A 56,606-nucleotide genomic window follows, 5' to 3' on the forward strand; every position below is an offset into this window, starting at 1 on the left:
TCCGGCGCATCTGCTCCGGCGTCAACATCAGCAAATCACTCAAGGCGGCACCTCCTGCCACCTTGAATCACCCAACAGAGATCAACTCAACAAATTAATGGGTCCTGACCCTAGCCGAAACGGTTCGACGTGGAGCACGCAACTCACGCCGGTCGTCCGCCAGGAACCAAAATTGCTGATGCCCAAGTATGAGGCCCGGACAACCAGGTTCGCTACCATTCAAAGCAACGACTTTAATATCGGTTTACCTGAATCTGCTAGCAGCAATGACGCCGGTTTTTCGTCGGTCAAGCAAAGGGTTCACCTTGCCGCAGCAATTCAGCATTCCGTTCGGTCACCCGGGCGATCGCAACTGGCCGAGGTTCCACGGCTTCATGGGCGTCGAATTGGAACGCGCGCCCGATGTTCTCGTGCCTCGTGTCGCCTTGGCCCGGAAGCTCGGTGGGTGGAACTTTGGTGGCGGGAGCCGGGCTTGAGCGTCATTCGCGCCTTGCAAGGCGCCGATCTCCCAGCAGTCGCGAACATGTTTCAACGCGTGCTGCTGAAGGAAAGGACCGAAGCGCCGGCCTCTCTCGTGGAATACATGAAACGGTTTTATCTGGATGCGCCCGGTTGCGGAGATAGCCTCCGGTCGCTTGTCCACGTCAACGACGCCGGTCGTGTCTCCGGGTTTGTCGGTGTTCATGTGTTGCCGATGACGTTCAACGGCCGTCAAGTACGCGCCGCCATCTGTAGCTCGCTCATGGTCGAGGACCATGAGCACGACCCGCTGGCCGGCGCCCGCTTGCTGAAAGCTTACCTGGATGGTCCGCAGGACATCTCCTTCAGCGAGACGGCCAACGATATCTCGGTGAAATTGTGGACCCGGCTGCGCGGCGTGGTCCTGCCGCAATACAGCCTCGACTGGGTGCGTGTGATGCGGCCAGCGACCTTCATGCTCAGCCTTTCCGCCAATCGCATGGAGCTTGCCCGAGTGCTCAATCCGTTGGCGCGTGCCGTCGACCGATTCTATTGCAGGAGGATGACGTCCAGCGAACGACGCTGGTCGGGTGTGGCGGCGGACGGGGCAGGTCACGGGGGATTTCGCATGTCCGAAATCGACAGCCACACATTTGCCAAGCTAATCGAGCCGTTTATCGCGCGTTTCGCGCTACGCCCGGAATGGACGGAAGACCAACTCAACCACATCCTGACCGATGCCGCACAAAAGCCGGATCTAGGCGAGCTTGTCTACGTTTGCGTGACGTCGCCAGTCGGCACCAATGTCGGCGCTTTCGCCTATTACGCACGGAAGTATGAAATTGGCCGCGTGCTGCAGATCCTCGCCCTGCCCGGCCAGGCGGGCTCCGTGATAGACTGCCTGATCGATCATGCCGCCGCGCGCGGCGTCAGCGGCCTGCGCGGACGTGTTCAACCTGCACTTCTAGAGGCGATGCTTGGACGACGGATCGCTTTCCTGACCGTTGCTTCAACGGTGGTGCATTCACGTGATCCAGAGCTGTTGGACGCCATGAAGAACTCGCAAGTTTTCCTGAACGGGCTTGCGGGCGAGCAATGGAGCCGGCTGATCGGCACCCGTTTCAGCTAGAGCGGGATGCATGCAAATCGAACCGTGCACACCGCTCTACCTGTTTGTCAGGTGCCGATTTCCTCGACGACATCAACGAGTTGCGGACGCTGGTGCAGATAACGCGTCGCCCTGCGTTTGGCGATGATATCGGCCCAGACGCTTTCCACTTGTGTGGCGGCCAACCCCGCCGCCTGCCCCACTACCTCAGCCGCCACGCCGTTGTTGAGACCGTAAAGGCACAGATCCATGCGGTCATAAGGAAGCGAGAAGTAAAACTCCTCCTGGGTCTGCGCCAGCGAGTAGGTATCGGTGGTCGGAGGCCGGTTAAGGATTTCCTCCGGAACACCGAGATGGGCCGCAAGCGCATAGACCTGCGTTTTATAGAGATGGGCGATCGGCTTGACGTCCGCGGCGCCGTCACCGTTCTTCACGAAGAAACCCTGATCGTATTCCAGCCGGTTCGGTGTTCCAAGAACGGCGAAATTCAGGCGGTCGGCGTGATAGTATTCAATCTGCTTGCGGGTGCGTTGTTTCATATTGGTAGCGGCGACGACGCCGAGATACACAGGCAGCGGCATTCTCAGTTTCGTCTGCTTGCCGTCCGGATCCTGCACCACCAGGGATGAGATGTTGTAACCCCCGCCCTCGAGCGCGTTCGCGATGACGATCTTCGAGGCCCAGCCTTCGCCGTATTCCGGGACCACTTCGCGGATGAAGGCGTCGCGACGCTTGTAGCAGCCCATTGCGCGCAGGATCGGCCCGATATCCTCCGTCACAGCCTCGACACCGAAAGTTTCGGCGACGAGGCGGCCGAGCCGCAGGCTTTCAGGATCGGAATCGCTTTCCGGCATGAACAGGCAAAGCACATTCTTGGGCCCGACGGCTCGTGCCGCCAACGCGACCGACACGCTCGAATCGATCCCGCCCGAAAGACCGAGCACAAGGCCCCGCTTGCGAAGCCCGCGCAACTGCTGGCGCAAGGCCGTTACGATACGGTCCGTTTCGGTGATCAGGTCGATTGCCAGAGCCTGCGCCAGAAAGGTCCGCGCATCCTCGGTCGGGCGAACATTCATTGCGCGGCCTCCATGGTTTCTGCCGCAAGCCGACGGCTGACCTTGCCGGTATCGGTCTTCGGCAGTTCCCGGCGGAACTCGATGACCTTGGGGACCATGAAGTCCTCAAGGTGGCGTGCACAGTGACGGATTATATCCTTTTCGCTAAGCGCCGGGTCGGACCGTACGATAACTGCGCCGATCGCATGCCCGAGCACGGGATCCGGGACACCGACAACCACCGCTTCCGCGATGCCCGGATGAGCGTGAAGCACGGCTTCCACTTCCTTGGGCGCCACCTTCTCCCCCCGCGACTTTATGATGTCGTCCTTGCGGCCGACGAAATAAAGAAAGCCTTCCTCATCGGCCCTGAACAGATCGCCGGTGTAGAGAACCTTCTCCCAAGGGTTCGGACCCGGGCGCAGGGCTCGTGCCGTCGCAGCTTCGTTTCGCCAATAACCCTGCATGACGTGCGGCCCGCGAACGATCAGCTCGCCTGCTACGCCCGGCGGCACCCGTTGCCCGTGGTCGTCGACGACAAAGGCTTCGGTGTTCGGAATGGCTATTCCGACCGAGCCCGGCCGGCGGTCGACCTCCTCGGGCGGCAGATAGGTGCAGCGCTTGCATTCCGTCAGGCCATACATCGAATAGAGCCTGACACCGGGGAAAAGGAAGCGAAGGCGTTCTATGTGAGAGGGCGGCAAGGCAGCCGCCGTGTTGGAAATATAGCGAAGGCTGGGCAGGAAGCCCGGCGCCAGGTCACGCATCTGCAGGATCATCGCTGCCATCGTGGGCACGAGCGGAAGCCCGGTCACTCGTTCCTGGCGGATGCGTTCAAAGACCGCCTGGGGAAAAGCGAAGGACTTCTCGAGCACGAGCGTGGCGCCGAGCCTGACGGCCATCAGCAACTGATAGAGGCCGTAGTCGAAGGCGAGCGGCAGAACATTCAAGATGATGTCGTCGGGCGAGTTGCGCAGATAGGTGGTGATGGAGTCGGCCGCCGCGTCGCAATTGCGGTGCGTCATCATCACACCCTTGGGCCGGCCGGTCGAGCCCGAGGTGTAGATCAACATCGCAAGATCGACGTCAATGCCGCGATGGTCAATCTCCCCGGCTTGAAACGTCAAGCAATCCGCCAGGGATGTGGCTCCTGCCGGGCATTGGTTATCGGCAGCAACGGTGGAAGCCACGAAGATACCGGTCTTGCCGGAGTATTCGGACGCCTCGGTGACCACGGGCATCAGTCTTGCTTGCGTGAGAATCCCGGCCGCATCGCAATCGGTGATGATGTAGGCCAGCTTTTCGGCCTTGGTGGATGCGTTGATCGGACTGAAAGTCGCGCCTGCTTTAAGAACCGCGAAAATCGAAACCGCAGCCTCCCAGCAATTGTCCATGAAGATCAGCACCCGGTCGTCGCGCCTGACGCCATTCATGAAAAGGGCGGCGGCCAGGCGGCTCGAGAGATCGTCCAGCTCTTCGTAGCACAGCCTTTTGTGCTCGGTGATCAATGCCGTTTTGGCTGGATGGGCAGCGGCTTTCGCCGTCAGAAAATGTTCGATCCGCACGGACGCTCCTCGCCGATGGCGCCTACGCTGCCAGCGCTTCTGCTTTTGCCTTGATGAAGGCTGAGATGCGGTCAATCGAATCCAGATTGGCCGGTACGATGTCGGCATCGACCATCGCTATGCCGAAATCATCCTCTATGAATGCCACGAGCTCCAACACGGCCGTCGAATCGATGATGCCGTTCTCGATCAGTGATGCGGAGTCCGCAAGCTCGTAGGACGTGTCGCCGAACAAGAAGTTGTCGACGATAAAGGTTTTGACCTTGTCTTTGATTGCTACCATGATTTTTCATTCCCTCGATTTCTCAGGCCGCTCGTGCTGCACCGACCTTTTCGCCGGTGAAAATCTTCTGCCACAGCTGCGTCGACAAAATGCCGACGAAAGCCGCATTGTCGCGGAATCCGGACGCGGGCTGCAAGCGGCATTTCTCGTGCAGGTTCGCCACCGCCTTGGCGTTGAATAGTCCTCCGGCGGCGATGCTCGCCTCGCTCAGCGAGTCGCGTACGTAGTCCAGTTCTCCGGGTCCAACGAAGGAGCGGGCTTCCGGCGCCCGGTAAGGCTGTTTGGTGCGCTCGCTGATGGCCGTCGGAAGCAGGTGCTTGGCAACTTTGCGCAGTATGTGTTTTTCCACCAGTCCCTTGAGCTTCATCTCCTGCGGGAGTCTTGCCGCAAACTCCACCAAGCGATGGTCAAGGAAGGGGAAACGCCCTTCGATACCGTGCGCCATGGCCATGCGATCGCCCTGGCTGGAGAGGATGTAGCCCGGCAGGAGAAAGCGGGTTTCGAGATATTGCGCTTGATGCAGCGGATGCCACCGGGAAAACGCCTCAGGCAACCGGCCGGCCAGTTCCTCGGCTGCGTCGTAGCCCTTCAATGTCGCACGCAGGTCACCGGAGAAAAACATCTTGGCCGCTGATGTGGTCTTGAAACGCGGCCGATGCGAGAACAGCGGATCGTCCAGGGCTGCGCTGCCGGTGCCGAAGAACGCGGCCAGGTACTCTACGGACTGCTGCTGCAGACCTGGCAGATAGGGATAAAGCTTCCGGAACAGCTGTGGTCTTATGCGCGATGCCGGCTGTCGTCCGCAGAAACGGCGAACCCGCGCTTCCTTGAAGACATCATAGCCGGCAAAGACTTCGTCGGCGCCTTCGCCTGTCAGCACCACTTTCAAACCGGCCTGGCGAACGAGGCCGGACAGTTGATAGAGGGGGGCCGGGGCGGTGCGGATGATCGGCCGCTCGGTAAAGCGGATGACTTCGGGAAACACGCCGGCGATATCACCGGCACGACAGGCTATGGTTCGATGGCGCGTGCCAAGTGCTGACGCCATTTCGGTCTGGAAGGCGCTTTCGTCATGCTCGGCGCTGTCGAACGTTACGGAAAATGTCTGCAGCTTAAGAGGAGTCATACCGGCCGCGAGTGCCGAAACGAGGGATGAATCGAGCCCGCCCGAAAGGTAAGAACCGACCGGCACGTCGGCGCGCATGCGAAGCCTCACCGCGTCAGTCAATAGGGCCTGCAGTTCTTCGGCAGCGTTGTCCTCATTGGTGATCTTCGATGGCGTATCTCGATGAGGATAGTCCAGATGCCAGTATGGTTTGACCGTCACTTGCCCCTCTGTCGCGATCATCACGCTTGCCGGCTCCAGCTCGTGGATATCGCGGAAAGCCGTGCGTGGAGCGATCGGCGCCCACAGCGTAAAGATCTGGTCGAGTGCAATCGGATCGATTTCGGCAGAGATGCCGGGTACCTTCAGCAGGGCTTTTATCTCGGACGCAAAGTAGAGCACGCCGTCCTTGCTGGTGTAGAACAGCGGCCTAACACCCATGCGGTCTCTTGCAAGCACCATCCGCCGCCGCCGGTTATCCCAAATCGCGAAGGCGAAATCACCGTTCAGGAGCGGCAGGCAGTCTTCGCCCATCTCATCATACAGCTGCAGGAGAACCTCGGTGTCGCTCGACGTGCGGAAGCGTCGGCCTTTGGCCAACAGCCCTTCGCGCAATTCCACGTAATTGAAAATCTCGCCGTTGAACGCAATCGTCAAACTGCCGGTTTCGTCGGACATCGGCTGCTGGCCATCACCAATCCCGATCACCGACAGCCGCGCATGCCCAAGTCCAGCCTCGGGCGCTACGAATTTGCCTTGTTCATCCGGTCCGCGATGGGCGATCGCGGACGTCATGCGCGCAAGCAAAGCTTCCGCATCCCGGACTGAACCGAAATAGCCCCCGAATCCGCACATCCACACAGCTCATATTGAACAGCAAGCCACGAAACATAGCGGTCATAAGCGCCTCAAAGGTTAATCGGATACCTTTCAGCGAGCATGTGGTTAACAGGATGTTAGGACAAAATGATGCTTTTGCGGACCGACTTGTGCCCACTGCAGGTGTCCCGCTTGAAGGCATCACGGCGAGTGGTGCAAATCACTGCTTCGAGTACGGCCGGTACCAGTCGACAAACTTCTTCAGCCCGTCCTCTATCGAAACGCTAGGCCTGAAGCCGAAATCCCGCTCCAGCGCGGTCATGTCGGCGTAAGTCTTCTCGACGTCGCTCGCCTGCATCGGCTCGTTGTGGCGGATTGCCTTGACCTCGAGCAGCCTTTCCAGAATGTCGATGAAGTCGCCGAGGCGCACCGGCCGGTTGTTGCCGACATTGTAAAGCCTGTTCGGCGGAACGTCAGCTGACGGCGGCTTGTCGAGCACGGCGACGACCGCCTTGACTACATCGTCTATGTAGGTGAAATCGCGCCACATTTCGCCATTGTTGAAAACCCGGATCGGTTTGCCCTCGAGCATCGCCCGGGTGAACATCCAATAGGCCATGTCGGGGCGGCCCCAGGGACCATAGACCGTGAAAAACCGCAGGCCGGTCTGCGGTATGCCGAACAGATGGGCGTAGGTGTGGCTCATCAACTCATCGGTTTTCTTGGTGGCGGCGTAGAGCGAAACGGGCTTGTCGACCTGATCGGCTTCGCTGAACGGCACGCTGCGGTTGCCGCCATACACCGAGCTCGACGAGGCATAGACCAGATGCTCGAATGCCGGTTCGGCGCGACAGAATTCGAGCACTTCGAGGTGGCCCATGACATTGGAGCGGACATAGAGCCGCGGATTGTCGAGTGAGTGGCGCACACCGGCCTGCGCGGCGAGATGCACGATCCTGACGATGCCTTGCCCGGCCAGAGCAGCCGCAAGCGCGCCCTGTTCGGCAATATCGAGCTGGTGGAACGAAAAATCCTTGCGGGGCAGAAGGCGGGCAAGCCGCCCCTTTTTGAGCGCCAGGTCGTAATAGTCGTTCATGTTGTCGACGCCGACGACCGCTTCTCCCCGGTCGAGCAGATGATGGCAAACGTGACTGCCAATGAACCCCGCGGCTCCGGTGACAAGTATAGGCAACAAGCTTCTCCACGTGCACAGCCTGACGGGTATCTGGAGCGGCAGATCCAGCCCATTTCGTCGTGCTATAGTCGAAAGCCGAGGTGGAGACCACCACTAAGCTGATGCGTCAGCTTGCCTCGCGCATGGCTTCGGCCGCCTGCAGGTCAACCGACACCAGTTGGCTGACGCCTTGCTCGGCCATGGTTACCCCGAACAGCCGGTCCATGCGCGCCATCGTGATCGGGTTGTGTGTGATGATGACGAAGCGCGTTTCGGTGGTTGCGGCCATTTGGTCCATCAGATTGCAGAAGCGTTCGACATTGTGGTCGTCGAGCGGCGCGTCGACTTCGTCGAGCACGCAGATCGGCGCCGGGTTGGTCAGGAACACGGCGAAGATCAGCGACATCGCCGTCAACGCCTGCTCGCCGCCGGACAGCAACGTCATCGTCTGCGGCTTCTTGCCGGGCGGTCGCGCCAGGATCTCGAGCCCGGCTTCGAGCGGATCGTCGGACTCGATCAGTTGCAGCTCGGCGGTGCCGCCGCCGAACAGATGCGAAAACAGCCGTTGAAAATGGCCGTTGACCACCTCGAAGGCAGCGAGCAGCCGCTCGCGGCCTTCACGGTTCAGGCTGTGGATCGCCTGCCGCAGCTTACGGATCGCCTCGATGATGTCGTCGCGCTCGGAGACGATGGTCTCCAGCCGGTCCGACAGTTCCTTCTGCTCTTCCTCGGCGCGCAAATTGACGGCGCCCAGCCGTTCGCGCTCGACCTTCAGCCGGTCGAGCTGACGCTCGATCTCGGCCATTTCGGGCATCGGGCTGTCGGGTTCGAGGCCGGTGTGGCGGATCACCAGATGCGGCGGCGTGTTCAGCGTTTCCTGGATGCGCGCTTCGACTTCCAGCCGACGCTCGTCGGCGGCGGTCAGCCGCTCTTCGGCGCGAACACGCGTTTCGCGCGCTTCGGCGAGCGATTGGATGGCAGCGGTCGCAGCCTTGTCCAGCTCGGACTGCCGGTTCTCCGCTTCCTGCAAGCGGTCGCCGGCAGCCTTGCGCAGGCTTTCGGCCTCGGCGAGCTGCGACAGCAAGGCGCGCCGCTTGGCGTCGATCTCGTCGGGGGCGTCGGCCAGCCGCTCGCGCTCGGCCTCGGCCTCGGCCTTGCGTTCGCCGAGCGCTGTGATCTGCGTCGACGCGTTTTCGGCGCGCTCCACCCAGTTGCGCCGTTCCGCGCCGATGGCGTCGAGCCGGCGCGCACGTGCCTCGGCTTCCCGCTTCAGGCCCTCGTGAACGGCGCGCGCATCGGCAAGGGCGGCGCGGTCGCGGGCGACGTTGGCGGCCGACTGGTCGAGTTGCGACTGCAGATCGCCGAGATCGGGCGCGTCCTGCAGCAGCATTTCCGCCTCGACGAATGCTGTCGCCGTTTCCTCATGGCTGTCGACAATGCGGGCGCGCGCCTCGTCAAGTGCTGCACGCCGGCTCGACAGTTCGCCGCCGGCCTTTTCGGCCTCGGCCAGCGCATTGCGAGCGGCGTCCAGCCCGTGCTGGGCGTCGCGCCCGGCCTGTCGAGCGGAGCGTTCGGCTTCGCTCGCCTGGGCAAGCACCTGTTCGGCCCGGGCAAGAGCCTGTTCGGCGTCGCGCAGGATGCGGGTGGCATGGACGGCTTCGGCGTCGAGTTCGGCCAGCCGGTTTTTCTGCGCCAGCCGCTGCGCGGCAGCGGTCGGCGCATCGGCGCTGGCGGTAAAGCCGTCCCAGCGCCACAGCGCGCCTTCGCGGCTGACCAATCGCTGCCCGGGAGCAAGCAGCGTCTGCAGCCTTCTTCCGTCGGCGGCTTCGACAATGCCGATCTGGGCCAGCCGGCGGGCCAGCTGCGCCGGCGCGCGCACCACGCTGGCGAGGCTCTTTATGCCTTCGGGCAACGCGGCGTCGCCGGGCTGGATTTCGCTCTGGCCCCAATGCACCGGCGCGCTGCGGTCGAGCGGCACGTCGAGATCTTCGCCAAGTGCGGCACCCAGCGCCGTCTCGTAGCCGCGCTCGACGCTGATCTGCTCCAGTACCGAGGGAAACAAGTCGCCGCTCGCAGCATTGAGGATCTTGGCAAGCGTGCGGGCCTCGGTTTCGATCCGCGCCAGCTCGGCTTTTGCGTCCTGAACTGGTGGGCGGGCAGCACCTTCGCCCGCACGCGCCTCGGCGACCGCCCGTTCGGCTGCAATCGCTGCTGCCTCGGCCCCTTCGAGCAGTGCCAGCGCCTGTTCGACCAGCAGCCGCTTCTCGGCGGGATCGGGCAGGCCGGCGACCCTGGAGACAATCTCCGACAATTCGCGGTCCACATCGGCGAGCTGGCGGGCAAAGCGGTCGCGGCGCTCAGCGGCGTCGCGCAGCGTCCGTTCGATCTGGTTGCGCGAGGCGGCGGCCTCGGCCCGTTCGTCGGTCAGCGCGGCGAGCTTGGCCTCGCTCGAGGCAAGCGTCGATGCCGCCTGCTCGACAGCCGCGCGGGTGCTGGCCTCGCGCTCGGCGGCGCCGGCGTTTTCGACGTTGAGCACGGCTTCTTCGGCGGCGAGACGTTCGAGGATATCGGCATTGTCGCGGACCATGCGCTCCTCGCGGGCAAGGTCGCCATCAAGCTGTTGCAGTCGGCGGTCGAGCTCTGCCTGGCGGGCGCGGATGCGGCCTGCCTCTTCCTCGATCTGCGCCTTGGCGATCGACAGACGCTGGAAGGCTGCGGCGGCAGCGGCTTCGGCATCGCGCAGGTCCGGCAGCCGGTGGGCGTTGATGCCTTGTTCCCTGGCGGCAGCCATCTGGGCGGCGGCACGGTCGCCGACCAGCGCGGTGGCAATCGCCAGCGCCGAACGCGCTTCGCCTTCCTGCGTCTTGGCCAGCGTCCAGCGAAGATGCAGCAGCGTCGCTTCGGCCTTGCGGATGTCGGCCGACAGGTTCTTGAAGCGCGAGGCTTGGCGGGCCTGGCGTTTCAGGCTTTCGATCTGGCTTTCCAGCTCGCCGACGACGTCGTCCAGCCTTTCGAGGTTCTGTTCCGCCGCCTTCAGCCGCAGCTCGGCTTCGTGGCGCCGTGTGTGCAGGCCGGAAATTCCGGCTGCCTCTTCCAGCAGCGCGCGCCGCGCTTGCGGCTTTGCCTGGATCAGCTCGCCGATGCGGCCCTGCCCGACCATCGACGGCGAACGCGCGCCGGTCGACTGGTCGGCGAAGAGCAGCTGCACATCCTTGGCGCGGGCTTCCTTGCCGTTGATGCGGTAGAGCGAACCCGCCTCGCGTTCGATGCGGCGCGAAACCTGCAACTCGTCTGCATCATTGAAGGCCGAGGGCGCGCTACGGTCGCTGTTGTCGAGAAAAAGCGTGACTTCAGCGGTGTTGCGGGCCGGTCGTGTTCCGGAACCAGAAAAGATGACGTCGTCCATGCCGGACGCACGCATGTTCTTGTAGGAGCTTTCGCCCATAACCCAGCGCAGCGCCTCGACCAGGTTCGACTTGCCGCAGCCATTCGGCCCGACGATGCCGGTCAGGCCGCGTTCGATGACGAACTCGCCGGGTTCTACGAAGGATTTGAAGCCGAGCAGGCGAAGGCGCGAGAACTTCATTCGCGCCGGCCCATAGCCAAGTTTCGCAACACTGTTCCGGGGTTTTGCAAGGAGAACCCGCGGCAAAACAAAGAAGTGCGCACGCCGAAGCGACGCCGCTTCGGCGCTGCCGAAACGTCAGAGCAGAGGGTCGATGATGGCCGACATTTCCGCAATCGACATCGCCCCTTTGTAGGTCTTTCCGTTGATAAAAAAGGTCGGTGTGGAATCGACCTTGAATTCGTCGGCGCCGCGCTTCTGGACGGATCTCACATCGTCTAGAAGTTTCTGGTCCGTCAAGCAGGCCTCGAAGGACTCCTGTGTAAAACCGGCAAGCTTGGCGATTTGCAGCAGTGCGTCCTTGGTATTGTTCACACCAACCCAGTTGGCCTGCTGCCTGAACAGAACGTCGACCATCGGGAAATAGTTGTCCTTAGAGCAGCGCGCCAGCATGAAACCGGCCTCGGCGCTGGGATCGAACGGAAACTCGCGCAGGATGTAACGGGCCTTGCCGGTGTCGATATATTTCGTCTTCAGCTCCGGAAAAGTGGTCTCGGCGAAATGCGCGCAATGCGGGCAGGTCATCGATGCATATTCGACGATAGTGACCTTTGCATCGTCCTTGCCGAGCTGCATATCGGGCAGCGCGCCGGGCTTCAACAAGGCTGCCATATCCACCGTGCCCTGAGCTTCAGGCGCTTTGGCGGCGGCCGGAGCGGCCGGCTTCGCAGGTTCCGCCGGAGCCGCAGGTTTCACATCCTGCGCCTCGGCTTTCTCGCCCGAGTCGCTGCAGGCGGCAAGCAGGGCCGCCGCTGGTATTGCGGCCAGCGAAGTCAAAAGGTGTCTGCGGGACAAGGAACGAATCATACGAATCACCTGGCAATAGTTAGATTTTGCAATGCAAAGGCTACAAAAAGCGAGAGTTGGCGCGAATTAAGGCATTACCGCCCCTATTCCAATCGCCAAATCCGGGCATACCATCACGATAGCGCGAGATCACGGCTTCTTTTGACCAAGAATGGTGGCGCCAAGGCGCTCCAATGAGGCGCGCAGCCCGTCGTCCTCGATCAAACCGACAGTGCCCGACAGCTTCGCCTTCTCCGCCACGGTCAGCGGCCGCAAACTGGGTGTCGGCTTTTCCTTGCCCGCCATTACCGGCTTCTGCACGATCCTGATCCGGCCGATCGCATTGAAACCGAGAAACGCATTGACCCGGTTGATGATCTCGCCGGTCTCGTGCTGCAGATGCAGTGCCGCCACACCCTCGCAGGCAATTACCAGCACGGCCGGCTCGAACGGATCGTCCTCGTGCATGCGGCGCGGCCACTGGATCTTTTCCGGGCGCGAGCGGCCGGCAAGCCGCGGTCCGGCAATCTCTTCCCACGACTGGACCAGCCCGATCGACATGCCGGCCCGCTTGCGCAGCACCGGGTCGAGGATCTCGGTTGCGAGATCGCTCACCGGAACGGGATTGCCGAAGGGCCTTTTCCCTGCCATGTGCGTTCTCCAGCTTCAGCACCAGTGGATTAGGGCCGAACCTCGATCAATGGCACTGCACGACCAGACCCGCAAGGCCGTATCCGGAGACAATGGCGAGATCGCGTTCCGGCTGCTTGGCTGGTACGACGCGCATCACCGCGAGCTGCCGTGGCGCGTTCCGCCGCGTGCGCTGGCGGGCGGCGCCCAGCCCGATCCCTATCTCGTCTGGCTTTCCGAAGTGATGCTGCAGCAAACCACGGTCGAGGCGGTAAAATCCTATTTCCGGGCTTTCGTGCAGAAATGGCCAACTGTCGAGGCACTGGCGGCGGCACCGACCGAAGACGTCATGAAGGCCTGGGCCGGGCTCGGCTATTATTCCCGCGCCCGTAACCTCAAAGCCTGCGCCGATCTCGTCGCGCGGCAAGGCGGCCGCTTTCCGGACAGCGAGTCCGGCTTGAGGGAACTGCCCGGCATCGGCGCCTATACGGCGGCGGCGATCGCGGCGATCGCCTTCGACCGACCAGCCGCGGTCGTCGACGGCAATGTCGAACGGGTCGTCTCACGGCTGTATTCGATCGCCACGCCTCTGGGCGACGCCAAGGGCGAGATACGCGGCCAGGTCGAACGCATGGTTCCCCCGACAAGGCCCGGCGACTTCGCGCAGGCGATGATGGACCTGGGCGCGACGATCTGCACGCCGCGCCGGCCCCGCTGCATGCTCTGCCCCGTCAGGCAGGATTGCAGCGCCACAATCTCGGGCGGTCCCGAGCGCTTTCCGGTCCGCCTGCCCAAGGCCGAGAAACCCTTGCGCCGCGGCGCCGCCTTCGTCGCAGTCAGGGGCGACGGCGCCATCCTTTTGCGAAAGCGCGCGGATAAAGGCCTGCTGGGCGGCATGACCGAAGTGCCGACGACCGGCTGGACCGCGCGGATCGATGGCGCCACCACGGCGGCGGCAGCCCCGTTCCCCGGCGACTGGCGGCAGGCCGGACGCATCGGCCATATCTTTACCCATTTTGCGCTTGAACTCGACGTGTTCAAGGCGGAGACCGACAGCGTCGGCCCGGCCGGGCATTTCTGGTCGCTGGCCCATGAAATTTCCGGGGAGGCGCTGCCGAGCGTCATGAAAAAGGTAGTCGAAGCGGCGATACCGGGCGCGACGAAGAAGCAGCGGCCGCATTGAAAGAGAGAAGAATGTCCGAAATCCGGCACATCGTTTTCGACATCGGCAAAGTGCTGATCCACTATGATCCGAACCTGCCGTTCAGCCGCTTGATCCCCGATCCCGACGAACGGAAATGGTTCTTCGACAATGTCTGCACGCACGACTGGAACATCGAGCAGGATCGCGGCCGCAGTTGGGAAGAGGCCGAAGCGCTGGCGATCGCTCAATATCCCGACCATGCCGAAAACATCCGCAATTTCCGCCGGCACTGGCACGAGATGGTGCCTCATGCCTATGAGGACAGCGTCGCCATCATGATCGGGCTGATCGAGAGCGGCCACGACGTGACGATGCTGACCAATTTCGCGGCCGATACGCTTGCCGAGGCCCGCGAGCGGTTCGATTTCCTCAGTAGGCCGCGCGGCGTGACCGTGTCGGGCGACATCCGCCAGATCAAGCCGGATCGCGCCATCTACGATCACCACGTCGCCGCGTTCGGCCTCGATCCGGCAGCCACGCTGTTCATCGACGACAGCCAGAAGAATGTCGACGGTGCCAAGGCGGCCGGTTGGCAGGCTGTGCTGTTCACCGATGCAAAGACGCTCAGGGCGGACCTTGAGCGCCTTGGGATCAAAGTGTGATTTGAATCGCTTCCAGAGGTTGGGTGAGCCTTCGCATAACCGATCTGTCGCAGCTTGGAGCCTCAGGCCCCTGCCCGCTCCATGCCCAGGCGGGCAATGCGGCGAAGCTCGTCGATTGGGGTCAGGCCGCCGCTGCGCTCATAATGCCAGAAGGTCCATCCGTTGCAGGCGTCCAGCCCCTGCACGTGTGCGCCGATCTTGTGGATCGACCCGGCACTGTCGCCGATCGCCAGCGTGCCATCGGCACGCACTTTTGCCGCCCAGCGCTTCTTGGCGTCGTAGAGCGTGGCGCCGGGCGCCACCAAGCCATTGTCGAGAAGCGTGACGAATGCGACGCGCGGCTCAGCCCGCTTGCCGGTCAGCACCGTCAAATTGGCGCCTTCCAGCGGCCGGACCGCATCGATACGTTCCATGGCGGCATCGATATAGGCCTGCTCACGCTCGATGCCGACGAAGTGGCGGCCAAGCCGCTTGGCCACAGCCCCGGTGGTACCTGAACCGAAGAAGGGGTCGAGCACGATGTCGCCCGGCCTGGTCGATGCCGTCATGACGCGGGCAAGCAACGCTTCCGGCTTCTGCGTCGGATGCAATTTGTCACCATTGTCGTTCTTCAGACGCTCGCCGCCGGTGCAGATCGGAAATAGCCAGTCGGAACGCATCTGAATGTCGTCATTCGACGCCTTCAGCGCCTCGTAGTTGAATGTGTAACCCTTGCCCTTTTGGTCGCGCGATGCCCAGATCATCGTCTCATGCGCGTTCTGGAAACGGCGGCCACGGAAATTGGGCATTGGATTGGTCTTGCGCCAGACGACGTCGTTGAGGATCCAGAAGCCCAGGTCCTGCATCTTGGCGCCGACCCTGAAAATATTGTGGTAGGAGCCGATGACCCAGATCGTGCCGTTGGGCTTCAACACGCGGCGCGCCGCTAGCAGCCAGGCGCGGGTGAAGGCGTCGTAGGCCTCAAAACTGTCGAACTGGTCCCAATGGTCGTCGACGGCATCGACCTTGGATTGGTCGGGCCGGTGCAGATCGCCATCGAGCTGCAGATTGTAAGGCGGATCGGCAAAGATCACGTCGATCGACTTTTCCGGCAGCCGTTCGAGCGCGGCGACGCAGTCGCCTTTCAGGATCGTATCCAGCCACTCGGATTGCTGGGGAGCATCGGAAAGGTCGTCGAGAAGACGCACGGCAGACATTGTGACACCCAAGGCACGCGTTACTGTTTACTGTCCGTTATGGTTACCGATCAGCGTAAATATTCAGTGAAGCAGCACGCCGAATTTGCGAAGCCGGGCCTGTTGGTGTATGCCGCGCCGCCTGAGCCGTTTTGACCAAAGGCCCTCTCGGCATTCCCCTCATCCCGCTTCCCGGATCGCCATGCCCCAGCCAGATCTTGTCATCTTCGATTGCGACGGCGTGCTCGTCGATTCCGAAATCATCGCCGCGCGTATCGATGCCGAGCTTTTGACCTCGGCTGGCTACGAGATATCGGCCGAGGAGATCTCCGAGGTCTATGCCGGGCTGACGTTCAAGGACATCATGATGCGGGTCGAGGAAAAGTCCCGGATCCCGTTCCAGGCCTCCCTGATCGACAAGGAGGAAAAGCTTGTCGATCGTAGGCTGCGCAGCGACGTGCGTGCCATTGACGGAGCGCACGAAGCTGTCGCCGCGGTAGCAGTGCCGCGCTGCGTCTGTTCGAATTCGCGTTCTGAGCGGATCGAATTCATGCTGGAGAAGGTGCAGCTTTTGCCGTTCTTTGCCGGCCGGATCTTTTCCTCGCTGGAAACCCCGACCGGGAAAACCAAGCCGGCGCCGGACGTGTTTCGGTTCGCCGCGGAAAAGCTCAAGGCCGATCCGGCGAACACCTTTGTCATCGAGGATTCGGTGCATGGCGTCACCGGCGCCAAGACGGCGGGAATGCGCGTCATCGGCTTTACCGGCGCGGCGCACAGCTATCCCGGCCACGCCGATGCGCTGACCGAGGCCGGCGCGGAAACGGTCATCCGCCGCTGGGCGGAACTGAAAAGCGTGATCGCCGCGCTGTCGGAATGGTCGGCGGACGCGTGAGAGGCCGCCTCAGCCGCCGCGGCGCGAATGCAGCGGCTTAGTTGGTCGCGGCGGCTTTCTTCTTCCTCGGCTTGTCTGTCGCTACTTTCGGAGCGCCCTCGTCATACCCGGCATATGCCTGGTAGTCCTTCGCCGTCGGCTCCGGAACGACGACGTTGGAATCGGTGAAGACGAACTGCGTGGCACTCGAAGGATCGGTAACCTGGACCTGATAGGAGTGAAGCTGCGAATAGAGAACTTCGGTGCCGTGCATCACCGCGATGCGGATCGGCATGGTGATGGTCCCGGGGGTGAACATCGGGCCAGGCACGACCTTGCCGGCGACGGCTATCTTCATCGACAAGGAGCCGTTGGCGCGGCTGCAGTCGCGGGTCACATCGGTGATCGAAGCCTGATAGACGATCTTGGCGGAATCGTCCGGCTGATCGACGCCAGCCGCGTCCGTTGCCGGCTGCGCGGCTTCCTCGGCGGCAACATCGGTTTTTTTCTTCGGCTTCGGACCGCTCTTGGCGTAGGTATTGAAGAAAGCGGTGCCGTCACGCAACGTCACTTTCGGGCAATAGGCCTGCAGCTGGCTGGAAAGCACCTTGGGATCGGGTGGCGGTGGCGGCGTCGTGTCCTTCTTGCCGAAGCCGAGAATACCATTGTCGCTCGATTGGCAGCCTGCGGCGGCAAGCATAAAGCCGGCGAGCCCCAGACCCGCGACAAAACGACCGTTGAATGAATGAAACGCCATGAACTGCACTTCCCTCTCGCAAAGCCGGTGACGTATATCAACCGCGCGGCAAAAATGCGACTGAGCCAGCGCAGAAATCCACCACCTCGCGGCGGGCGAAAATTCCCGGCAGCAATGGAACCGTAACGATGCAATATGTGAGTACCCGCGGGGAAGCGCCCGCGCTGGGATTTTCCGACGCGGTGCTGGCCGGACTGGCGCGCGACGGCGGGCTCTACCTGCCGAGCGCCTGGCCGCATTTTTCCGCAGCCGAGATCCGCGCCATGCGCCGCCTTGCCTATCCCGATCTTGCTATCCGGGTGCTGTCGCCGTTCCTCGGCGGCGAGATCGCGGCGCCGGTGTTCGAACGGCTGGTGCGCGAAGCCTATGCGAGCTTCCGCCATGAGGCCGTCTGCCCGCTGGTGCAGACCGGGCCGAACAGCTTCGTGCTCGAGCTCTTCCATGGCCCGACGCTCGCGTTCAAGGACGTGGCGATGCAGCTTCTTGCACGGCTGATGGACTATGTGCTGGCCGAGCGCGACCAGCGCGCCACCATTGTCGGCGCCACCTCCGGCGACACCGGAGGGGCCGCCATCGATGCCTTTGCCGGGCGCAACCGCACCGACATCTTCGTGCTTTTCCCGCATGGCCGCGTCTCGCCGGTACAGCAGCGGCAGATGACGACCTCGACCGCCGCAAACGTCCATGCGTTGGCGATCGAAGGTAATTTCGATGACTGCCAGGGCCTGGTGAAGGACATGTTCAACGACCACGGTTTTCGCGACCGGGTATCGCTGTCGGGCGTCAATTCGATCAACTGGGCCCGCATCATGGCCCAGATCGTCTATTATTTCTCCTCCGCGCTGTCGCTCGGCGCGCCCGACAGACCGGTTTCCTTCACCGTGCCGACCGGCAATTTCGGCGACATCTTTGCCGGCTATGCCGCCAAGAAGATGGGGCTGCCGATCGAACGGCTGATCATCGCCACCAACGACAACGATATTCTGGCGCGCACGCTGGCGACCGGCGAATACCGCATGAAGGGGGTCTTTTCGACCACGTCGCCCTCGATGGACATCCAGGTGTCTTCGAACTTCGAACGCTTGCTGTTCGAAGCGTCCGGCCGCGATGCCTCGACCGTGCGGCGCTACATGAACGGGCTCAGGCAGTCCGGCGCCTTCACCATCGAGGCTGGCGAAATCGCCAAGATCCGCTCCGAATTCGACGCCGGCCGCGCCACCATGGACGAGGTCGCCGCCACCATCCGCACCACACTTGCGGCGAGCGGCTATCTGCTCGACCCGCATACGGCCGCGGCCATGCATGTGGCCGCCGGCAAGACTGCGGGTGAGGTGCCGATGGTGGTGCTGGGCACTGCGCACCCGGCAAAGTTTCCCGTCGCCGTCGAAGCCGCCAGCGGCGTGTCGCCTGCCCTGCCTGCATGGCTAGGCGGGTTGATGAGCGCCGAGGAAAAATACACGGTACTTCCATCCGACCTGAAAATGGTGGAAGATTATCTCGGCCGCCACACGCGGGCGGCGCGTTAGGGAGTAATTGCCATATGGGTGTTGAGGTAAGCCGTCTGTCGAACGGCCTGACAGTCGCCACCGAAACCCTTCCAAGCCTCGAATCTGTTGCCCTTGGCGCCTGGGTCAAGTCGGGCGCACGCAACGAGCGTGACGAAGAGCACGGAATGGCGCACTTGCTCGAGCACATGGCTTTCAAGGGCACCAGGCGGCGAAGCGCCTTCGAGATCGCCTCGGAAATCGAGGACGTCGGCGGCGAGATCAATGCCGCCACCAGCGTCGAGACGACCTCCTATTACGCAAGGGTTCTGAGCGACGACGTGCCGCTGGCCGTCGATATTCTTTCCGACATCCTGCAGGAATCCGAATTCGATCCGCAGGAGTTGGAGCGAGAGCAGCATGTGATTCTGCAGGAGATCGGCGCCGCGCACGATACGCCCGACGACGTCGTTTTCGATCACTTTACCGAGACCGCCTTTCGCCACCAGACTATCGGCCGCTCGATTCTCGGCACGCCGGAAACCGTCAAATCCTTCACTTCGAAGCAGTTGCACGACTTCATCGAACGACAGTACGGCGCCGAGAACATGGTGATGGTGGCGGCTGGCGATATCAAGCACGACGATTTCGTGCGGGAGGTCGAAAAGCGTCTCGGCAGCTTCCGCGGCAAGGCCGACGGCACCATCCCGCAATATGCACAGTATGTCGGCGGCGATTTTCGCGAGGACCGCGACCTGATGGACGCGCAGATCGTGCTGGGTTTCGAGGGCCGCGCCTATCACGTCCGCGATTTCTATGCCTCCCAGGTCCTGTCGATGATCCTCGGCGGCGGCATGTCGTCGCGACTTTTCCAGGAAGTCCGCGAAAAACGCGGCCTGTGCTATTCGGTCTATGCCTTCCATTGGGGTTTTTCCGACACCGGCGTCTTCGGGGTCCATGCCGCGACCGGACAAAGCGATATTGCCGAGCTGGTGCCTGTGATCATCGACGAGCTGCAAAAGGCCGGTGAAAACATCCTGCAGGAGGAGCTCGACCGGGCGCGTGCGCAATACCGCGCCGGGCTGATCATGTCGGCCGAGAGCCCGGCTAGCCGCGCCTCGCAGATCGCCAGGCAGTTGCTTCTGTTCGGCAGGCCGATCGCCAAGGAAGAGCTGATGGAGCGCCTGTCGGCGTTGACTGTCGAGCGGCTGACGGATCTGTCGTCCCGGCTTTTTTCGACCAAGCCGACGCTTACAGCTGTCGGGCCGGTGGGTACGCTCGCGCCCTATGAGGCGATCCTCGATTCGCTTTCGGGCACGCAGACCACTGCCCGTAAGCTTGCCGTCTAAGCCCATTCGAGCATCGTGTTCGCGCTCCCTTTCTTTCGCCGCGACCTGCCGGCACTGAAGGGCGAGCTGGTCACGCTGCGCGTGCCGCTGACCAACGACTATCGCGAGTGGTCGGTGCTGCGCAGTGAAAGCCGCGCCTTCCTCGAGCCGTGGGAGCCGCGATGGACGCCTGACGAGCTCGACCGTACGGCGTGGCGGCACCGTATCGGCCGCTACCGCGAGGACTACGCGCAGGGGACGGCGATCGCCTTCTTCATCTTCGAGAAAAGCAGCGGCAAGCTGGCCGGCGGTATCACCCTCGGCAATATCCGCCACGGGGTCGCCCAAAGCGGCCATATCGGCTACTGGATCGGCGAGCGCTTCAGCGGACGCGGCCTGATGACCGATGCCGTCAAGGTGGTGACGCGTTTCGCCTTCGAAACGCTGCGGTTGCACCGGATCGAAGCTGCCTGTATCCCCGATAATGCCCGGTCGATCCGCGTGCTTGAAAAAGCCGGATTCCGGCGCGAAGGACTGCTACGATCCTATCTCAGGATCAACGGCATCTGGCAGGACCATTACCTATACGCCCGAATCGCGGACGATCCGCCGGGCGTTGGAACAAAGGACTGATTTTTGACGAATTTTCTGCGCAACGGGTCGCTGCTTGCCTTTATGCTGGCGGCAATCGTCACGCTCTGCGCGGCATCGTCGGCGTTTGCGGTCGAACCGATCAAGATCGCCCGCGACGACGTGGCGCTCGACCTTTCGGGCGCCGTCGCAATCTACCGCAACCAGGGCGAGAATTTCCAGGTCTCGACGGCACCCGGCCCGGACGGCATCGTGCGGCGCATCGAGGTCGAGGCCAATGACGTGCGCTCGACCGGCGACTGGGCGGTGTTCGCGCTCGCTAACACCACCGACCAGCAGCTCGACAGGCTGATTGTAGCACCGCATTTCCGGCTGGTGAATTCCGGCCTGTTTTGGCCGGATCTCGGCTCGACCCGTATCGCTGCGATCACGCCCAGCGAAGGCTTTGCGCTCGACCGCCAGACCAGCCCCGACGCCGACGTGTTCCGGGTGACGTTGAACCCCGGAACGGTGATCACCTTCATCGCCGAGCTCGCCTCGCCCAAGCTGCCGCAGGTCTATCTGTGGGATCCTGAATCCTACAAGGACTCGGTCAATTCCTACACGCTGTTTCGTGGCATCGTCATCGGCATCGCCGGCCTGCTGGCGCTGTTCCTGACCATTCTTTTCGTCGTCAAGGGGACCTCGATGTTTCCGGCGACGGCGGCCCTTGCCTGGGCGGTGCTTGCGTATATCTGCGTCGATTTCGGCTTTCTTAACAAGATCATAGAAATATCCCCGGGCAACGAGCAGATGTGGCGCGCCGGAACGGAGGTGGCGCTTGCGGCGACCTTCGTGGTGTTCCTGTTTGCCTATCTCAACCTCAACCGGTGGCACGGCCATTTCAGCTACGGCGCGCTGGTCTGGATTCTCGGGCTGGTGCTGATCGCCGGCGTCGCCATCATCGATCCGGCGGTTGCCGCCGGCATTGCCAGGCTGTCCTTCGCCGCCACCGCACTGACCGGGCTCGGCCTGATCATCTTCCTCGGTATCCGCGGTTACGACCGCGCCATCATGCTCGTGCCCAGTTGGGTGATGGTTCTGCTGTGGCTATGCGGATCGTGGATGGCGATCACCGGCATGCTGGACAACGATATCGCCCAGCCGGCGCTGGGCGGCGGGCTGATCCTCATCATCCTGCTGATCGGCTTCACGGTGATGCAGCACGCTTTTGCTGGCGGCGCCCTGCATCAGGGCCTGTTCTCCGATCTCGAGCGGCAGGCGCTGGCGGTTGCCGGATCGGGCGATACTGTGTGGGACTGGGACGTGCTGCGCGACCGGGTCGTCACTCGTCCCGACGTCAGCATTCAGCTCGGCCTTGCTCCCAACAGTCTCGGCGGTCCCGCCCGCAACTGGCTGCCGGTGCTGCATGCCGACGACCGCGACACGTTTCGCACGACGCTCGACGTGGTGCTCGAGCACCGGCGTGGCCGGGTGTCGCAAAACTTCCGCCTGCGCGGCGCCGACGGGCACTATCACTGGTTTTCGCTGCGCGCCCGGCCGGTGATCGGCTCGGACGGCGAGGTCATCCGCTGCGTCGGCACCATGGTCGATGTGACGGAGCAGAAGAAGTCCGAGGAACGGCTGCTGCACGACGCCGTGCACGACAATCTGACCGGCTTGCCCAACCGCGAGCTGTTCATGAACCGGCTGGAGGCGATCATTTCGATCGCCCGCACCGAAGAGAAGGTGCGCCCGACCGTCTTCGTCATCGACATCGATCGCTTCAAGCAGGTCAATGACGGGCTCGGCATCTCGGCCGGCGATACCATCCTTTTGACCATAGCGCGGCGGCTGCACCGGCTGCTCAAGCCGAAGGATTCGCTGTCGCGCTTTGCCGGCGACCAGTTCGCGCTGATGCTTTTGTCGGAGCAGGATCCGGCTCGCATCGCGGCCATTGCCGATGCCATCAAGCACGCCATCAACAACCCGATCACCTTCGCCAAGCGCGAGATCGTGCTGACCGCCTCGATCGGGCTGATCACCTGGACGTCCACGCAGACCTCGGCCGAGGACATGGTCAAGGATGCCGAGCTTGCCATGCATCAGGCCAAGCGCTTCGGCGGCGACAGGATCGAGCCGTTCCGGCCCGCCTTCCGCACCGTCGGCACCGACCGGCTGCAGTTCGAGTCCGACCTGCGCCGCGCCATCGAGCGACGCGAATTCACGCTCGCCTACCAGCCGATCGTGCGGCTGGAGGACGGCAGCGTTGCCGGCTTCGAAGCGTTGCTGCGCTGGGACCATCCGCGGCGCGGCATGATCCCGCCGGCGGATTTCATTCCGGTTGCCGAAAACTGCGGCCTGATCGTGCAGCTTGGGCTGTTCGCCATGCAGCAGGCTGCCGAAGACCTGGCCGGATGGCAAAAGCAGATCGGCGATGCGCCGTTGTCGGTCTCGGTCAATCTGTCCAGCCGTCAGCTCATCCGTCGCGACCTGGTCAGCGACGTCCGCTCGGTGATCGCGCGAGCCAACCTGAAACCGCGCTGCTTCCGGCTCGAACTCACCGAATCGCTGGTGATGGACAATCCCGAGCAGACCGCCCATGTGCTGACCAAGCTGAAGCAGCTTGGGATCGGCCTGTCGCTGGATGATTTCGGCACCGGCTACTCATCGCTGGCCTATCTGACGCGCTTTCCGTTCGACACGATCAAGATCGACAAGAGCTTCGTCGACGACGCGACGCCGAAACGCGCGGTGCTGCTCAAATCGATGGTCAACATGGCGCATGAGCTCGGCCTGTCGGTCGTTGCCGAAGGCATTTCGGACGAAGGCGATGCGCTGGAGCTACGGCAGATGGGCTGCGAATACGTGCAGAGCTTCATGTTCGGCGCGCCGATGCCCGGCGACCAGGTGCTGAAGACGCTGAAGGAACAGTATCCGCTCACTCAAGCGTGACAAGTTTCGGGGACGTGATGAGGCTCAGGCGTGACCGGCAGCCAGGCTGAGATGCGCCAGATCGATGCCGATCGAGGCAAGGATCCGGTCGTATTTGCGGTCGATGTCGGCGTCGAACAGAAGCTCGGCACTTGCCGGGCAAGTCAGCCATCCATTCTCGGCGATCTCGTTTTCAAGCTGGCCCGCGCCCCAGCCGGCATAGCCGAGCGCCATCAGCGCCCGCCGGGGTCCGCGGCCGGAGGAGATGGCGCGCAATATGTCGACGGTCGCGGTCAGGCAGACGTCGTCGGAAACGGCGAGCGAGGATTCCACCCGGTAGTCGCCCGAATGCAGGACGAAGCCGCGGCTGCGATCCACCGGTCCGCCATTGCGCACGACAAAGTCGCGCGCCGGCGCCGGCAGACGGATCGCCTCCATCTCATTCATGATGCCAAGTTGCACGAGCAGGTCCGGAAACAGCATCTGCTGCGTCTGGTTGATGATCAGCCCCATCGCGCCTTCGTCGCTGTGCGCGCAAATGTAGATGACAGAGCGCGTGAAGCGGTCGTCCTTCATGCCGGGCATGGCGATCAGGAACTGGTCGTCGAGAAAGCCGGGTCCTGTGGCCGTCCTTTTATGGCGCAACAAATCCATGGCCACAGCGTAACGCGTTTCCGAAGCCTCGAAAAGATGGGCGGCGCTCGATTTGATCAGGCTCGTAAATCGAAGGTCACGCAAATATGATGCCGGCCGCGTCATGAAATCATTGTGCGGCCATCAACGGACGATCAAATCACCGTCATGCAAAGCTTGAAAATCCTGCTGCTTGGTGTGGCCATTGGATCGGCGACCGGCCTCCCAGCCGCAGCCTCCTCGTCGGCCTGGTACAACAGCGAAGGCGGCAGGGTGAGGCTGGTGACGAGCGGCAAAGCCGACGAGGCCGGACGTCTCCAGGGCGTCCTCGACATTGCGCTGAAGCCCGGCTGGAAAACCTATTGGCGCGATCCGGGCGATGCGGGCGTGCCGCCACAGATCGACGTCTCGGCCAGCACCAACATTGCCGACGCGACGCTTTTGTTTCCGCCGCCGCAGCGCCATGACGACGGCTATGGCAAATGGGCCGGCTACGACCACCCGGTTTCGTTGCCGGTGACGTTCACGCTTGCCGCGCCCGGCCAGCCGGCCGTCATCGATGCGGACATTTTCCTCGGCATCTGCGAAACCATCTGCATCCCTGTGCAGACAAGACTGACCGTCGATCCCGGCGCCGATCCGGACAACGCCGAGGACGCGGCACTGGTCAAGGCAGGCCTTGCCGCCCTGCCCGCCACGGCAACGCCCGATTTCGGCATAAACGTACTGCCGGGCGACCACGAAACGCTGATTGTCGAAGCGAGCTTTCCGGGCAGCCCCGAGGGCGCCGACTTCTTCGTTGCCGGCGAACGCGACTACATGTTCGGTGCCCCGGCACGCAGCGAAAAGGATGGCAAGCTGATCTTTACTGTGCCGATCCTCGATAGGCCGTCGACAACGCCAACCGATGGCGGCCTGCACTACACGCTGACAAGTGCCGCAGGCGCGGTCGAAGGCCTGTTGCCATTCCCGTGATGCCAACGTCTGGACGGTTGCCGGGCGCGCCTTAATTCGCTATCGCAAGGACACTCCCTTCCATTTCCAAACGAGGACCATCATGACGATCTCCGTTGGCGACAAACTGCCCGATGCGACCTTCAAGACAATGACCGCCGACGGTGCAAAGCCGATCACGACGGGCGAGATATTCTCAGGAAAGACGGTGGTGCTGTTTGGCGTTCCAGGCGCTTTCACGCCGACCTGCAGCAACAATCATCTGCCCGGCTACCTGGACAATTACGACGCCATCCTGGCGCGCGGCGTCGACACTATCGCCGTTGTCTCGGTCAACGATGTTCACGTCATGGGGGCTTGGGCCCGCTTCAGCGGCGGTGAAGGCAAAATCCTTTATCTTGCCGATGGCAATGGCGATTTCGCCAAATCGGTCGGCCTCGACGCCGACCTCTCCAGCGGCGGCATGGGGCTGCGCTCGAAGCGTTTTTCGATGATCGTCGAGGACGGCAAGGTCACCGCACTCAATGTCGAGACAAAGCCCGGCGTCGATGAGTCCGGTGCGGCTCACATTCTCGGACAGCTTTCCGTCCTGGCGACAGCTTAGGCCTGGGACGGCGGCGGGGCGCCTTCTAGCGCTCAACGTCCAAAGGACGCTGACTTTTGCATCGGCGCATGATCCTTCCGAAAGCCGACCCGGTTTTCGGGGCCATGTGTCGGCCCTTCGGGACTGCTTGCTTTTGGGGACCTCGATTATGTCTGACATCTTGTGGCGCAGCGTCGCGATCGGCATCGGCGCAACCGCGCTTATGGATGTCTGGGCGATTTTCCTGAGCAAGGCCTTTGCCCAACCGCGGCCGAACTGGGGGCTGGTCGGCCGCTGGGTCTGGCATCTCCGGGAAGGCAAGGTCTTCCATGACGACATTGGCAAGGCCTCGCCCTACCCGCATGAATCAGTACTTGGCTGGGCCTTTCATTATGCTGTCGGCATCGTCTACGGCATCATACTGGTCGTGCTGGCCGGGACGGCCTGGCTCACCGCGCCGACCTTCCTGCCGGCCTTTATCCTCGGCATCGTCACCGTCGGCGCCGGGTGGTTTCTGCTGGCGCCCGGCATGGGCGCCGGCTGGGCCGCTTCGAAGCGGCCCAATCCGATGCAGGTCCGCGCCCTCAATCTTGTGTCGCATACGGTGTTTGCCATCGGACTGTTCGGCACCGCCCTCCTGATCCGCTGACACGCCAGTTCAACCGGATCAATAACTCTGGGTCGAGCGCCGAACCTTCTTGGCCGCCGATTGCCTGGACTGGGTGCCTTCCTTCGGCGGCTCGGACGCGAGCACGGGTTTCGCCGACTTCGTCTTGAATGGCGCCATGCCGAGCCGCGCCAATTCGTCGGCGCGCTCGTTCTCAGGATGGCCGGCATGGCCCTTGACCCAATGCCAGGTGACCTGATGGCGGTTGCGCGCCGCGTCGAGCTGCTGCCACAGCTCGGCATTCTTCACCGGCTGCCGGGCGGCGGTCTTCCAGCCGTTGCGCTTCCAGCCATCGATCCAACCGAAAATGCCGTCCTTGACGTAGTTGCTGTCGGTATAAAGGTCGACGACGCAAGGCTCCTTGAGCGCGTTGAGCGCCGAGATCGCCGCCAACAACTCCATGCGGTTGTTGGTGGTCAGAGCCTCGCCACCATGGAGCTCCTTGATGGCGCCGTTGAAGCGCAGGATTGCGCCCCAGCCGCCAGGCCCGGGATTGCCCGAACAGGCACCATCGGTGAAGATTTCAACGCGCTTGGTCATGTCAGTCCATATTCGGAAGGAGAGTTGATCGCCCGGTGGAAGCGCATCCGGCGAATATACTCGGTCGGGTCGCGTTTCATCACCAGCCCGCCGTCCGGAACCGTCAGCCAGTCGTAGAGCCGGGTCAGCATGAAGCGCAGCGCCGAGCCGCGCGCCAGCATCGGCAGCGCAGCTTTCTCGTCACTGCTCAACGGCCGCACGCTTTGGTAGCCGGCAAGCAGCGCCGTGCCCTTGGTCAGATTGAAGGAAAAATCCTTCTCGAAGCACCAGGCGTTCAGGCACGTGGCAACGTCATAGGCGTAGAGGTCGTTGCAGGCGAAATAGAAGTCGATCAGCCCGGACAGTTTCTCGCCGAGGAAGAACACATTGTCCGGGAAAAGATCGGCATGGATGATGCCTTGCGGCAGACCGTCCGGCCAGTTCCGTTCGAAATCGGCGAAATCGGCATCGACCTCGGCCGCCAGTCCCGGCTCGACCTCGTCGGCGCGGGCGCGGGCGGCATTCCACAGCTTGCGCCAGCCATCGATGGCAAGCGCGTTGGGGCGGGTCATCGGAAAATCCGCGCCGGCGAGATGCAGTGCCGCCAGCGCCTTGCCGACCTCGCCGCAATGCGCAGCCGTCGGCCGCCGCAGCGACAGGCCTTCGAGAAAGGTGATGATGACCGCCGGCCGACCGGCAAGTGTTCCGATCACACCGCCATCATGTGCGGTGACCGGGAGCGGACACGAAATGCCCTTTCTGGCGAGGTGAGCCATAAGGCCGAGAAAGAACGGCAGGTCAGCCTTGTCGACGCGCTTCTCGTAAAGCGTCAGGATGTAGGAGCCGCTGCTGGTGTGCAGCAGAAAATTCGAGTTTTCGGTGCCTTCGGCGATGCCCTTGTAGGACAGGAGGTCGCCGACCGGATAGTTCTTGAGGAATGCGCCGAGCTCGCCCTCGTTGACGTCGGTATAGACCGCCATCGTTGTTACGCGGCCCCGTTGACGAAGGCCATGTCGGCAGCCGTCAGTTCGACATCGCGCAACACCCGCATCACCGGAAAGTCCTCCGTCTCCGTCGCCGTTACGGCCAGCTCGATGGTCACGTCGAAGCGCTGCCTGAACGCATCGACGATCTCGTCGACGATAATCTCCGGCGCCGAGGCGCCCGCCGACAGGCCGAGCGTCGAAATGCCGGCAATCTCATTCCACGGAATTTCGGACGCGCGCTGCACGAGAAGCGACATCGAGGCGCCGGCGCGCTCGGCCACTTCGACCAGGCGCCGCGAGTTGGAGGAGTTAGGTGCGCCGACAACGAGGAAGAGATCGGCGCCGGCCGCTGTTTCCTTGACCGCTTCCTGGCGATTGGTGGTGGCATAACAGATCGATTCCGCCGCCGGCGCGTGCAGCTCGGGAAAACGCTGCTGCAGGGCGCGAATGATACCGGCGGTGTCCTCGACCGACAGCGTCGTCTGGGTCACGAAGCCGAGCGCCTGCGGGTCTGCAGGCACGAAGCTTGCGGCGTCGGCTTCGGTCTCGATCAGAGTGACCGCGCCATCCGGCAACTGGCCCATTGTGCCGATCACCTCGGGATGCCCGGCATGGCCGATCAAAAGCACGTGGCGGCCAAGCCGCTGATGGCGCATTGCCTGCTTGTGGACTTTCGAAACCAGCGGGCAAGTCGCGTCGAGATAGAAGAGGTTGCGCGACTGGGCGTCGGCCGGCACCGATTTCGGCACGCCATGCGCCGAAAAGACGACCGGGCTCTGGCGATGCTCGGGCGGGATTTCGGAGAGCTCCTCGATGAACACCGCGCCGAGGCTTTGCAGCCCTTCGACGACGTAGCGGTTGTGCACGATCTCGTGGCGGACATAGACCGGCGCGCCGTATTTCTTCAGCGCCAGCACGACGATCTGGATGGCACGGTCGACGCCGGCACAGAAACCGCGCGGCTGGCAAAGCCGGATGGTCAGCGGTGGCTTTGTGTGAAGCATGATTGCATCTTACGCTGATTGTAGGCCGGTTGATCGGACTGTGACTTCTGAGCTCTAGGCGCGAAATGAGGTGCGCGGCCCTGCCCTGTCAATGGTAGTGGCGGCGATCATTGGTCTTTCGCCGGGCGGCGGAGCCAGGAGATAAGGACACCGGCAAGGGCGGCGGCAAGGCCGTACCAGGTTATCGCATATTGCAGATGGCTGTTCGGCAGGTCGATGACGGTGACGCCGCCGACCGGCAGCCCGCCGGGGTTGGGCGTGGCGTTCGCATCGATGAAGATCGGCACCAGCGCCGCACCTGCCGGCAGGCCGGCGCTCGAGGCCATCGCATCACGATCCTTCCAGTAGAAGATGTTCTTCTGCGGATCATTGTCGGGAAGCATCATCGAGGGCCTGGCCGGCAGCGGGTTGCGGGCGAGCCCCGTCACCGTCACTTCGCCCGTTACCTGCCCCTGCGGCCGCTTGGCTGGGTCCTTGAAATCGTAAGGCACGAAGCCGCGGTTGATCAGTACGAAACGGCCATCGTCGAGTTGCAGCGGCGTGAAGACATCGAAACCGGACTGGCCTTCCCAGGTGGCGAGGAAATGCCGCTCGCCTTGATGCAGGAAAGTGCCGGTCACCGTTACCGGCGTGTAGTCCACGTCGCGGGTGGCAGCAAACCGCTTTTCGACCTCGGCCAATGGCACGGGCGCCGAATGCGTGCGCTGGTCTATCGTCTCGAGAAGGCCCTCTTTCCAGTGCAGGCGCTGAACCTGCCAGGTGCCGAGCGCCAGCAGGATCAAAAACACGATGATACCCAGGCCGAGCGCCAATGCGCGCTTGGGCCGCGACCGGCCGGCCACCAAACCTGATGCCTCGCTCATTCGCCGCGGTCCAGTCGGCCCTCGGCCGCCTTGTTGCGGTATTGCAGCGTCAGCAGCACGCCCTTGATCAGCCGGAGCGCCGCCAGGCAAAGCACCAGCGTCAGCGGAATCCACAGCAACAGATGCAGCCAGAGCGGCGGATTGAGCGTCACCTCCGTCCACAACGCCAGGCCGACGACGATGAAGCCGATGATCAGGATAACGAACACCGCCGGCCCGTCGCCGGCATCGGCGAAGGAATAATCGAGGCCGCAATTGGTGCAGCGATTGCCAACCGTGAGGAATCCAGAAAACAGCTTGCCCTCGCCGCAGCGCGGGCAGCGGCCATGCAGGCCGGCCGAGATCGGGTCGATTGGTGGCCAGATCGCCTTGTCGTCGCTCATCGGATCATCCTAGGAGCATTTGCCGCAAAAGATAAGGCGGCCACGTCGCCGCAGCCGCCTTGTCGACTTCCTCAGGTCGATCTCAATGCGGTTCGATCATCGCGCCGTTCGATGCCCAGACGTAGATCGAGGCAAACAGGAACAGCCACACCACGTCGACGAAGTGCCAGTACCAGGCGGCGGCCTCGAAGCCGAAATGCTGCTTGGGCGTGAAGTCGCCCTTCATGGCGCGGATCAGGCAGACCAACAGGAAGATCGTGCCGATGATGACGTGGAAGCCGTGGAAGCCGGTCGCCATGAAGAAGGTGGCGCCGTAGATCGAATCCCTGAAGCCGAACGGCGCGTGCATGTACTCGTAGGCCTGCACCATGGTGAACAGCATGCCGAGGCCGACGGTCAGCACCAAGCCATTGATCAGGCCTTTGCGGTCGCCGTGGATGAGCGAGTGATGCGCCCATGTCACCGTGGTCCCCGACAGAAGCAGGATGACGGTGTTGTAGAGCGGCAGATGGAAGGGGTCGAGAACTTCGATGCCCTTGGGCGGCCAGACGCCGCCGGTGAAGGCGGTGCGGGCGTATTGATGGACCTCGCCCGGAAACAGGCTGGCGTCGAAGAAGGCCCAGAACCAGGCGACGAAGAACATCACCTCGGAGGCAATGAACATGATCATGCCGTAGCGCAGATGCAGCGACACGACGCGGGTGTGGCGACCCTCATGCGCCTCCTTGATGGTGTCGGACCACCAAGCGAACATCGTGTAGATGACGATCAAAAGGCCAATGAAGAACAGCCACGGATTGGCAATGTTGAAACCGAAGATCGGGAAATCGCCGCCCTTGAGATACTGCATGTAACAGACGCCGCCGATCGCGGTCACCAGTGCCCCGACGGAGCCCAGGAAAGGCCACGGGCTCGGGTCGACGAGATGATAGTCATGCTGTGGTTTTGCGTGTGCGTCTGCCATATCAACCCCCGAGGCTTGCTTCGGTATCTGAAATCTTGTTGCGGCGGCCGTCGGCCGGCACCGATGATGCGACCGGCTTGGTCTTGTCGACCGGGAACATCGTGTAGGACAGGGTAATCGTCCTCAAATCCTTCAATTCCGGCGCGTTGACGATGTCGGGATCGACATAGAACACGACCGGCATGTCCAGCGTCTCGCCCGGCTTCAGCGTCGTGTCGGTGAAGCAGAAACACTCGACCTTGTTGAAGTAAGGTCCGGCCAGTTCAGGCTGTACATTGAAGGTGGCGCGTCCGGTGATGGGCCGGCTGAATTCGTTCGTCGCGCTGAAATGCGCCTCGGCGGTCTCGCCGATCTTGATGGTGATCGAGCGGTCGACCGGCTGGAATTGCCAGGGAACGCCGGCGGTGTTGGCATCAAAGCGGATGGTGATGTCGCGGTCGAGCACCCGATCGGCATATTGCTGGGTCGCCCGTTTGACGGTGCCGCCGTAGCCTGTCGCCTGGCAGAACATCGCATAGAGCGGCACCGCGGCGTAGGCCATGCCGATCATGCCGCCGAAAAACGCGATGCAGACGGCAGCGACGACGCGGTTCGTATTCTTCTTCGTAGGATCGGTGACTGTTTGCCTGGTCATCGTCAGCTCACATCGAGCCAGGGAAACTGTGGCCAAATTTCACGATGGTCGCGACGTAGAATATGACGACCAGCGCCGCCAGCGCGAAACCGATTGCGGCCGAGCGATTGCGGCGCGCCTTCTGCTGACGGTCGGTCAGCGTGACCAGTTCAAGCTTCTTTTCGGCCATGCTCATGCTCCGCCGATGGTCAGCGCGCGCGCGACGACGCAATCGCCAAGGTAGGTGGCGAAGATAGCGAAGAGATAAAGCAGCGAATAGCCGAACAAGGCCTTGGCCGGCTTCATCGCCCTGTCGTCATCGGCCATTTGCAGCACCTTCCACGCATACCAGACGAAGCCGGCGCCGAGCAGCAATGCAACGACGCCATAGGCCGGCGTGGTGAAGCCAAGAACCCATGGCAGCACGCCAACCGGCGCGAGGACCAGCGCATAGGCAAAGATCTGGCACCTGGTCGCGGGATGGCCGGCGACGTTCGGCATCATCGGAATGCCTGCCTTGGCGTAGTCCTCCGACTTGAACAGCGCGAGCGCCCAGAAATGCGGTGGCGTCCACAGGAAGATGATCAGGAACAGTACCAAGCTTTCGAGGCTGACCGATCCGGTTACCGCCGCCCAGCCGATGACCGGCGGAATGGCGCCGGCAGCACCGCCGATGACGATGTTCTGCGGCGTCCAGCGCTTCAGCCACATCGTATAGATGACGGCATAGAAAAAGATGGTGAAGGCCAGAAGCGATGCGGCCAACCAGTTGACCAGCACGCCGAGCGTCATCACCGACAGAACCGACAGCACCAGCCCGAAACTCAATGCCTCGCCTGGCCGGATGCGGCCGGCCGGCACGGGACGGCGGGCGGTGCGCGTCATCACCGCATCGATGTCTGCGTCGTACCACATGTTGAGCGCACCGGACGCGCCAGCACCAATGGCAATAGCCAGGATCGCGATCACCGCCAGCAGCGGATTGATGGTCACCGGGGCGGCGACCATGCCGACAAACGCGGTGAACACCACCAGCGACATGACGCGCGGCTTCAGCAGGGCGAAGAAATCGCCCGCCGTCGCTTCCGACATGCGGAAGCCTGGCTCGTCAATCAGTCTGTCTTCGGCAAGGGCCATGCGTACTTAACGTCCATCATTCCGTTGGCCAAAACCGCCGGTCGGCCGGCGGTTCCGTATTAAAGGAGGCAACCGCCTACTTGATCTTCGGCAACTGTTCCCACTGGTGGAACGGCGGCGGCGAAGGCAGCTGCCATTCCAGCGTGGTCGCTCCCTCGCCCCAAGGATTGGCGCCGGCGACACGCTTCTTCTGGAACGCCTCGAAGACGCCGAACAGGAAGATGACGACGCCGACAGCCGAGATGTAGGAGCCGTAGGACGACACCATATTCCAGCCGGCGAAGGCATCCGGATAGTCGATATAGCGACGCGGCATACCGGAAAGGCCGAGGAAGTGCTGCGGGAAAAAGACCAGGTTGACGCCGACGAAAGTGACCCAGAAGTGGGTGTTGGCGATCACCGGCGAATACATGTAGCCGGTCATTTTCGGGAACCAGTAGTACCAGCCGGCGAAGATGGCGAAGACCGCGCCCAGCGACAGCACGTAGTGAAAGTGCGCGACCACGAAATAGGTGTCGTGCAGCGGGCGGTCGAGGCCGGCATTGGCCAGCTGCACGCCGGTGACGCCGCCAACAGTGAACAGGAAGATGAAGCCGATCGCCCACAGCATCGGCGTCTTGAGCGAAATCGACCCGCCCCACATGGTGGCGATCCACGAAAAGATCTTCACACCCGTCGGCACCGCGATGACCATGGTGGCAAAGACGAAATAGCGCTGTGTGTCGAGTGACAGGCCCGTCGTGTACATGTGGTGGGCCCAGACGATGAAGCCCACCGCGCCGATGGCAACCATCGCATAGGCCATGCCTAGATAACCGAACACCGGCTTCCTCGAAAAGGTCGAGATGATGTGGCTGATGATGCCGAAACCCGGGAGGATCAGAATGTAGACCTCCGGATGGCCGAAAAACCAGAACAGGTGCTGGAACAGGATTGGATCGCCGCCGCCGTCCGGGGCGAAGAAGGTGGTGCCGAAATTGCGGTCGGTCAACAGCATGGTGATGCCGCCGGCCAACACTGGAAGCGACAGAAGCAGCAGGAAGGCGGTGATCAACACCGACCAGGCGAACAGCGGCATCTTGTGCATGGTCATGCCGGGCGCGCGCATGTTGAAGATGGTGGTGATGAAGTTGATGGCGCCAAGAATCGAGGAGGCGCCGGCGATGTGGATTGAAAGGATCGCCAGGTCCATGGCCGGTCCGGGCTGGCCCGATGTCGATAGCGGCGGATAAAGCGTCCAGCCGCCGCCGACGCCGTAGGCGCCGGGCGCACTCGGGACGAAGGCCGAGATAATCAGCAGGATGAAAGCCGGCGGCAGCAGCCAGAACGAGACGTTGTTCATGCGCGGGAAGGCCATGTCCGGCGCGCCGATCATGATCGGCACCATCCAGTTGGCAAAACCGCCTATCAGCGCCGGCATCACCATGAAGAAGATCATGATCAGCGCATGCGCGGTGGTGAAAGCATTGTACATGCTCTTGCCGCCGTCGATGGCGGCGTCACCATTCATGCCGTAGACCATCTGCGCCAGGCCAGTGAATATCTGGATGCCCGGCTCCTGCAATTCCATGCGCATGACGACCGACAAGGCCCCACCGATGCAGCCCGCCATGATCGCGAAGATCAGATAAAGCGTGCCAATGTCCTTGTGGTTGGTCGAATACACCCACCGGACCCAGCCATGATACGGCTTGTGGTCGTGGTCGTCGTGAACTGCAGCGTCTGCCATGATCGGCTCCGTTCCCTGAATCTTTTCTGGTCGCGGCATCAGTTGCCGGCGGCCGCTACCTTGTTCGTGCCATCGACCTCGGCCATCAGCGCCTTGTTGGCGCCGGGAAGGTCGGTCTTGGCTGCCGCCAGCCAGGTCTTGTATTGCGCATCGGAGACGACGCGAATAGCGATCGGCATGAAGGCGTGGTCCTTGCCGCAGAGTTCCGAGCACTGGCCATAATAGAGGCCTTCCTTGTCGGCCTTGAACCATACCTCGTTGATGCGGCCCGGCACTGCATCGGTCTTGATGCCGAAGGACGGCATGGCAAACGCGTGAATGACGTCGGTCGCCGTCACCAGCACCCGGGTCATGGTGTTGACCGGCACCACCATCTCATTGTCGACGGCGAGCAGGCGCGGATACGCGGCGCGATCTTCCTTGCCGGCAGCAGCCCTGTCGGCATCCTGAAGGATCGCGGAATTGAAGGAAAGCGTATTGTCGACCTGGTATTCGTAGTCCCAGTTCCACTGATTTCCGGTCGCCTTGACGGTCAGCTTGGCTTCTTCCGGCGGCGTGTACTGCGCGGTCAGCAGCTGGAACGAGGGAATGGCGAGACAGAGCAGGATGACGACGGGACCGACAGTCCAGATGACCTCGATCAGCGTGTTGTGGCTGGTGCGCGACGGGGTCGGGTTGACGCTCGCCCGGAACCGCAAAATGCAGTAGGCGATCAGGAAAAGCACCAAGGCGGTGATCACAATGATGAACGCGAACGAGTAGTTCCCGAACCACTCGATCTGCCTCATAATGTCGGTCGCCGGAGGCTGAAAACTGGTTTCCCAAGGTTGGGGCTGGGCTGCACGAGCCGATGCAGCGGCAAACAACGTGGCGGCGGCACTAGCTACGATTTTGGCGGTTGCCAGGAATTTTCTCATCGCCCTCGTCATCTCCCAGTTCCTCGCGATCGGACCGCAAGAATGTCGAACAATGCCGGGACGGGAATCCCGGACAATTCAAGGCTGGTTCAAACCATACTCTATTTGCCTCCGCAAGAAAGGAGCGCCGGAACCCGTGCGGCATTTTTGCGCGCAAGCGCGGCGCTGGCTTCGTGCGGTGACGGCTCGCCGCGAATCACCAGAGCGACATCCGAGTAGAATGAGCCGCGCGGCGCGCGGAACCGTCGCAATTAGGGCGAAATTGGCGCGGAAAAGCGCATTGTCGCCTGTGTCGGGGCAGATCGCCGGGGTCTCGTCCTTTACTTGGGTTTAGTGCGGCTTAAAGTGCCGTGATTCGCAATGGAGCCGTCATGAACCCTTGGCTTTCGAGAACCTTGGCGAAGGTCATCCTTGTTGCCGCCGCAATAGCCTTGCCCGGCGCCGGCTTGGCCAATGCCGCGCAGCCAAGCGGCACCGTGAAGTCGACGCATGGGGCGTGGTCGATCATCTGCGATACGCCGGCCGGTGCTACGTCCGAACAATGCGTGATGATGCAGAACGTCGTCGCCGAGGACCGCCCGGAAATGGGTCTTTCCGTAGTCGTGCTGCGTACAGCCGACAATAAGGCCGAAATCCTTCGCGTGCTGGCGCCGCTCGGCGTGCTGTTGCCCAACGGGCTCGGCCTCAATGTCGACGGCAAGGATATCGGCCGCGCCTATTTCGTGCGCTGTTTCCAGGACGGCTGCTACGCCGAGGTCATCCTGGAAAAGCCGCTGCTCGACACGCTGAAGACCGGTACGTCCGCCACCTTCATCGTCTTCCAGACGCCGGAAGAGGGTATCGGCATTCCCGTCGACCTCAAGGGTTTCGCCGACGGCTTTGCCGCCCTGCCTTGAGGCTGCACGTTGACGCTGAAACTGCTCGATGCGGACGACTTCGAGATATTCAGGCGAATTCGCCTGGAGGCTTTGCGCGCTGCGCCCGAAGCCTTCGCCAGCAGCGCAGCGGAATGGGAGCAACTTCCCGACGAGGAATGGCGGCGGCGCCTGACGAACAACCTGGTTGTCGTCAGCTTTCGGAGCGGGGAACCTGTCGGCATAATGGGCCTGATGCGCCAGCCGGCCAGCAAGATGGCGCACCGCGCGACGATCGTCATGGTCTATTTGCGCGGCAGCGAGCGTGGCGGCGGATACGCCGTCAAGATGCTCAATCTGCTGCTCGATCACGCCCGAGCATTGGGCATAAGGCAGGTCGAGCTGGCTGTAAGTGCTGAAAATCCAGCGGCCATACGATTCTATCAACGAGAAGGTTTTCACGAAGTAGGCTGCATACCGGCCGGCTTTCTTCATGAAGGCAGGGAGATCGACGAAATCATGATGGCACGCCGCTTGACTTAGGTCGTGGTGTTCCACCGTGAAGTTGCCGAACGGCGCCCAGGCGCCTACATGCCGTAAATTACTTCTCAAGAGGCCAGCGCCATGAACAGCCTGATCGGCCAATTCGACATTTCCGACGATCGCATCAAGCAGATCGTCGCCGAGACTATAAACGGCGCCGACGACGGTGAACTGTTTCTCGAATACAGCGAAAGCGAAGCGCTGATGTTCGACAATGGCAAGCTGAAGACCGCCAATTTCAACACCGACCAGGGTTTTGGCCTGCGCGCAGTCGCCGGCGAGGCCAGCGGCTACGCCCATTCCAGTGATCTCTCCGAAGCCTCGCTGCTGCGCGCCGCCGACGCGGTTTCGACGGTGAAGAGCGGCTATTCCGGCAGGCTTGCTGCGGCTCCCGCCCGCACCAACCGCCATCTCTACGGTGACGGAAACCCTATCCCCTCGCCTTCCTTCGAGACCAAGGCCAAGCTGCTTCAGGAAATCGATGCCTGGCTGCGATCGGAGGACCCGCGCGTCCGGCAGGTGACGGCGTCGCTCGCCGCCTCTTGGCAGCATGTCGAGATCGTGCGCGCTGATGGCCAGATGGTCCGCGACATCCGCCCGCTGGTCAGGATCAACGTGTCGGTGGTGGTCGGCGACGGTGACCGCCAGGAGAGCGGCTCCTACGGCATGGGCGGGCGCAAGGATTTTGGCGAGTTCCTGATCGAGGACAGCTGGAAGCATGCGGCCAAGGAGGCGCTGCGGCAAGCACTGGTCAATCTCGAAGCGGTTCCCGCGCCTGCCGGCACTTTCGACATCGTGCTGTCGAGCGGCTGGCCGGGCGTCATGCTGCACGAGGCCGTCGGCCACGGGCTGGAAGGCGATTTCAACCGCAAGAAGACGTCTGCCTTCGCCGGCCTGCTTGGCCAGCAGGTGGCGGCGAAAGGCGTCACCGTCGTCGACGACGGCACCATTCCCGAACGGCGTGGTTCGCTGACCGTCGACGATGAAGGCACGCCTTCTGCCCACAACGTGTTGATCGACGATGGCAAGCTGGTCGGTTACATGCAGGACCGCCAGAACGCGCGTCTGATGGGCATGAAAGCCACCGGCAACGGGCGGCGCCAAGGTTACGCACACGAGCCGATGCCGCGCATGACCAACACCTACATGACCGCAGGCGACATGGAGCCGGAGGAAATCATTGCCTCGGTCAAGAACGGCATCTATGCCGTGTCGTTCGGCGGCGGCCAGGTCGACATCACTTCGGGCAAGTTCGTGTTCGGTTGCACCGAGGCCTACATGATCGAGAACGGCAAGGTAACGCAGCCGATCAAGGGCGCCATGCTGATCGGCAACGGGCCGGATGCCATGCATCGTGTGGCGATGATCGGTAACGACATGACGCTCGACACCGGCATCGGCATGTGCGGCAAGGCCGGACAGGGCGTGCCGGTCGGCGTCGGCCAGCCGCATCTCAGGATGAACCAGATGACGGTCGGCGGCACCAGGGTTTGATGCGGCCGGCGGTCCGGCATCGCTGTTTCGAACACCCTGTCCGTCCTGTCGTCCCATTGAGCTATTCGAGCCTTGAATTGGGCGCGATCTTCACTTATCTTACGTTCGTCTTACATCCAGAGGAGCGCCATCATGGCTGCCGCGGAAAAGCTCGTGACCACCGTCTCGACCAAGGGACAGGTCATCCTGCCCAGTTCGATCCGGAAACGGAGAGAATGGGACGCCGGCACACGCCTTCTGGTCGAAGATACCCCGGAGGGAGTGCTACTGAAGCCTGCGCCAGTCTTCGCCGAGACGCGGCCAGAGGACGTGTTTGGATCGCTGCGCTATAGCGGCAGACCGAAGACGTTGGAAGAAATGGACGCGGGCGTGCTCGCCGAAGCGCGGCGGCGCCATGCTCGCGATTGATACCAACCTGATCGTCCGCTACCTGACGGACGATCACCCGACTCAGTCTTCCCGCGCCCGCGCGTTGATCGATAGCCAGCCAGTCTTTGTCGCCGTCACGGTAATGCTGGAGGTCGAGTGGGTGTTGCGCAGCGCCTACGGTTTGGCACCGCTCGAAATCGCCCGCACGCTACGGGCGTTTAGCGGGCTCCCTACGGTAGAGGTGGAAGACGGGACGGTCGTGTCGTCCGCGCTCGACCTCTCGGAAAGGGGATTGGATTTCGCTGATGCGCTGCATCTGGGCAAATCTGCTCACTGCGTTGGCTTCGCGACTTTTGATCGTAAGTTCGTCACGGCAGCGCAGGCGGCTGGATATGACGGCGTGCAAGAAGCATAGCAGTTTATGGCCACCCAGCCTGGCATGAAGGCGACCGTTCAGGCATAGATACCGGAACGAGCGGCCTGCAGGTAAGCGAGAACCTTATCCGTCTTGCCTTCGCGAACCAGATCATAGGCGGTCTTTCCCACCCAGCCGGGATCGGCTGATGTTTGAACCAGATCGCTGCACGCACTTGATCGCCGGTCATCTCGCCGGCCGTCGCCAGAATACGAATGATGGGGCTCAATGCGGCGTCGACCTTGCGCGCTCCGGTCTTAGCGGCAAACGTGTCGCGGGCGATGCCGCTCAGGCCCGCCAGTTCCCGAGCAGTTCAGCCATCCGCTTCGACGAGAGAAACGGCGTCCGCTCCTCGCCGCAGCGCGATGCCGAAATATCAAAGGCTTTGGCTCATTATAAATTTCCTAGAATATTTGACCGGCGTACGCTCAAATGCGCTTTTTTAGTGCGCATTTCACGCCCGATAAATGCTGCTAGCGCCTTCTCTTGGGCTTCTCCAGCAATGCCACTGCCTCGACATGTGGCGACCACAGGAACTGGTCGATCGGGGTTACGCTCTTCAGGGCGTAACCGCCATCGAGGAGGATGCGAAGATCCCGCGCCAGCGTTGCCGGATTGCAGGACACCGCGGCGACCAGCGGCACGTCGGAGCGCGCGATCTGCTTCGACTGGTCCTCGGCGCCGGCGCGGGGCGGGTCGAAGACTACGCCGTCAAAGGCATTCAACTCCTTGAATGTGAGCGGCCTCCGGAACAGGTCGCGACGTTCGCCGGTCACCCGCTTCAGGCCGCTGGCGAAACGGAATGCCCGGTCGAGCGCCGCGAGTGCTGCCGCATCGCCTTCCACCGCGTGAACCTCCGATCTTGCGGCCAGGCGCAGCGCGAAGCTGCCGCAGCCGGCGAAGAGATCGGCGACCTTTTTGGCGCGCGCGAAATGCTGGCCGACAATGTTGGCCATCGCCTGTTCGGCAGCCTCGGTTGCCTGCAGGAAAGCGCCCGGAGGCACTGCGACGGCGACGCCATCAAACAGGACGACCGGTTTCTTTGGTTCGATAATGATCTCGCCGTCGATCGACAGCCTGGCTAGCCCCTCGGCCACGACGAAGTTGGACGCGACGCGGCGCTGGTTCTCGCCGAGCTTGCCGGAATCGTGAACCGCGACATCGAGGCCGGAACCGGTCACCGTCACCGCCATGTGGAACGATTTGGTCGTGGCGCAGATCAGTCCGGCAAGCATCCTCAAACGGTCGAGCGCAGCGACGATCTGCGGCAGCGAGATGGGGCATTCCTCGATCGAAATGATCTCGGATGACAGCGCGCGAACGAAACCGAACTGCATTCCCGCCTCGCTCCGCCGGGCGGTGAAGACGACGCGGCGGCGCGTGTGCGGCGCGCACGGCACCGGCGCGCCGACATCGCAAGCGATGCCCTTGCTCTTCAGCGCATGCACGACCTTTTCGCGCTTCCACCGGTGGTAGGCTTCAGTCTCGAGATGCTGGACGGCGCAGCCGCCGCATGCGCCGAAATGCCGGCACGGCGGATCGACCCGCAACGGCGAAGCCTCAAGGACCGACATCAAGGTGGCGCGATCTTTCTCCCGCGCGGCGGTGACGACCTCTCCCGGCAGCGCGAACGGAATGAAAACCTCGCCGGTTTCCGTCTCGGCGATGCCGTCGCCCTGCGAGCCCAACCTTGCGATCGTGAAACGGGTGCTCATCGCTTCTGGGTCTCGACGTCCTTGATGCCGCCGAGTAGGAACTCGCGGTTGCCGTCGCCGCCTTCTATCGGCGACAGATGCAGCCCCAGCGAGCGCCAGCCGGGAATGGCATCGAGCCAGTCCTGCATCAGGCCGGCAATGCGCGCCGCATCATAGGGGTCCTTCAACAGGCCGCCCTTGCCGATCGCCTCGCGGCCGGCCTCGAACTGCGGCTTGACCAGAAACACAGCCTTTGCGCCGTTCCCGGCCAAGGCAAGCGCCGGCGGCAGCGCCAGTTTCAGCGAGATGAAGCTGACGTCCGAGACGATGAAATCCGGCACACGGCCGCCGAGATCGGCTGCCGACAGTTCGCGCGCATTCAGGCCTTCAATTACCGTCACGCGCGGATCGCCGGCAACATCGGAGTGCATCTGGCCGTGCCCGACATCGATCGCCGTGACATGCGCCGCGCCGCGTTCGAGCAGCACCTGCGTGAAGCCGCCGGTCGAGGCGCCGACATCGAGGGCTTCGCTGCCGGTGGGGTCGAGGCCGAAATGGTCGAGACCAGCCTTCAGCTTCAGTGCGGCGCGCGACACGTAACCTTGCGCCGGATCGTCAACGACGATGTTGCACTCAGGCAGAACGGCCTGGCTTGGCTTGCGGGCGACGATGCCATCGACCGTCACGGTGCCGCGCGCCACGGCATCGCGGGCACGCGAGCGGCTGGCAAACAGGCCGCGGTGGACGAGCAATTCGTCGAGCCTCTGGCGTATGCTGGCTGGCGGAAGGGAAGTCATCGGCCTTCATGGCGAATGCCAACGATGATGGCAAGGATATTGGCGATGAGACAAGGCATGGCTGGAAAAGCGGTGAACGCATCAAGCCGCTCCGCTACCAGTCGAACCTCGCGCCAGGCGCGACGCAATGCTAAGAACGAGATGCCGTTTTGTGGTCGAAACGCGGAGGAGGAAATGCTGACGGGAACCTGCCACTGCGGTGCCGCCCGCTGGACCCTGGAGGGCGATCCCGGTTCGGTCACTGCCTGCAACTGCACACTTTGCCGCCGCTACGGCACGCTCTGGGCTTACGACTATATCGACGAACGCATCCGCCTTGCCGGGCCCGTAAGCGCCTATAGTCGCGTCGGAAAGGCTCATCCTTCACTTGAGATTCTCTTCTGTCCAACGTGCGCTTGCGTCCTGGCCTGGCGCGGTTTGCGTCCCGATGCGGCTGGGCGCTACCGCATCGCCGTCAATGTGAGGCTTGCGCCGCCCGAGGCCGTCGCCGATCTCCCGATCGACCATTTCGATGGTCTCGATACATTCGAGGATTTGCCGAGAGATGGTCGCTGCGTGCGGGATATGTGGTTCTAGTTTCTAGAGTCTCTTCGGGATCATGCTTTAGAATATCTTCCGCGAAACCCGCCGTTCGACGGCCGGCGTCAGACCGTCGCTGCTGTCGCCGGACACCTGCGTGCGCGGCCGGAAACCAGCAGCGTAAACAGCACGTTACGACTGTTCGCCGGCAATTTGATTCAAGCAGTTGAGATTTTGATTCAGACCGGCATCTTGCAGCCAAGTTGAATCGCTTCGGCGTCGCGGGACATGCGTCTAAAAACTAGGCGCGCTGGGCCTGCGCGGTATGCCCCAACGCCACGAACACAGTGCGCACGATGCCGGCGCTGTCCAGCCCGGCATCGGCATACATCTTTTCCGGCTTGGCATGGTCGACGAAGGCGTCGGGCAGCACGAGCGGGCGCACCTTCAAGCCGCTCTCCAGCAGCCCTTCATGGGCCAGGAACTGCAGCACATGGCTGGCGAAGCCGCCGACCGCGCCCTCTTCCACCGTCACCAGGATCTCGTGCGAACGGGCCAGCCGCCGGATCAGGTCCTCGTCGAGCGGCTTGGCAAAACGGGCATCGGCGACCGTGGTCGAAAGCCCGGCCGCGCCAAGCTCCTCGGCCGCGGCAAGGCAATCCTGCAGCCTGGTGCCGAAGGAAAGCAGCGCAACCTTGGTGCCTTCCCTGACGATCCGGCCCTTGCCGATCTCCAATACCGAGCCTCGTTGCGGCATCTCGACGCCAACGCCGTTGCCGCGCGGGTAGCGGAAGGCGATCGGGCCGTCATCGAAGCTTGCAGCGGTGCGTACCATGTGGCGCAGCTCGGCCTCATCGGCCGCGGCCATGACGACGAAACCGGGCAGCGTCGCCAGGAAGGTCGTGTCGAAGGCGCCGCAATGGGTGGCACCATCGGCGCCGACGAAGCCGGCGCGGTCGATCGGAAAGCGCACCGGCAATTTCTGGATCGCCACGTCGTGGACGACCTGGTCGTAGGCGCGCTGGAGAAAGGTCGAGTAGATCGCGGCGAAAGGCTTGAAGCCTTCCGTGGCAAGGCCGGCGGCGAAGGTAACCGCATGCTGCTCGGCGATGCCGACATCGAAGGTCCTCGCCGGAAACGCTTCGCCGAACAGGTCAAGCCCGGTGCCGTTCGGCATGGCGGCGGTGATGGCGACGATGCGGTCGTCCTCTCGGGCCTCCTGGATCAGACTTTCGGCAAACACCTTCGTATAGCTCGGCGCATTGGCGGGCGCCTTGGCCTGGGCGCCGGTGATGACGTCGAATTTGTTGACGCCATGATATTTGTCGGCCGCGGCCTCGGCCGGGGCGTAGCCCTTGCCCTTCTGGGTCACGACATGGATCAGCACCGGGCCGTCGGCATTGTCGCGGACGTTCTTCAGCACCGGGATCAGGTGCTCGAGGTTGTGACCGTCGATCGGACCGATGTGGTAGAAACCCATCTCCTCGAACAGCGTGCCGCCGGTGACGTAACCGCGCGCGTGCTCGACCGCGCGCTTGATGGCGCGATCGGCGCGCTCGCCAAGATAGGACGTCAGCTTCTTGCCGAAATCGCGCAACCCAAGATAGGTCTTGCCTGAGGCGAGCCGCGCCAGATAGGCGCTCATCGCACCGGTCGGCGGGGCGATCGACATGTCGTTGTCGTTCAAGATGACGATCAGCCGGGCATCGAGTGCGCCGGCATTGTTCATCGCCTCGTAGGCCATGCCGGCCGACATGGCGCCGTCGCCGATGACGGCAATGACATTGTTGCGGCCATCGGACAGATCGCGCGCCATCGCCATGCCGAGGCCGGCTGAAATCGAGGTTGAGGAGTGGGCTGCGCCAAACGGATCGTATTCGCTCTCGACGCGACGCGTGAAGCCGGACAGGCCGCCCTCCTGCCGCAGCGTGCGGATGCGGTCGCGGCGGCCGGTCAGGATCTTGTGCGGATAGGCCTGGTGGCCGACGTCCCAGATCAGCCGGTCGTCCGGCGTGTTGAAGACGTAGTGCAGCGCGACAGTCAGTTCGACCACGCCGAGGCCGGCGCCGAGATGGCCGCCGGTGTGGGAAACGACGTCGATCAGTTCGGCGCGAAGCTCTGACGCCAGCTGCGGCAGGTCGGCTTCGGCAAGCGTGCGCAAATCGGCTGGGACGCGGACCTTGTCGAGAAGCGGCGTATCGGGCTTTGCGTTCACTGTTTGCGAGCCTGGTCAGATTTTCTGTTCATCGTGAAATATGCCGCTGGCCGGCGAATGTAAATGTGGCGGTAACGCGCATCAGCTTTCGGGCAGCGGGATGAACTCTTGCTCGTCTCCAGGAACGATATCGAAGCGGCCCGTCTTCCATTCTTCTTTCGCCTGCTCGATGCGTTCCTTTGAGGACGATACGAAATTCCACCAGATATAACGTTTCGAACCGAGCGAAGCGCCGCCAAACAGCATGAAATGGGCGCCGCCCTCCGATGAAACAACGATCTCATCGCCGGGCCGGAAAACCAGCAGCCGCTCGGCCGGGAAGCGGTCACCGGATATCGAAACCTCGCCTGCCAGCGTATAGATGGCGCGCTCCTCGGCGTCGGCCGGGATCTTCACGCTGGCACCCGGCGCCAACCTGAGATCGGCATAGAGCGTGTCCGAAGCGGTGGCGACCGGGGAGCGCAGCCCGGACAATGCACCGATGACGATACGGCCGCTGACACCCTCTGCATCGATTTCGGGCAGGCGCAGGGCCGCGGTGTTTTCGAAGACCGGCGCGACCTCTTCCTTGCCGTCCGGCAGCGCCAGCCATGTCTGCAGGCCGGAAACCGACATCGGCAAGCCGCGCAGTTCTTCCGGCGTGCGCTCCGAATGGACGATGCCGCGGCCGGCGGTCATCAAATTCACGTCGCCGGGCTGGATCACCATCTCGGTGCCGAGCGAATCGCGGTGCCTGATCTTGCCGTCGAACAGGTAAGTCACCGTCGACAGGCCGATATGCGGATGCGGGCGCACGTCGAGCGCCTGGCCGGCCCGCAGAACGCCTGGACCCATGCGGTCGAAGAAGATGAAGGGTCCGACCAGCCGGCGCCTGGCCGTCGGCAAGGCGCGGCGAACCTGAAATCCGCCGATGTCCTTGGCATTCGGAATGACCATCAGTTCGATCTGATCGCTGGCGAAGGCATCGCCCATCTGCGGATCGTTTCCGGGAAAGAAGCTCACGCGGTCCCCTCAGGCGAAGCGAAGTGCAGATTTGGCCTTCGCCTTGGCCGCCACCTCTTCGCGATTGCGCGGATGCTGCGTCGTCTCGAGGCTGTCGAGCAATTCACGCGCCGAGGCGGCAATGGCCTCGACGGCATGGTCGAACGCATGCTGGTTCTGTTTCGACGGCCGTGTCGTTCCGCTCAGCTTGCGGACAAACTGAAGTGCGGCATCGCGGACCTCGTCATTGGTTGCCGGGGGATCGAAATTGAACAGGGTTTTGATGTTTCTGCACATCGTTCGCAATCTCCTCTCGTCCTGGAGCCGCTTCAAACGGGATGAGTTTTACCCTCAATCGTGATGATGTCCAAAGCCGGTAAGCACAATCGTCGTTCGAGGCCGCGCCTCAGTCCGCATCCAGCGGCTCTGTCCCCACCGGCTTGCCGTCACGCGACAGCCTGATTTTCTCGACCTTGTCCTCGGCCGCTTTCAGCAGCCGGTCGCAATGCGCCTTCAGCGCCTCGCCGCGCTCGTAAATGCGGATCGACTGGTCGAGCGGCACGTCGCCGCGCTCCAGATCGTCGACGATCCGTTCCAGCGCCTCGAGCGCCTGCTCGAAGCTCATCGCCTTGACGTCCTCGTTGGTCTCACCAGCCATCATCTATCCCTTCATCAGCCGCCCGACATGGGCGGCGACCGAAAATGCCAATCCCTGCAGATCGTAGCCGCCCTCGAGAACGCTGACGAGCCGGTTGCGGCTATGGCGCCCGGCTCGTTCGAGCAACTGGCCGGTCGCCCAGTCGAAATCATCCTCGGTCAGGTTGATCTCGGCCAGCGGATCGCGGTGGTGGGCGTCGAAACCGGCGGAGATGATGATGAGATCGGGCGCAAAATTGTCGAGCGCCGGCAGGATGCGTGACAGAAAGGCGTCACGGAAAACATCGCTGCCGCTCTGCGGCGCCAGCGGCGCGTTGACGATGTTGCCGGCGCCGGTTTCGCTCGCGGCGCCGGTTCCCGGGTAAAGCGGCATCTGGTGTGTCGAGCAATAGAGCACCGACGGATCGTCCCAGAAGATGTCCTGCGTGCCGTTGCCGTGATGCACATCCCAGTCGACGACGGCGACACGGCCGGCGCCATGGTTCTTCTGCGCGTAGCGTGCCGCGATCGCCGCGGTGTTGAACAGGCAAAAACCCATGGAGGTGGTCTTTTCGGCATGATGGCCGGGCGGCCGTGCGGCGACGAAGACGTTCTCGGCACGGCCGGTGAAGACGTCATCGACCGCGGCGTTGGCAGCTCCGATCGCGGTCACGGCAGCCTGCCAGCTCTTCGGGCTGGCGGTGGTATCGGCGTCGATACGGGCGATGCCGGTGTCCGGTATCGCTGCACGGACACGTTCGACGAATTCGGGCGGATGCGCGTAGAGAATGGTTGCCTCGTCGCCTTCAGGCGCCTGGACGCGATCGAGCGCCGCGAAGGCCTCGTCGTCAAGCACACGCTCTATGGCGCGCAGACGGTCCGGCCGCTCCGGATGACCGGGCGGTGTTATGTGCTCGAGGAAAATCGGATGCGTGTAAAGTCTCGTGACCATGCCCCGATATAGGCGCGCCTTACCGCTTTGGCCATGTTTTCGCGCGCTGGTGACGCGATGTTCAACAGGGTTTAGGCAACCGGCGTCGGCCGAGCCCACCGCGAGCCGCCTGGGATTGGCGAAAAGATGATCTCAGGCCGGTGATCGGTCAACCTCGGGCTGCATCGCTGACGGTCGATCAGGTTGATGCAGCCTGCCGGTGCGATTGAGCAGCCCCTCCAGAAGAACCTTGAACGCCTTCACTGCCTTCTTCGACGTCGCTTCGGGATCGTTCGAATTTGCGATCCACTGCGCCGCATGCAGCGAGGCGCCGCTGACCAGCCTTGCCGCGGCTTCGGGATCGACGGCGAGAATTGTCCCCTCGTCGCTCAGTCTTTGCAGGCTCTCTGTCATCGAGCGGATGCATGTGCTCTGGCTTGGCCATTGCGATGGATCGCCGAGCACCGCCGGCCCGTCGCGAAGCACGATACGCTGGATCTCCGGCTCCAGCGCCATCTCGATATAGGCGGTGCATTCGTCGACAAAGCCCTGCCAGAGATTGTCCGGCTTGGCCGAAACGACCTTCAGCCGGGCTGCCATTTCGGCGTCGATCTCGGCGATAACCGCCTGGAGCAGGCCCTTCTTGTCGCCGAAGTGATGATAGAGCGCACCGCGCGTCAGCCCGGCCGATGCCGTGAAGTTATCCATCGAGGCTTCGGCATAGCCGAGCGTGCCGAAGGCCTGGCGCGCCGCGGCAATCAGTTTGGCGCGGGTCTCGGCAATCATCTCCTTGCGTGGTTTGTGCATGCACTGGCCCTATTAACATACGCTTCGCATGCCAATTGACATACGCCACGTATGATCTATTTAAACTCATACGCTACGTATGTAATCGCCGAACCGGCCGTTGTCGAGGAGCCAGACCATGCAAAATCCCTATTCCCAGATCTTTCGCGCGCCGGGCGCCAAGGGCTTTGCTGCCGCCGGGTTCGTTGCCCGGCTGCCGATGGCCATGGCTCCGATCGGGATCGTCGCAATGCTGTCGCAGACCGATGGCCAATACTGGCTGGCCGGTGCCGTTTCCGCGACATATGCGCTGGCCAACGCTTTCGTCGCCCCGCAGGTATCGCGACTGGTGGACCGCCTCGGCCAGACGCGGATTGTGGTGCCGACCACCATGATTTCCGCGCTCGCCTTCGCGATCCTGATTGCAGCGACCAATCAGCATTGGCCGATATGGACGCTATTCGTCTCGGCGCTGCTCGCCGCCGTCATGCCCAGCATCCCGGCAATGGTGCGCGCACGCTGGACCGAAATCTTCCGCAACCGCCCCGAGTTGAACACGGCGTTCGCCTTCGAGTCGGCGGCGGACGAACTGGTCTACATCGCCGGCGCATCGCTGTCGGTCGGACTGAGTGTCGCGCTTTTCCCGGAAGCGGGAGTGCTCGCGAGCACATTGTTCCTGGCCTTCGGTTCGACGGCCTTCATCCTGCAGCGCTCGACCGAACCGCGAGCGCGACCGGTGGAACACGGTTCGGGCGGCTCGGCAATCCGCCTGCGGCCGGTCCAGATCATCACCTTGGCCCTGATCTTCATCGGCGCGACCTTCGCCACCACGGAGGTGAGCACCGTGGCGATCACCAAGGAGCTTGGCCAGCCGGGCGCCGCCAGCTTCGTCATCGGCGTCTACGCGCTCGGATCGTTCGTCGTCGGCATCGTCATCGGCGCCCTGAACCTGAAAGTGCCGCTGCAGATTCAGCTTGCCATCGCAATCGCCATCATTGCGCTCACCACGCTGCCGCTGCTCGTCGCCGACACCGTGCCGCTGCTGGCACTGGCCGTCTTCGTCAGCGGCGTGGCGATTTCGCCGACCTTCATCACGGCATTCGGCCTGATCGAACGGCGCGTGCCCGAGGCGGTGCTGACCGAAGGCGTGACCTGGGTGATGACCGGCATCGGCATCGGCATGGCGCTCGGCTCGTTCGCCGCCGGCTGGGTGGTGGACGCTTTCGGCGCGCAGAACGGGTTCTGGGTATCGGTGGCATCGGGCACAATCGCGCTGGTCATCGTGCTCGCCGGCCAGCGCAGCCTTGCCGCGCCGAACTGCGACATGGCGGCATGCGACGCAGCCGCGGTCGCTGCGGAATAGTTTCCGGTGCGTCCGGCCCCGAGCCGGGGCCGGACGCATACCAGCACCGTGAGAATGGCCTAAAGAATCTCGGTCTTGGCGATGTGGATGCCAAAACCTTCGAGGCCGACATAATGGCGCTCGCGCGAGGCGATCAGATTTATCGAGGAAATTCCGAGATCCTTGAGGATTTGCGCGCCGAGGCCGATCTCGCGCCATTCGTTTTCGCGGCGGCGAGCCTCTTCGTGATCCTCGCGGTCGCCGGCAGCCGGGCGCTTGCGCTCCTGATGGGCGACGCCGACTGAGCCTTCGCGCAGATAGACGATGACGCCGCGCTTACGCTCGCCCATCGTCTTCATGATGGCGTCCAGTCTGTGGCTGGTGCCGAACACGTCGCTGACCACGTCCTCGGAATGAAGGCGCACCGGCACCTCCTCGCCGTCGCGGATGTCGCCGAAGACGATCGCTACATGATGCATCGAATCCCAGGGCAGCGTGTAGGTGAAGACCTGTGCCTTGCCGCCTGCCGTCTCAATGTCGGAACAGGCGACACGCTCGACCAGCGTTTCCTTGCGCTGCCGGTAGGCGATGAGGTCGGCAACCGAGATCTGCTTCAACCCGTGCTTTTCGGCGAAGGCCTGCACCTGCGGCCCACGCATGACGGTGCCGTCATCGTTGACCAGCTCGGAAATGACGCCGACCGGCGGCAGGCCGGCGAGCTTGCAGAGGTCGACAGCGGCCTCGGTATGGCCCGAACGCATCAGCACGCCGCCTTCGCGCGCGATCAGCGGAAAGATGTGGCCGGGCCGGACGAAATCGGAGGCGCCGACATTGCCGTTGGCGAGATTGCGCACCGTCAGTGTGCGGTCGTCCGCTGAAATGCCCGTCGTGGTGCCGTGCTTGAAATCGACGCTGACGGTAAAGGCGGTGGTGTGGGCCGAATCATTGTCGGCGACCATCGGCGACAGGTTGAGCCGCTTGGCTTCCTCGCGCGGCATCGGCGTGCAGACGATACCCGACGTGTTGCGAACGATGAACGCCATCTTTTCCGCCGTGCAATGAACGGCGGCTACGATCAGGTCGCCCTCGTTCTCGCGGCCGTCATCGTCCATAACGACGACGATCTCGCCGCGCTCGAAGGCGCGCAGGGCTTCGACGATCTTCTTCTGGTCGTAAGGCATAAGTGCTCGCTTCGCTCGCAGGGACTAGGGGAGTAGGGCAGTACGGGAGTAGAGAAAAGGAAAAAATGCTGTCGTGGGAGCTGCGTAACCTGCTCCCCTACTCTACTCCCTACTCCCTTCCCGTTTGTCCCCGATGACGCAGATAATGATCGGCAATGGCGCAGGCAACCATCGCCTCGCCGATCGGTACGGCGCGGATGCCGACGCACGGATCGTGCCGGCCCTTGGTCATGATCTCGACGTCGTTACCGTCCTTGTCGATCGACTTTCGCGGCGTCAGGATCGACGAGGTCGGCTTGACGGCGAAACGCGCGACGATCGCCTGGCCGGTCGAGATGCCGCCGAGGATGCCGCCGGCATTGTTGGACAGGAAGACCGGCTTGCCGTCATTGCCCATGCGCATCTCATCGGCATTCTCCTCGCCGGTGATGCGGGCGGCCTCGAAACCGTTGCCGATCTCGACACCCTTGACGGCGTTGATCGACATCAGGCCGGCGGCGATGTCCTGGTCGAGCTTGGCATAGATCGGCGCGCCAAGCCCCGCCGGAACGCCGTCGGCGACGATCTCGATGACCGCACCAACCGAGGAGCCCGCCTTGCGGATGCCGTCCAGATATTTGGTGAAGACGGCGACGGACGCCGGATCGGGCGTGAAGAACGGGTTTTCGGCGTCGCCGACGAAATTCCAGTTCCAATTGGCGCGATCGATCGATTTATCGCCCATGGACACCAGCGCGCCGCGCACCACCATGCCGGGCACGACCTTGCGGGCAAGCGCTCCGGCCGCCACCCGCGCCGCCGTCTCACGCGCCGAGGAGCGGCCGCCGCCGCGGTAGTCGCGCAGACCGTATTTGACCTCGTACGTGTAATCGGCATGGCCCGGCCGGAACTGGCGGGCGATGTCGCCATAATCCTTCGAGCGCTGGTCGACATTCTCGATCAGCATCGACACCGGCGTGCCGGTCGTGATCATCGTCTCGCCGTCCTCATCGAGGACGAAGCCGGACAGGACCTTCACCTCATCCGGTTCGCGACGTTGCGTCACAAAACGTGACTGGCCGGGGCGGCGCTTGTCGAGTTCGGCCTGGATCTCGTCGCGAGTGAAGCGGATGCCTGGCGGACAGCCGTCGACGACGCAGCCCAACGCCGGCCCGTGGCTTTCGCCCCAGGTGGTGACGCGGAAAAGATGGCCGAACGTGTTGTGCGACATGGAACCAGCCCTGCCGGCGTCGGAGCCGGCCTAGCGCATAACCCCGAAAATCGGAGCGATTTTCGGAAAGGATCATGCACAAAATCAAAAGTGCTACAGCGTTCCTTGCGCGTCCAGGAGGACGCGCGGCGCTGTCGCCTGCCTTCTATTGGCGTTTTCCACAGTGGTCAAACTGTGATCCGGCGGATTTAGTTTTGACACATTCGATTGGTTTCTGCTCAGTTCCGTTCCGTTGGACCGAGCCGCTGTACCGGCAATGATTAAAGAGGACGATGATGCGTATCCTGATTGGCGCTGTTGCCGCCACGCTGTTGATCTCCACCGCCGCCTTCGCCGGCCAGACCGAAGGCCTGATCAAGAAGGTCGACAAGGATGCGCTGACGCTGACGCTGGACGACGGCAAGTCCTACAAGCTGAACGCCGAAACCGACCTCGATGCGCTGAAGCCAGGCATGGACATCGTCCTCGCCTATGACGTGACGAATGGCGAGAATGTCGTCACCGATATGGAACTGCCGGACACCGGATCGACGGAATAGGGCGCGTCGATATTCAGCTGAGGCCGGCCCGACCTGATCTCAACATACGTCATCGGTCTCAAAGCCACTCCAGGCGCCGGCCGTCCAGTCTGAGCACGCGGTCCTGCGGCACTTCCATGCTGACCGCATCTTGTTCGGACATCCCCAGTACCAAGCGGAACATTACGCGCATGACGCCACCATGGGTCACGCAGACCGTCTGGCGATCGAGCGCGTCGAACCACGGCTTCACCCGTTCGAGCAGCATCTGGTAGCTTTCGGCGCCTTCGCCGGGCGGCTGGAAGTTCCATTTATCGAGGCGTCGGTGCCTGGTCGAACCGGGATCGTTCGCCTCGAGTTCGGCAAAGGTGAAACCCTGCCAGTCGCCAAAGCTCAATTCCACGAGCAGCGGCTCGGTACGATAGGCGTGCGGATCGAGCTTCATCGCCGCGCGCAGGCGCTCCATCGTCTCGCGCGTGCGCCGCATCGGGCTGGCGACAAAGTCGAAATCCTCGGGCTTGTCGATGAGTTCGGCCAGCCTGCGCCCGTTGCGGCTAGCCTGCTCGCGGCCAAGCTCGTCGAGGTCGGTATCGGCCTGCCCCTGCAGCCGGGCCTCGGCGTTCCACGCCGTCTGGCCGTGGCGCACGATATAGACGAGCGGGTACATCAGGTCTTCCGGAGGAGGTCAGGCGGTGGCGTCAGTCCTTGACCGTCGAAATATCCGGCGCGTCGACCGCCTTCATGCCGACGACATGATAGCCGGAATCGACATGATGGATCTCGCCGGTGACGCCACGCGAAAGGTCGGACAGGAAATAGACGCCGGAATCGCCAACCTCCTCCTGCGTGACCGTCTGCTTCAACGGCGAATTGTATTCGTTCCATTTCAGGATATAGCGGAAATCGCCGATGCCGGATGCGGCAAGCGTCTTGATCGGGCCGGCGGAGATCGCGTTGACACGGATCTTCTTGGCGCCGAGATCGACGGCCAGATAGCGCACGCTGGCTTCGAGTGCCGCCTTGGCGACACCCATGACGTTGTAGTGCGGCATCACCTTTTCCGCGCCGTAATAGGTCAGCGTCAGCAGCGAGCCGCCGTCGGTCATCAGCGCCTCGGCACGTTTGGCAATGGTCGTGAAGGAATAGACCGAAATATCCATGGTGCGCAGGAAATTATCGCGCGTCGTCTCGACATAGCGGCCGGTCAGCTCGTCCTTGTCGGAAAAGGCGATAGCGTGGACGAGGAAATCGAGCTTGCCCCAATGGCTGGCGATATCGGCGAACACCGCATCGAGGCTGGCCGGGTCGGTCACATCGCAATGGCCCGCGACATGCGCGCCCAGTTCCGCCGCGAGCGGCTCGACACGTTTCTTGAACGCCTCGCCCTGATAAGTCAGCGCGATCTCGGCGCCGTGATCGACACAGGCCCTGGCGATGCCGTAAGCGATCGAGCGATTGTTGGCGATGCCAAGGATAAGGCCGCGCTTGCCGGCCATAAGGCCCCGTTCACCCGCCATGTCAGCGCTCTCCGCAAGGTTCTCTGCTTTGTGGAGTGCCTATCGCACAGCCACAGTGCCCCTTCAAGCGTTCAAAGCGGACAGTTCGGGGGACAAAGCCGCTGGTCTACAGAGCCGCGCGTCCTTTCGGGCGCGCAAAGGACGCTGTAGCGCTTTGACCTTGCAGCCGTGGGCCAGTGGAAAAATCCGACGCCAGTATCGGTGTCACGGCGGAAGATGACCCTTTGGCGGAAGTTTCGTTGGCCAGCGGCCGAAGTCACGGTCATGACCCCGAGCCGACTTCCATACTTTGGGCCGTGGACGACCGCTTTGCGGTGCGCCGGGAGCGGACGTCTGGGCTTAGGCCGTCGAATGTCTGCCTTTGGACAAAAAATTTGACGTTGAGTCCGCCAACCCACAGGCGAGAGGTCCTGAGCAGCCGTCGCACCTTCCGGCGATCGCCGCTCAGTAATTTGTGCTCTGTCATACTTTTGATAGTATGCCCTGTCAGCGAGGGTGACATGTCGCATAAGAGCCGAGTTGATGTTCCGAAGGCGGGGACTGGCTCGCGCCTTCCGATCGGCAAAGGGTTGATGGATGACGGTGTCGAGACCCGTCACGAACGGCGCATACTAACCGCTCTTTGCTACGATCTCGTAGGCTCCACCGAGCTGCTGGGCCTGCTCGGCATCGAAGATTTTGAGGAACTTATCTTGGCGTTTCAAATGGCCGCCAAGGAAGCGATTGTATCGTGCTCCGGAACCGTGACGGTCGAGGTCGGCGACGGCGGCGTCGCTGTGTTCCCAGTCGATCTGGGTGCGAAGGATGCGGCGTCGCTGACGATCAGCGCCGGGCTTGGGATCGTCAGGGCGTGCAAGCTCCTTGCCGCGGAGAAAGGGAGGAGCGACCTGCATGTAAGGGTAGGCGTGGCGACCTCGATGACGCTAATCCTGAAGGGCGACACCGCTGTAGCGCAGGACACGGTAACCGGCCCTGCATTTGCGCTGGCAACCAGGCTGCAGGCAATTGCCCGGCCGGATACCGTCGTCGTGTGCAACGAGACGCGTAATCTGGCACGGCGCTCACACGTATTTAGCTTCTACGGTTCTCACGTCATCAAAGGCTTCGCGCAACCCGAGCAGGTCTGGCAGGCGCTGAGTCACAAGCGGGGGGTAGACCGTTTCTCCGCGTTCGGACGCCTCACCAGCCCCTTGGTCGACCGTACGGATGAGGCCGAGCTGATCCACGAATGTTGGAATGAGGCCGTTTCGGGACGTGGCCAAGTCGTAGTGATCGAGGGCGAGGCCGGCATTGGCAAGTCGCGCATCCTACACGAGGTGCGCCGGCGAACGCGCTTCCAACGCAACAGGTTGCTCCTCTTCCAATGTATGCCAGGCGACTCGCGTTCGACGCTGTATCCACTGCGGCAGGCGATGCTGGGCAATTTCGACGACGGCGAGCGTGCACTCACCCCTGCGCTTGTAGCAGAGGTGTTCGCAGCACATGACATTCACGACGCCGAAGTCGTCGACATCTTTTCTTTTCTGCTCGGCGTGGAAGGCGCGAGGTCCGGTTTCCATGAGATGGATCCGGAAGTGATCCGAGAGAAAGCCGGTTGGGCTGCGCGCCATGCGTTACAAGCAACGTGCGCCAGTGGCCCAGTGATCTTGATCGCTGAGGATATTCACTGGATCGACCTTACGTCGAAGCAACTGCTGGGTGAACTTGCAAAACTGGTTCCTAGTTGCCCCGTGCTCTTGATCGCAACGACGAGGCCGGGATCTGGCGACTGGCTGGATGAAAAAAGCAAGCATGTCCTGCTCGCTCCCCTTGAGCATGCCGACACCTTGCGGGCAATCGCGACGATGTGGCCTCAGGGCAAGCGAGCGCCCGCGCCTGAGCTGATAGAGTTGGTCGAGCGCGTCACCGGCGGTGTACCCCTGTTCATCGAGGAGGTTTGCCAATGGATGGCGGAGAATGCCGCTAGCGGTACTGAGCACCTGCCACAGGGTGTTTCGCTCGGCCGCGCGGCGGTGTTGGAAACAGTGTTGGACGCCCGGCTCGAGCCTCTCGGCCGCGCCCGCGAGGTGGCGCGCGCGGCCGCCGTCGCCGGCAACAGATTCAGCCTGGACTTGCTGTCGGCGCTCTTGCCGGAATTTGACCCGGGCACAATCTCTGCGGCGCTCAATGCCCTGGCCGAGGCTGGCTTCGTACGCGCCAGGCATGCAGCAGCAACAGTGTACGCGTTTCGGCATGCGCTTATCCAAGAAACGATCTATAGTGGAACACTACGGAAACGGCGCCGGACCCTGCATCAGCGTCTTTATGCGGTGGCTAGTGGCAACCGCAGCCTCGTTGGCTGGCTAACAACGGCAGCTCTTGCCGATCATGCTGAGCGAGGTGGCCTGCTTGACGAAGCGATCGGCGAGTTCGTCAATGCCGGCATGGAAAGCTCGTCCCGCTCGGCTATGGCTGAGGCAAGGCAGCTGCTCGAGCATGCCATTGCGCTTTGCGGGCAGGTTTCTGATCATGACAAACGGGATGCGCTGCGGCTCTCGGCGATGGTGGCGCTCGGGCCGATATTGACCGCTGTCGAAGGGCCAAATTCCGAGCACGCCCGCAGGCTCTACGACGAAGGCGTAAATATCGCACGGCGTCGGCCGATAGCGGAGCGCGCCAAGTGGTTCCCGATCTATTGGGGTTGGTGGTTCACGGGTTCGGTCGTTGATGGCGAGCGGGCGCAGGCCGTCGTCAGTGATCTAAAGGAGGTTAACGACCCCGAGATTCAGCTTCAGGCTAGGCACTGCTTGTGGGCAGTCGATTTCAATCGCGGAGACCATGGAGGATGCATAGCCGCGGTTGATGCTGGATTGCCGCACTATGACGTGGGCCAGGGGCACGCGAATGCCACGCGTTTTGGGGGGCACGACGCGCGCGTGTGCGGCTTGGCGCATCGTGCACTGTCGCTGTGGTTCTCGGGACGTGCAACGAGCGCTCTCCGCTCCATGTCGGAGGCCCGCCGCTGGGCTCAGCAGACTGGCCATGTCAGCAGCATCGCGCATGCCTGTATCAACGGCGCGATGCTGAGTTGCTATCGCCGCGACTTCGCTTCGTTGCGTGACGTGATTGAGGATCTGCG

At 62.7% G+C, this 56,606-nt stretch carries 54 protein-coding genes and 1 pseudogene (1 of these 55 running past the window's edge); 20 read left to right on the plus strand and 35 right to left on the minus strand.

The window, feature by feature from the left end; all coding sequences use genetic code 11:
• Positions 1-472: 472 nt before the first annotated feature.
• Positions 473-1,588 (plus strand): hypothetical protein, encoded by a 1,116-nt coding sequence (locus tag NKH80_RS04295; RefSeq protein WP_352505197.1) that lies wholly within the window; start codon positions 473-475, stop codon positions 1,586-1,588.
• Positions 1,589-1,635: 47 nt separating this feature from the next.
• Here NKH80_RS04295 and nadE read toward each other — a convergent pair whose 3' ends face one another.
• The 8 genes from nadE to NKH80_RS04335 all read right to left on the minus strand — a co-directional run bounded on the left by nadE (position 1,636) and on the right by NKH80_RS04335 (position 12,630).
• Positions 1,636-2,643 (minus strand): NAD(+) synthase, encoded by a 1,008-nt coding sequence (gene nadE, locus NKH80_RS04300; RefSeq protein ID WP_352505198.1) that lies wholly within the window; start codon positions 2,641-2,643, stop codon positions 1,636-1,638.
• A complete protein-coding gene (locus NKH80_RS04305) occupies positions 2,640-4,187 on the minus strand; it encodes a class I adenylate-forming enzyme family protein (protein WP_352820485.1) in 1,548 nt (515 codons plus the stop codon). Before NKH80_RS04305 ends, nadE begins: the two co-directional genes overlap by 4 nt.
• 22 nt (positions 4,188-4,209) lie before the next feature.
• The gene (locus tag NKH80_RS04310; protein ID WP_254818658.1) at positions 4,210-4,473 is read right to left on the minus strand and encodes an acyl carrier protein; all 264 of its coding nucleotides are present in this window, start codon (positions 4,471-4,473) and stop codon (positions 4,210-4,212) included.
• Between the two features lie 19 nt (positions 4,474-4,492).
• Positions 4,493-6,430 (minus strand): asparagine synthase (glutamine-hydrolyzing), encoded by a 1,938-nt coding sequence (asnB, locus tag NKH80_RS04315; protein WP_352820558.1) that lies wholly within the window; start codon positions 6,428-6,430, stop codon positions 4,493-4,495.
• A gap of 184 nt (positions 6,431-6,614) precedes the next feature.
• The gene (locus NKH80_RS04320; protein ID WP_352701592.1) at positions 6,615-7,586 is read right to left on the minus strand and encodes an NAD-dependent epimerase/dehydratase family protein; all 972 of its coding nucleotides are present in this window, start codon (positions 7,584-7,586) and stop codon (positions 6,615-6,617) included.
• Positions 7,587-7,695: 109 nt separating this feature from the next.
• A complete protein-coding gene (gene smc, locus NKH80_RS04325) occupies positions 7,696-11,154 on the minus strand; it encodes a chromosome segregation protein SMC (protein ID WP_352989877.1) in 3,459 nt (1,152 codons plus the stop codon).
• A 117-nt stretch (positions 11,155-11,271) separates the two neighbouring features.
• Complete coding sequence (locus NKH80_RS04330; protein WP_352688951.1) at positions 11,272-12,000, minus strand: DsbA family protein; 729 nt, start codon at positions 11,998-12,000, stop codon at positions 11,272-11,274.
• A gap of 129 nt (positions 12,001-12,129) precedes the next feature.
• Positions 12,130-12,630, minus strand: coding sequence for a DUF721 domain-containing protein (locus NKH80_RS04335; protein ID WP_352807613.1), 501 nt, complete (start codon positions 12,628-12,630; stop codon positions 12,130-12,132).
• Positions 12,631-12,679: 49 nt separating this feature from the next.
• On the opposite strand from NKH80_RS04335, the gene mutY reads away from it, so the two are divergent.
• Entirely contained in the window at positions 12,680-13,792 is a 1,113-nt protein-coding gene (gene mutY, locus NKH80_RS04340) for an A/G-specific adenine glycosylase (protein ID WP_352989880.1), read from the plus strand.
• A gap of 11 nt (positions 13,793-13,803) precedes the next feature.
• A complete protein-coding gene (locus tag NKH80_RS04345; protein ID WP_352989883.1) occupies positions 13,804-14,415 on the plus strand; it encodes an HAD family hydrolase in 612 nt (203 codons plus the stop codon).
• 62 nt (positions 14,416-14,477) lie between these two features.
• Here NKH80_RS04345 and NKH80_RS04350 read toward each other — a convergent pair whose 3' ends face one another.
• Positions 14,478-15,611, minus strand: coding sequence for a site-specific DNA-methyltransferase (locus tag NKH80_RS04350; protein ID WP_352476683.1), 1,134 nt, complete (start codon positions 15,609-15,611; stop codon positions 14,478-14,480).
• Positions 15,612-15,792: 181 nt separating this feature from the next.
• Between NKH80_RS04350 and NKH80_RS04355 the strand changes: the two genes are divergently transcribed.
• On the plus strand, positions 15,793-16,482 hold the full coding sequence (locus NKH80_RS04355; RefSeq protein WP_352989886.1) for an HAD family hydrolase: 690 nt from the start codon (positions 15,793-15,795) through the stop codon (positions 16,480-16,482).
• Positions 16,483-16,519: 37 nt separating this feature from the next.
• Here NKH80_RS04355 and NKH80_RS04360 read toward each other — a convergent pair whose 3' ends face one another.
• Positions 16,520-17,218 (minus strand): hypothetical protein, encoded by a 699-nt coding sequence (locus tag NKH80_RS04360; RefSeq protein WP_352505206.1) that lies wholly within the window; start codon positions 17,216-17,218, stop codon positions 16,520-16,522.
• A 128-nt stretch (positions 17,219-17,346) separates the two neighbouring features.
• Between NKH80_RS04360 and thrC the strand changes: the two genes are divergently transcribed.
• Genes thrC through NKH80_RS04380 form a run of 4 tightly spaced genes read left to right on the plus strand, consistent with a single transcriptional unit; the run spans position 17,347 to position 23,555 of the window.
• On the plus strand, positions 17,347-18,744 hold the full coding sequence (thrC, locus tag NKH80_RS04365; RefSeq protein ID WP_352989889.1) for a threonine synthase: 1,398 nt from the start codon (positions 17,347-17,349) through the stop codon (positions 18,742-18,744).
• A 14-nt stretch (positions 18,745-18,758) separates the two neighbouring features.
• Complete coding sequence (locus NKH80_RS04370) at positions 18,759-20,051, plus strand: M16 family metallopeptidase (RefSeq protein WP_292657506.1); 1,293 nt, start codon at positions 18,759-18,761, stop codon at positions 20,049-20,051.
• Between the two features lie 15 nt (positions 20,052-20,066).
• Positions 20,067-20,663, plus strand: coding sequence for a GNAT family N-acetyltransferase (locus NKH80_RS04375; RefSeq protein ID WP_254818464.1), 597 nt, complete (start codon positions 20,067-20,069; stop codon positions 20,661-20,663).
• Between the two features lie 3 nt (positions 20,664-20,666).
• A complete protein-coding gene (locus NKH80_RS04380; protein WP_352989892.1) occupies positions 20,667-23,555 on the plus strand; it encodes an EAL domain-containing protein in 2,889 nt (962 codons plus the stop codon).
• Positions 23,556-23,579: 24 nt separating this feature from the next.
• On the opposite strand, the gene NKH80_RS04385 is transcribed toward NKH80_RS04380, so the two are convergent.
• Positions 23,580-24,188, minus strand: coding sequence for a YqgE/AlgH family protein (locus NKH80_RS04385; protein WP_254818656.1), 609 nt, complete (start codon positions 24,186-24,188; stop codon positions 23,580-23,582).
• A gap of 147 nt (positions 24,189-24,335) precedes the next feature.
• Here NKH80_RS04385 and NKH80_RS04390 point away from each other — a divergent pair, with 147 nt between their 5' ends.
• The 3 genes from NKH80_RS04390 to NKH80_RS04400 all read left to right on the plus strand — a co-directional run bounded on the left by NKH80_RS04390 (position 24,336) and on the right by NKH80_RS04400 (position 26,353).
• On the plus strand, positions 24,336-25,142 hold the full coding sequence (locus tag NKH80_RS04390) for a protein-disulfide reductase DsbD domain-containing protein (RefSeq protein WP_352989895.1): 807 nt from the start codon (positions 24,336-24,338) through the stop codon (positions 25,140-25,142).
• An 82-nt stretch (positions 25,143-25,224) separates the two neighbouring features.
• Positions 25,225-25,725 (plus strand): peroxiredoxin, encoded by a 501-nt coding sequence (locus tag NKH80_RS04395; protein ID WP_352688974.1) that lies wholly within the window; start codon positions 25,225-25,227, stop codon positions 25,723-25,725.
• Positions 25,726-25,873: 148 nt separating this feature from the next.
• Positions 25,874-26,353, plus strand: coding sequence for a DUF2938 domain-containing protein (locus NKH80_RS04400; RefSeq protein ID WP_352880371.1), 480 nt, complete (start codon positions 25,874-25,876; stop codon positions 26,351-26,353).
• 18 nt (positions 26,354-26,371) lie between these two features.
• Here the strand turns inward: NKH80_RS04400 and rnhA are convergent, their stop codons facing one another.
• The 11 genes from rnhA to coxB all read right to left on the minus strand — a co-directional run bounded on the left by rnhA (position 26,372) and on the right by coxB (position 35,486).
• The gene (rnhA, locus tag NKH80_RS04405) at positions 26,372-26,911 is read right to left on the minus strand and encodes a ribonuclease HI (protein ID WP_352701603.1); all 540 of its coding nucleotides are present in this window, start codon (positions 26,909-26,911) and stop codon (positions 26,372-26,374) included.
• The gene (locus NKH80_RS04410; RefSeq protein WP_352645925.1) at positions 26,908-27,870 is read right to left on the minus strand and encodes a homoserine kinase; all 963 of its coding nucleotides are present in this window, start codon (positions 27,868-27,870) and stop codon (positions 26,908-26,910) included. The genes rnhA and NKH80_RS04410 overlap by 4 nt, the downstream gene beginning before the upstream one ends.
• Positions 27,871-27,875: 5 nt before the next feature.
• Positions 27,876-28,880 carry a 4-hydroxy-3-methylbut-2-enyl diphosphate reductase gene (ispH, locus tag NKH80_RS04415; protein ID WP_254818458.1) on the minus strand — a complete coding sequence of 335 codons (1,005 nt, stop codon included), beginning with the start codon at positions 28,878-28,880 and terminating at the stop codon, positions 27,876-27,878.
• Between the two features lie 107 nt (positions 28,881-28,987).
• Positions 28,988-29,743, minus strand: a complete 756-nt coding sequence (locus NKH80_RS04420; RefSeq protein WP_352880373.1) for an SURF1 family protein — start codon at positions 29,741-29,743, stop codon at positions 28,988-28,990.
• A complete protein-coding gene (locus tag NKH80_RS04425; protein ID WP_352645920.1) occupies positions 29,740-30,126 on the minus strand; it encodes a DUF983 domain-containing protein in 387 nt (128 codons plus the stop codon). The genes NKH80_RS04420 and NKH80_RS04425 overlap by 4 nt, the downstream gene beginning before the upstream one ends.
• A gap of 82 nt (positions 30,127-30,208) precedes the next feature.
• A complete protein-coding gene (locus NKH80_RS04430) occupies positions 30,209-31,090 on the minus strand; it encodes a cytochrome c oxidase subunit 3 (protein ID WP_254818455.1) in 882 nt (293 codons plus the stop codon).
• A gap of 1 nt (position 31,091) precedes the next feature.
• Complete coding sequence (locus NKH80_RS04435; RefSeq protein WP_352989900.1) at positions 31,092-31,724, minus strand: cytochrome c oxidase assembly protein; 633 nt, start codon at positions 31,722-31,724, stop codon at positions 31,092-31,094.
• Positions 31,725-31,731: 7 nt separating this feature from the next.
• Entirely contained in the window at positions 31,732-31,899 is a 168-nt protein-coding gene (locus NKH80_RS04440) for a cytochrome c oxidase system small membrane protein (protein ID WP_502895604.1), read from the minus strand.
• Positions 31,896-32,840, minus strand: a complete 945-nt coding sequence (locus NKH80_RS04445) for a heme o synthase (protein ID WP_352989903.1) — start codon at positions 32,838-32,840, stop codon at positions 31,896-31,898. The genes NKH80_RS04440 and NKH80_RS04445 overlap by 4 nt, the downstream gene beginning before the upstream one ends.
• Before the next feature lie 76 nt (positions 32,841-32,916).
• Positions 32,917-34,569 carry a cytochrome c oxidase subunit I gene (gene ctaD, locus NKH80_RS04450; RefSeq protein WP_352476671.1) on the minus strand — a complete coding sequence of 551 codons (1,653 nt, stop codon included), beginning with the start codon at positions 34,567-34,569 and terminating at the stop codon, positions 32,917-32,919.
• A 38-nt stretch (positions 34,570-34,607) separates the two neighbouring features.
• Complete coding sequence (coxB, locus tag NKH80_RS04455; RefSeq protein ID WP_352701609.1) at positions 34,608-35,486, minus strand: cytochrome c oxidase subunit II; 879 nt, start codon at positions 35,484-35,486, stop codon at positions 34,608-34,610.
• A 371-nt stretch (positions 35,487-35,857) separates the two neighbouring features.
• Here coxB and NKH80_RS04460 point away from each other — a divergent pair, with 371 nt between their 5' ends.
• The 5 genes from NKH80_RS04460 (at position 35,858) to NKH80_RS04480 (ending at position 39,161) form a co-directional block, all read left to right on the plus strand.
• Complete coding sequence (locus NKH80_RS04460; RefSeq protein WP_254818452.1) at positions 35,858-36,382, plus strand: invasion associated locus B family protein; 525 nt, start codon at positions 35,858-35,860, stop codon at positions 36,380-36,382.
• A gap of 9 nt (positions 36,383-36,391) precedes the next feature.
• Positions 36,392-36,883 (plus strand): GNAT family N-acetyltransferase, encoded by a 492-nt coding sequence (locus tag NKH80_RS04465; RefSeq protein WP_352505215.1) that lies wholly within the window; start codon positions 36,392-36,394, stop codon positions 36,881-36,883.
• Positions 36,884-36,964: 81 nt separating this feature from the next.
• Positions 36,965-38,377, plus strand: a complete 1,413-nt coding sequence (tldD, locus tag NKH80_RS04470; protein ID WP_352505216.1) for a metalloprotease TldD — start codon at positions 36,965-36,967, stop codon at positions 38,375-38,377.
• A 132-nt stretch (positions 38,378-38,509) separates the two neighbouring features.
• The gene (locus NKH80_RS04475) at positions 38,510-38,785 is read left to right on the plus strand and encodes an AbrB/MazE/SpoVT family DNA-binding domain-containing protein (RefSeq protein WP_254818449.1); all 276 of its coding nucleotides are present in this window, start codon (positions 38,510-38,512) and stop codon (positions 38,783-38,785) included.
• Complete coding sequence (locus NKH80_RS04480) at positions 38,772-39,161, plus strand: type II toxin-antitoxin system VapC family toxin (RefSeq protein WP_352505217.1); 390 nt, start codon at positions 38,772-38,774, stop codon at positions 39,159-39,161. Before NKH80_RS04475 ends, NKH80_RS04480 begins: the two co-directional genes overlap by 14 nt.
• 38 nt (positions 39,162-39,199) lie before the next feature.
• Here NKH80_RS04480 and NKH80_RS04485 read toward each other — a convergent pair.
• The 3 genes and pseudogenes from NKH80_RS04485 to NKH80_RS04495 form a co-directional block, all read right to left on the minus strand.
• A pseudogene (locus tag NKH80_RS04485) lies at positions 39,200-39,536 on the minus strand (antitoxin Xre/MbcA/ParS toxin-binding domain-containing protein).
• Positions 39,537-39,634: 98 nt separating this feature from the next.
• Positions 39,635-40,876: a class I SAM-dependent RNA methyltransferase gene (locus NKH80_RS04490; protein WP_352505218.1), complete on the minus strand. Its 1,242-nt coding sequence runs from the start codon at positions 40,874-40,876 to the stop codon at positions 39,635-39,637.
• Complete coding sequence (locus NKH80_RS04495) at positions 40,873-41,652, minus strand: TlyA family RNA methyltransferase (protein ID WP_352505219.1); 780 nt, start codon at positions 41,650-41,652, stop codon at positions 40,873-40,875. The genes NKH80_RS04490 and NKH80_RS04495 overlap by 4 nt, the downstream gene beginning before the upstream one ends.
• Before the next feature lie 174 nt (positions 41,653-41,826).
• Here NKH80_RS04495 and NKH80_RS04500 point away from each other — a divergent pair, with 174 nt between their 5' ends.
• Positions 41,827-42,228: a GFA family protein gene (locus NKH80_RS04500; RefSeq protein ID WP_352505221.1), complete on the plus strand. Its 402-nt coding sequence runs from the start codon at positions 41,827-41,829 to the stop codon at positions 42,226-42,228.
• Between the two features lie 244 nt (positions 42,229-42,472).
• On the opposite strand, the gene dxs is transcribed toward NKH80_RS04500, so the two are convergent.
• The 6 genes from dxs to NKH80_RS04530 all read right to left on the minus strand — a co-directional run bounded on the left by dxs (position 42,473) and on the right by NKH80_RS04530 (position 47,741).
• Complete coding sequence (dxs, locus tag NKH80_RS04505) at positions 42,473-44,386, minus strand: 1-deoxy-D-xylulose-5-phosphate synthase (protein ID WP_352476664.1); 1,914 nt, start codon at positions 44,384-44,386, stop codon at positions 42,473-42,475.
• 81 nt (positions 44,387-44,467) lie between these two features.
• Complete coding sequence (locus NKH80_RS04510) at positions 44,468-45,388, minus strand: pirin family protein (RefSeq protein ID WP_352989909.1); 921 nt, start codon at positions 45,386-45,388, stop codon at positions 44,468-44,470.
• Between the two features lie 9 nt (positions 45,389-45,397).
• Positions 45,398-45,664, minus strand: a complete 267-nt coding sequence (locus NKH80_RS04515) for a DUF2277 domain-containing protein (protein ID WP_023716908.1) — start codon at positions 45,662-45,664, stop codon at positions 45,398-45,400.
• Positions 45,665-45,773: 109 nt separating this feature from the next.
• A complete protein-coding gene (locus tag NKH80_RS04520) occupies positions 45,774-46,025 on the minus strand; it encodes an exodeoxyribonuclease VII small subunit (protein ID WP_031211056.1) in 252 nt (83 codons plus the stop codon).
• Between the two features lie 3 nt (positions 46,026-46,028).
• Positions 46,029-46,955, minus strand: coding sequence for a histone deacetylase family protein (locus NKH80_RS04525; protein ID WP_352476662.1), 927 nt, complete (start codon positions 46,953-46,955; stop codon positions 46,029-46,031).
• A 132-nt stretch (positions 46,956-47,087) separates the two neighbouring features.
• Positions 47,088-47,741 (minus strand): TetR/AcrR family transcriptional regulator, encoded by a 654-nt coding sequence (locus tag NKH80_RS04530; RefSeq protein WP_352505223.1) that lies wholly within the window; start codon positions 47,739-47,741, stop codon positions 47,088-47,090.
• A gap of 118 nt (positions 47,742-47,859) precedes the next feature.
• On the opposite strand from NKH80_RS04530, the gene NKH80_RS04535 reads away from it, so the two are divergent.
• Entirely contained in the window at positions 47,860-49,083 is a 1,224-nt protein-coding gene (locus NKH80_RS04535; RefSeq protein ID WP_352989912.1) for an MFS transporter, read from the plus strand.
• A gap of 59 nt (positions 49,084-49,142) precedes the next feature.
• Here the strand turns inward: NKH80_RS04535 and ribB are convergent, their stop codons facing one another.
• Both ribB and aroC read right to left on the minus strand, forming a co-directional pair.
• On the minus strand, positions 49,143-50,243 hold the full coding sequence (gene ribB, locus NKH80_RS04540) for a 3,4-dihydroxy-2-butanone-4-phosphate synthase (RefSeq protein ID WP_352737069.1): 1,101 nt from the start codon (positions 50,241-50,243) through the stop codon (positions 49,143-49,145).
• A gap of 109 nt (positions 50,244-50,352) precedes the next feature.
• Positions 50,353-51,453: a chorismate synthase gene (aroC, locus tag NKH80_RS04545; RefSeq protein ID WP_352989915.1), complete on the minus strand. Its 1,101-nt coding sequence runs from the start codon at positions 51,451-51,453 to the stop codon at positions 50,353-50,355.
• A gap of 275 nt (positions 51,454-51,728) precedes the next feature.
• On the opposite strand from aroC, the gene NKH80_RS04550 reads away from it, so the two are divergent.
• Positions 51,729-51,992: a DUF1344 domain-containing protein gene (locus NKH80_RS04550; RefSeq protein ID WP_023716902.1), complete on the plus strand. Its 264-nt coding sequence runs from the start codon at positions 51,729-51,731 to the stop codon at positions 51,990-51,992.
• A 58-nt stretch (positions 51,993-52,050) separates the two neighbouring features.
• On the opposite strand, the gene NKH80_RS04555 is transcribed toward NKH80_RS04550, so the two are convergent.
• Both NKH80_RS04555 and fabI read right to left on the minus strand, forming a co-directional pair.
• Entirely contained in the window at positions 52,051-52,638 is a 588-nt protein-coding gene (locus NKH80_RS04555; RefSeq protein ID WP_352989917.1) for a histidine phosphatase family protein, read from the minus strand.
• A 31-nt stretch (positions 52,639-52,669) separates the two neighbouring features.
• The gene (fabI, locus tag NKH80_RS04560; protein WP_352476656.1) at positions 52,670-53,488 is read right to left on the minus strand and encodes an enoyl-ACP reductase FabI; all 819 of its coding nucleotides are present in this window, start codon (positions 53,486-53,488) and stop codon (positions 52,670-52,672) included.
• A gap of 500 nt (positions 53,489-53,988) precedes the next feature.
• Here fabI and NKH80_RS04565 point away from each other — a divergent pair, with 500 nt between their 5' ends.
• A protein-coding gene (locus NKH80_RS04565) for an ATP-binding protein (RefSeq protein WP_352505226.1) crosses the window boundary here: on the plus strand, positions 53,989-56,606 show its 5' portion. Its footprint extends 550 nt past the window's final position; only the first 2,618 of its 3,168 coding nucleotides appear in the window; the start codon lies at positions 53,989-53,991; its stop codon lies beyond the right edge, outside the window.

Source organism: Mesorhizobium sp. M0904, from assembly GCF_040319475.1.
GTDB lineage: Bacteria > Pseudomonadota > Alphaproteobacteria > Rhizobiales > Rhizobiaceae > Mesorhizobium.

Excerpts from the sequence above, each read along its gene's own strand:
- nadE (WP_352505198.1), bottom strand. The coding sequence starts at position 2,643 with ATGAATGTTCGCCCGACCGAGGATGCGCGGACCTTTCTGGCGCAGGCT.
- asnB (WP_352820558.1), bottom strand. The coding sequence starts at position 6,430 with ATGTGCGGATTCGGGGGCTATTTCGGTTCAGTCCGGGATGCGGAAGCT.
- smc (WP_352989877.1), bottom strand. The coding sequence starts at position 11,154 with ATGAAGTTCTCGCGCCTTCGCCTGCTCGGCTTCAAATCCTTCGTAGAA.
- NKH80_RS04330 (WP_352688951.1), bottom strand. The coding sequence starts at position 12,000 with ATGATTCGTTCCTTGTCCCGCAGACACCTTTTGACTTCGCTGGCCGCA.
- NKH80_RS04335 (WP_352807613.1), bottom strand. The coding sequence starts at position 12,630 with ATGGCAGGGAAAAGGCCCTTCGGCAATCCCGTTCCGGTGAGCGATCTC.
- mutY (WP_352989880.1), top strand. The coding sequence starts at position 12,680 with ATGGCACTGCACGACCAGACCCGCAAGGCCGTATCCGGAGACAATGGC.
- NKH80_RS04345 (WP_352989883.1), top strand. The coding sequence starts at position 13,804 with ATGTCCGAAATCCGGCACATCGTTTTCGACATCGGCAAAGTGCTGATC.
- NKH80_RS04350 (WP_352476683.1), bottom strand. The coding sequence starts at position 15,611 with ATGTCTGCCGTGCGTCTTCTCGACGACCTTTCCGATGCTCCCCAGCAA.
- NKH80_RS04355 (WP_352989886.1), top strand. The coding sequence starts at position 15,793 with ATGCCCCAGCCAGATCTTGTCATCTTCGATTGCGACGGCGTGCTCGTC.
- NKH80_RS04360 (WP_352505206.1), bottom strand. The coding sequence starts at position 17,218 with ATGGCGTTTCATTCATTCAACGGTCGTTTTGTCGCGGGTCTGGGGCTC.
- thrC (WP_352989889.1), top strand. The coding sequence starts at position 17,347 with ATGCAATATGTGAGTACCCGCGGGGAAGCGCCCGCGCTGGGATTTTCC.
- NKH80_RS04370 (WP_292657506.1), top strand. The coding sequence starts at position 18,759 with ATGGGTGTTGAGGTAAGCCGTCTGTCGAACGGCCTGACAGTCGCCACC.
- NKH80_RS04385 (WP_254818656.1), bottom strand. The coding sequence starts at position 24,188 with ATGGATTTGTTGCGCCATAAAAGGACGGCCACAGGACCCGGCTTTCTC.
- NKH80_RS04390 (WP_352989895.1), top strand. The coding sequence starts at position 24,336 with ATGCAAAGCTTGAAAATCCTGCTGCTTGGTGTGGCCATTGGATCGGCG.
- NKH80_RS04395 (WP_352688974.1), top strand. The coding sequence starts at position 25,225 with ATGACGATCTCCGTTGGCGACAAACTGCCCGATGCGACCTTCAAGACA.
- NKH80_RS04400 (WP_352880371.1), top strand. The coding sequence starts at position 25,874 with ATGTCTGACATCTTGTGGCGCAGCGTCGCGATCGGCATCGGCGCAACC.
- rnhA (WP_352701603.1), bottom strand. The coding sequence starts at position 26,911 with ATGACCAAGCGCGTTGAAATCTTCACCGATGGTGCCTGTTCGGGCAAT.
- NKH80_RS04410 (WP_352645925.1), bottom strand. The coding sequence starts at position 27,870 with ATGGCGGTCTATACCGACGTCAACGAGGGCGAGCTCGGCGCATTCCTC.
- ispH (WP_254818458.1), bottom strand. The coding sequence starts at position 28,880 with ATGCTTCACACAAAGCCACCGCTGACCATCCGGCTTTGCCAGCCGCGC.
- NKH80_RS04420 (WP_352880373.1), bottom strand. The coding sequence starts at position 29,743 with ATGAGCGAGGCATCAGGTTTGGTGGCCGGCCGGTCGCGGCCCAAGCGC.
- NKH80_RS04425 (WP_352645920.1), bottom strand. The coding sequence starts at position 30,126 with ATGAGCGACGACAAGGCGATCTGGCCACCAATCGACCCGATCTCGGCC.
- NKH80_RS04430 (WP_254818455.1), bottom strand. The coding sequence starts at position 31,090 with ATGGCAGACGCACACGCAAAACCACAGCATGACTATCATCTCGTCGAC.
- NKH80_RS04435 (WP_352989900.1), bottom strand. The coding sequence starts at position 31,724 with ATGACCAGGCAAACAGTCACCGATCCTACGAAGAAGAATACGAACCGC.
- NKH80_RS04440 (WP_502895604.1), bottom strand. The coding sequence starts at position 31,899 with ATGAGCATGGCCGAAAAGAAGCTTGAACTGGTCACGCTGACCGACCGT.
- NKH80_RS04445 (WP_352989903.1), bottom strand. The coding sequence starts at position 32,840 with ATGGCCCTTGCCGAAGACAGACTGATTGACGAGCCAGGCTTCCGCATG.
- ctaD (WP_352476671.1), bottom strand. The coding sequence starts at position 34,569 with ATGGCAGACGCTGCAGTTCACGACGACCACGACCACAAGCCGTATCAT.
- coxB (WP_352701609.1), bottom strand. The coding sequence starts at position 35,486 with ATGAGAAAATTCCTGGCAACCGCCAAAATCGTAGCTAGTGCCGCCGCC.
- NKH80_RS04460 (WP_254818452.1), top strand. The coding sequence starts at position 35,858 with ATGAACCCTTGGCTTTCGAGAACCTTGGCGAAGGTCATCCTTGTTGCC.
- tldD (WP_352505216.1), top strand. The coding sequence starts at position 36,965 with ATGAACAGCCTGATCGGCCAATTCGACATTTCCGACGATCGCATCAAG.
- NKH80_RS04475 (WP_254818449.1), top strand. The coding sequence starts at position 38,510 with ATGGCTGCCGCGGAAAAGCTCGTGACCACCGTCTCGACCAAGGGACAG.
- NKH80_RS04480 (WP_352505217.1), top strand. The coding sequence starts at position 38,772 with ATGCTCGCGATTGATACCAACCTGATCGTCCGCTACCTGACGGACGAT.
- NKH80_RS04490 (WP_352505218.1), bottom strand. The coding sequence starts at position 40,876 with ATGAGCACCCGTTTCACGATCGCAAGGTTGGGCTCGCAGGGCGACGGC.
- NKH80_RS04495 (WP_352505219.1), bottom strand. The coding sequence starts at position 41,652 with ATGACTTCCCTTCCGCCAGCCAGCATACGCCAGAGGCTCGACGAATTG.
- NKH80_RS04500 (WP_352505221.1), top strand. The coding sequence starts at position 41,827 with ATGCTGACGGGAACCTGCCACTGCGGTGCCGCCCGCTGGACCCTGGAG.
- NKH80_RS04515 (WP_023716908.1), bottom strand. The coding sequence starts at position 45,664 with ATGTGCAGAAACATCAAAACCCTGTTCAATTTCGATCCCCCGGCAACC.
- NKH80_RS04520 (WP_031211056.1), bottom strand. The coding sequence starts at position 46,025 with ATGGCTGGTGAGACCAACGAGGACGTCAAGGCGATGAGCTTCGAGCAG.
- NKH80_RS04525 (WP_352476662.1), bottom strand. The coding sequence starts at position 46,955 with ATGGTCACGAGACTTTACACGCATCCGATTTTCCTCGAGCACATAACA.
- NKH80_RS04530 (WP_352505223.1), bottom strand. The coding sequence starts at position 47,741 with ATGCACAAACCACGCAAGGAGATGATTGCCGAGACCCGCGCCAAACTG.
- NKH80_RS04535 (WP_352989912.1), top strand. The coding sequence starts at position 47,860 with ATGCAAAATCCCTATTCCCAGATCTTTCGCGCGCCGGGCGCCAAGGGC.
- ribB (WP_352737069.1), bottom strand. The coding sequence starts at position 50,243 with ATGCCTTACGACCAGAAGAAGATCGTCGAAGCCCTGCGCGCCTTCGAG.
- aroC (WP_352989915.1), bottom strand. The coding sequence starts at position 51,453 with ATGTCGCACAACACGTTCGGCCATCTTTTCCGCGTCACCACCTGGGGC.
- NKH80_RS04550 (WP_023716902.1), top strand. The coding sequence starts at position 51,729 with ATGCGTATCCTGATTGGCGCTGTTGCCGCCACGCTGTTGATCTCCACC.
- NKH80_RS04555 (WP_352989917.1), bottom strand. The coding sequence starts at position 52,638 with ATGTACCCGCTCGTCTATATCGTGCGCCACGGCCAGACGGCGTGGAAC.
- fabI (WP_352476656.1), bottom strand. The coding sequence starts at position 53,488 with ATGGCGGGTGAACGGGGCCTTATGGCCGGCAAGCGCGGCCTTATCCTT.